At 69.8% G+C, this 56,817-nt stretch carries 49 protein-coding genes and 1 pseudogene (2 of these 50 only partly in view); 27 read left to right on the top strand and 23 right to left on the bottom strand.

From position 1 onward, the window contains the following. From xdhB to INQ48_23915, 7 genes are all read right to left on the bottom strand, one after another. Positions 1-1,341: the 5' portion of a xanthine dehydrogenase molybdopterin binding subunit gene (gene xdhB, locus INQ48_23885; GenBank protein QRF56369.1), read on the bottom strand. Its footprint begins 1,119 nt before the window's first position; the window shows 1,341 of its 2,460 coding nt (coding positions 1-1,341); its start codon is at positions 1,339-1,341; the stop codon falls past the left edge of the window. Between the two features lie 281 nt (positions 1,342-1,622). Next, complete coding sequence (xdhA, locus tag INQ48_23890; protein ID QRF56370.1) at positions 1,623-3,266, bottom strand: xanthine dehydrogenase small subunit; 1,644 nt, start codon at positions 3,264-3,266, stop codon at positions 1,623-1,625. A gap of 200 nt (positions 3,267-3,466) precedes the next feature. Then, positions 3,467-4,777 (bottom strand): four-carbon acid sugar kinase family protein, encoded by a 1,311-nt coding sequence (locus INQ48_23895; protein QRF56371.1) that lies wholly within the window; start codon positions 4,775-4,777, stop codon positions 3,467-3,469. Continuing rightward, positions 4,774-6,063, bottom strand: coding sequence for a ribulose-bisphosphate carboxylase large subunit family protein (locus INQ48_23900; protein ID QRF56372.1), 1,290 nt, complete (start codon positions 6,061-6,063; stop codon positions 4,774-4,776). Before INQ48_23900 ends, INQ48_23895 begins: the two co-directional genes overlap by 4 nt. Then, positions 6,063-6,602 carry a VOC family protein gene (locus INQ48_23905; protein QRF56373.1) on the bottom strand — a complete coding sequence of 180 codons (540 nt, stop codon included), beginning with the start codon at positions 6,600-6,602 and terminating at the stop codon, positions 6,063-6,065. Before INQ48_23905 ends, INQ48_23900 begins: the two co-directional genes overlap by 1 nt. 31 nt (positions 6,603-6,633) lie before the next feature. Beyond that, complete coding sequence (locus tag INQ48_23910) at positions 6,634-8,535, bottom strand: TRAP transporter large permease subunit (GenBank protein QRF56374.1); 1,902 nt, start codon at positions 8,533-8,535, stop codon at positions 6,634-6,636. Between the two features lie 9 nt (positions 8,536-8,544). Next, complete coding sequence (locus INQ48_23915) at positions 8,545-9,582, bottom strand: TRAP transporter substrate-binding protein (protein QRF56375.1); 1,038 nt, start codon at positions 9,580-9,582, stop codon at positions 8,545-8,547. Positions 9,583-9,694: 112 nt separating this feature from the next. On the opposite strand from INQ48_23915, the gene INQ48_23920 reads away from it, so the two are divergent. After that, a complete protein-coding gene (locus INQ48_23920; protein ID QRF56376.1) occupies positions 9,695-10,768 on the top strand; it encodes a LacI family DNA-binding transcriptional regulator in 1,074 nt (357 codons plus the stop codon). Between the two features lie 3 nt (positions 10,769-10,771). Here INQ48_23920 and INQ48_23925 read toward each other — a convergent pair whose 3' ends face one another. Beyond that, positions 10,772-11,701, bottom strand: coding sequence for a LysR family transcriptional regulator (locus tag INQ48_23925; protein ID QRF56377.1), 930 nt, complete (start codon positions 11,699-11,701; stop codon positions 10,772-10,774). Positions 11,702-11,815: 114 nt separating this feature from the next. Here INQ48_23925 and INQ48_23930 point away from each other — a divergent pair, with 114 nt between their 5' ends. The 9 genes from INQ48_23930 to INQ48_23970 all read left to right on the top strand — a co-directional run bounded on the left by INQ48_23930 (position 11,816) and on the right by INQ48_23970 (position 22,190). Beyond that, positions 11,816-13,033 carry a PQQ-dependent sugar dehydrogenase gene (locus INQ48_23930; GenBank protein ID QRF56378.1) on the top strand — a complete coding sequence of 406 codons (1,218 nt, stop codon included), beginning with the start codon at positions 11,816-11,818 and terminating at the stop codon, positions 13,031-13,033. A gap of 10 nt (positions 13,034-13,043) precedes the next feature. After that, positions 13,044-13,721: a c-type cytochrome gene (locus tag INQ48_23935; GenBank protein ID QRF56379.1), complete on the top strand. Its 678-nt coding sequence runs from the start codon at positions 13,044-13,046 to the stop codon at positions 13,719-13,721. A 106-nt stretch (positions 13,722-13,827) separates the two neighbouring features. Continuing rightward, positions 13,828-15,996, top strand: a complete 2,169-nt coding sequence (locus INQ48_23940) for an indolepyruvate ferredoxin oxidoreductase subunit alpha (protein ID QRF56380.1) — start codon at positions 13,828-13,830, stop codon at positions 15,994-15,996. Between the two features lie 13 nt (positions 15,997-16,009). Beyond that, on the top strand, positions 16,010-17,653 hold the full coding sequence (locus INQ48_23945; protein QRF56381.1) for an indolepyruvate oxidoreductase subunit beta family protein: 1,644 nt from the start codon (positions 16,010-16,012) through the stop codon (positions 17,651-17,653). Between the two features lie 38 nt (positions 17,654-17,691). Next, complete coding sequence (locus INQ48_23950) at positions 17,692-18,684, top strand: tripartite tricarboxylate transporter substrate binding protein (GenBank protein ID QRF56382.1); 993 nt, start codon at positions 17,692-17,694, stop codon at positions 18,682-18,684. Positions 18,685-18,844: 160 nt separating this feature from the next. Then, positions 18,845-19,816 carry a TRAP transporter substrate-binding protein gene (locus INQ48_23955; GenBank protein QRF60865.1) on the top strand — a complete coding sequence of 324 codons (972 nt, stop codon included), beginning with the start codon at positions 18,845-18,847 and terminating at the stop codon, positions 19,814-19,816. Between the two features lie 135 nt (positions 19,817-19,951). Then, a complete protein-coding gene (locus INQ48_23960) occupies positions 19,952-20,452 on the top strand; it encodes a TRAP transporter small permease (protein ID QRF60866.1) in 501 nt (166 codons plus the stop codon). Continuing rightward, complete coding sequence (locus INQ48_23965) at positions 20,449-21,750, top strand: TRAP transporter permease (protein QRF56383.1); 1,302 nt, start codon at positions 20,449-20,451, stop codon at positions 21,748-21,750. The genes INQ48_23960 and INQ48_23965 overlap by 4 nt, the downstream gene beginning before the upstream one ends. Before the next feature lie 23 nt (positions 21,751-21,773). Beyond that, a complete protein-coding gene (locus INQ48_23970; GenBank protein QRF56384.1) occupies positions 21,774-22,190 on the top strand; it encodes an acyl-CoA thioesterase in 417 nt (138 codons plus the stop codon). A gap of 148 nt (positions 22,191-22,338) precedes the next feature. Here the strand turns inward: INQ48_23970 and INQ48_23975 are convergent, their stop codons facing one another. Continuing rightward, positions 22,339-22,848, bottom strand: a complete 510-nt coding sequence (locus INQ48_23975; protein ID QRF56385.1) for a low molecular weight phosphotyrosine protein phosphatase — start codon at positions 22,846-22,848, stop codon at positions 22,339-22,341. A gap of 108 nt (positions 22,849-22,956) precedes the next feature. On the opposite strand from INQ48_23975, the gene INQ48_23980 reads away from it, so the two are divergent. From INQ48_23980 to INQ48_23995, 4 genes are all read left to right on the top strand, one after another. Further along, positions 22,957-23,250, top strand: a complete 294-nt coding sequence (locus INQ48_23980) for a HigA family addiction module antidote protein (protein QRF56386.1) — start codon at positions 22,957-22,959, stop codon at positions 23,248-23,250. Positions 23,251-23,660: 410 nt separating this feature from the next. Next, positions 23,661-23,879, top strand: a complete 219-nt coding sequence (locus INQ48_23985) for a hypothetical protein (protein QRF56387.1) — start codon at positions 23,661-23,663, stop codon at positions 23,877-23,879. A gap of 385 nt (positions 23,880-24,264) precedes the next feature. Next, on the top strand, positions 24,265-27,009 hold the full coding sequence (gene mgtA, locus INQ48_23990; protein ID QRF56388.1) for a magnesium-translocating P-type ATPase: 2,745 nt from the start codon (positions 24,265-24,267) through the stop codon (positions 27,007-27,009). A 79-nt stretch (positions 27,010-27,088) separates the two neighbouring features. Further along, the gene (locus INQ48_23995) at positions 27,089-27,805 is read left to right on the top strand and encodes an MgtC/SapB family protein (protein QRF56389.1); all 717 of its coding nucleotides are present in this window, start codon (positions 27,089-27,091) and stop codon (positions 27,803-27,805) included. 82 nt (positions 27,806-27,887) lie between these two features. On the opposite strand, the gene INQ48_24000 is transcribed toward INQ48_23995, so the two are convergent. The 4 genes from INQ48_24000 to xdhC all read right to left on the bottom strand — a co-directional run bounded on the left by INQ48_24000 (position 27,888) and on the right by xdhC (position 33,187). Next, positions 27,888-29,333 carry an NAD-dependent succinate-semialdehyde dehydrogenase gene (locus tag INQ48_24000; protein ID QRF56390.1) on the bottom strand — a complete coding sequence of 482 codons (1,446 nt, stop codon included), beginning with the start codon at positions 29,331-29,333 and terminating at the stop codon, positions 27,888-27,890. Between the two features lie 180 nt (positions 29,334-29,513). Further along, the gene (locus INQ48_24005; protein QRF56391.1) at positions 29,514-30,869 is read right to left on the bottom strand and encodes a glycerate kinase; all 1,356 of its coding nucleotides are present in this window, start codon (positions 30,867-30,869) and stop codon (positions 29,514-29,516) included. A gap of 64 nt (positions 30,870-30,933) precedes the next feature. Continuing rightward, the gene (locus INQ48_24010; protein QRF56392.1) at positions 30,934-32,142 is read right to left on the bottom strand and encodes a urate hydroxylase PuuD; all 1,209 of its coding nucleotides are present in this window, start codon (positions 32,140-32,142) and stop codon (positions 30,934-30,936) included. A 238-nt stretch (positions 32,143-32,380) separates the two neighbouring features. Further along, positions 32,381-33,187: a xanthine dehydrogenase accessory protein XdhC gene (gene xdhC, locus INQ48_24015; GenBank protein ID QRF56393.1), complete on the bottom strand. Its 807-nt coding sequence runs from the start codon at positions 33,185-33,187 to the stop codon at positions 32,381-32,383. A 53-nt stretch (positions 33,188-33,240) separates the two neighbouring features. Between xdhC and INQ48_24020 the strand changes: the two genes are divergently transcribed. After that, complete coding sequence (locus tag INQ48_24020) at positions 33,241-33,741, top strand: hypothetical protein (GenBank protein QRF56394.1); 501 nt, start codon at positions 33,241-33,243, stop codon at positions 33,739-33,741. Between the two features lie 59 nt (positions 33,742-33,800). Here the strand turns inward: INQ48_24020 and uraH are convergent, their stop codons facing one another. Then, positions 33,801-34,151, bottom strand: coding sequence for a hydroxyisourate hydrolase (gene uraH, locus INQ48_24025; GenBank protein QRF56395.1), 351 nt, complete (start codon positions 34,149-34,151; stop codon positions 33,801-33,803). Between the two features lie 84 nt (positions 34,152-34,235). Between uraH and INQ48_24030 the strand changes: the two genes are divergently transcribed. Genes INQ48_24030 through INQ48_24045 form a run of 4 tightly spaced genes read left to right on the top strand, consistent with a single transcriptional unit; the run spans position 34,236 to position 38,927 of the window. Next, complete coding sequence (locus tag INQ48_24030; GenBank protein QRF56396.1) at positions 34,236-34,910, top strand: GntR family transcriptional regulator; 675 nt, start codon at positions 34,236-34,238, stop codon at positions 34,908-34,910. 11 nt (positions 34,911-34,921) lie between these two features. Then, complete coding sequence (gene puuE / locus INQ48_24035) at positions 34,922-35,881, top strand: allantoinase PuuE (GenBank protein ID QRF56397.1); 960 nt, start codon at positions 34,922-34,924, stop codon at positions 35,879-35,881. 23 nt (positions 35,882-35,904) lie between these two features. After that, positions 35,905-37,686 carry a 2-oxo-4-hydroxy-4-carboxy-5-ureidoimidazoline decarboxylase gene (uraD, locus tag INQ48_24040; protein QRF56398.1) on the top strand — a complete coding sequence of 594 codons (1,782 nt, stop codon included), beginning with the start codon at positions 35,905-35,907 and terminating at the stop codon, positions 37,684-37,686. Positions 37,687-37,691: 5 nt separating this feature from the next. Beyond that, positions 37,692-38,927, top strand: a complete 1,236-nt coding sequence (locus tag INQ48_24045) for a M20/M25/M40 family metallo-hydrolase (protein ID QRF56399.1) — start codon at positions 37,692-37,694, stop codon at positions 38,925-38,927. Between the two features lie 135 nt (positions 38,928-39,062). Here the strand turns inward: INQ48_24045 and INQ48_24050 are convergent, their stop codons facing one another. From INQ48_24050 to INQ48_24065, 4 genes are all read right to left on the bottom strand, one after another. Continuing rightward, positions 39,063-39,914, bottom strand: coding sequence for an AraC family transcriptional regulator (locus tag INQ48_24050; GenBank protein ID QRF56400.1), 852 nt, complete (start codon positions 39,912-39,914; stop codon positions 39,063-39,065). Between the two features lie 10 nt (positions 39,915-39,924). Continuing rightward, positions 39,925-40,701: an acetoacetate decarboxylase family protein gene (locus INQ48_24055; protein QRF56401.1), complete on the bottom strand. Its 777-nt coding sequence runs from the start codon at positions 40,699-40,701 to the stop codon at positions 39,925-39,927. Positions 40,702-40,798: 97 nt separating this feature from the next. Then, complete coding sequence (locus INQ48_24060; GenBank protein ID QRF60867.1) at positions 40,799-42,049, bottom strand: aminotransferase class V-fold PLP-dependent enzyme; 1,251 nt, start codon at positions 42,047-42,049, stop codon at positions 40,799-40,801. A gap of 65 nt (positions 42,050-42,114) precedes the next feature. After that, the gene (locus tag INQ48_24065; protein ID QRF56402.1) at positions 42,115-43,017 is read right to left on the bottom strand and encodes an amino acid ABC transporter substrate-binding protein; all 903 of its coding nucleotides are present in this window, start codon (positions 43,015-43,017) and stop codon (positions 42,115-42,117) included. A 156-nt stretch (positions 43,018-43,173) separates the two neighbouring features. On the opposite strand from INQ48_24065, the gene INQ48_24070 reads away from it, so the two are divergent. The 8 genes and pseudogenes from INQ48_24070 to INQ48_24105 all read left to right on the top strand — a co-directional run bounded on the left by INQ48_24070 (position 43,174) and on the right by INQ48_24105 (position 52,211). Continuing rightward, positions 43,174-44,094, top strand: coding sequence for a LysR family transcriptional regulator (locus INQ48_24070; protein QRF60868.1), 921 nt, complete (start codon positions 43,174-43,176; stop codon positions 44,092-44,094). A gap of 181 nt (positions 44,095-44,275) precedes the next feature. Then, complete coding sequence (locus tag INQ48_24075) at positions 44,276-45,961, top strand: S-layer protein (GenBank protein QRF56403.1); 1,686 nt, start codon at positions 44,276-44,278, stop codon at positions 45,959-45,961. Between the two features lie 252 nt (positions 45,962-46,213). Continuing rightward, positions 46,214-47,707 (top strand): NCS1 family nucleobase:cation symporter-1, encoded by a 1,494-nt coding sequence (locus INQ48_24080; GenBank protein ID QRF56404.1) that lies wholly within the window; start codon positions 46,214-46,216, stop codon positions 47,705-47,707. 28 nt (positions 47,708-47,735) lie between these two features. Then, positions 47,736-48,476 carry an aspartate/glutamate racemase family protein gene (locus tag INQ48_24085; GenBank protein ID QRF56405.1) on the top strand — a complete coding sequence of 247 codons (741 nt, stop codon included), beginning with the start codon at positions 47,736-47,738 and terminating at the stop codon, positions 48,474-48,476. A 46-nt stretch (positions 48,477-48,522) separates the two neighbouring features. Further along, on the top strand, positions 48,523-49,290 hold the full coding sequence (locus INQ48_24090) for a GntR family transcriptional regulator (GenBank protein QRF56406.1): 768 nt from the start codon (positions 48,523-48,525) through the stop codon (positions 49,288-49,290). 9 nt (positions 49,291-49,299) lie between these two features. Continuing rightward, a pseudogene (locus INQ48_24095) lies at positions 49,300-49,419 on the top strand (helix-turn-helix transcriptional regulator). Positions 49,420-49,556: 137 nt separating this feature from the next. After that, on the top strand, positions 49,557-50,549 hold the full coding sequence (locus INQ48_24100; protein QRF56407.1) for an NAD(P)-dependent oxidoreductase: 993 nt from the start codon (positions 49,557-49,559) through the stop codon (positions 50,547-50,549). A 174-nt stretch (positions 50,550-50,723) separates the two neighbouring features. Then, positions 50,724-52,211 (top strand): purine permease, encoded by a 1,488-nt coding sequence (locus tag INQ48_24105; protein ID QRF56408.1) that lies wholly within the window; start codon positions 50,724-50,726, stop codon positions 52,209-52,211. A 68-nt stretch (positions 52,212-52,279) separates the two neighbouring features. Here INQ48_24105 and INQ48_24110 read toward each other — a convergent pair whose 3' ends face one another. From INQ48_24110 to INQ48_24130, 5 genes are all read right to left on the bottom strand, one after another. Then, positions 52,280-53,068: an ABC transporter permease gene (locus tag INQ48_24110; protein QRF56409.1), complete on the bottom strand. Its 789-nt coding sequence runs from the start codon at positions 53,066-53,068 to the stop codon at positions 52,280-52,282. 2 nt (positions 53,069-53,070) lie between these two features. Next, positions 53,071-53,883 (bottom strand): ABC transporter ATP-binding protein, encoded by an 813-nt coding sequence (locus tag INQ48_24115; protein QRF56410.1) that lies wholly within the window; start codon positions 53,881-53,883, stop codon positions 53,071-53,073. Continuing rightward, a complete protein-coding gene (locus INQ48_24120; GenBank protein ID QRF60869.1) occupies positions 53,864-54,829 on the bottom strand; it encodes an ABC transporter substrate-binding protein in 966 nt (321 codons plus the stop codon). Before INQ48_24120 ends, INQ48_24115 begins: the two co-directional genes overlap by 20 nt. A gap of 96 nt (positions 54,830-54,925) precedes the next feature. Beyond that, entirely contained in the window at positions 54,926-56,650 is a 1,725-nt protein-coding gene (locus INQ48_24125; protein ID QRF56411.1) for a hydantoinase B/oxoprolinase family protein, read from the bottom strand. Continuing rightward, positions 56,647-56,817 carry the final stretch of a hydantoinase/oxoprolinase family protein gene (locus INQ48_24130; GenBank protein QRF56412.1) on the bottom strand. The gene runs 1,950 nt beyond the window's last position, so only the last 171 of its 2,121 coding nucleotides appear in the window; its start codon lies off the right edge, out of view; it ends in the stop codon at positions 56,647-56,649. The genes INQ48_24125 and INQ48_24130 overlap by 4 nt, the downstream gene beginning before the upstream one ends.

A 56,817-nucleotide genomic window follows, 5' to 3' on the forward strand; every position in this document is an offset into this window, starting at 1 on the left:
GGTCACGGTCTGGCGGTAGGGCGTCACGTTGTTCTCGCCCTTGCCGTAGAAGTTGACGCGCCGCACGTCGAGCGGATCGCGGCCCAGCGCGCGCGCCACCGAGTCCATGATGTTCTCGATCGCGATCGCGCCCTGCGGGCCGCCGAAGCCGCGGAAGGCCGTGTTGCTCTGCGTGTTGGTCTTGCCCGAGTAGCCGTGCATGCTGACGTTGGGCAGCCAGTAGGCGTTGTCGAAGTGGCACAGCGCGCGCGTCATCACCGGGCCCGACAGGTCGGCCGAATGGCCGGCGCGCGAGACCATGGTGATCTCGGCGCCGAGCAGGCGGCCCTCGTCGTCGTAGCCCACCTCGTACTCGTACCAGAAGCAGTGGCGCCGGCCCGTGACCATGAAGTCGTCGTCGCGGTCCAGCCGCAGCTTGACCGGGCGGCGCAGCTTGCTCGCGGCCACCGCGGCCACGCAGGCGAACAGCGCCGACTGCGATTCCTTGCCGCCGAAGCCGCCGCCCATGCGCCGGCACTCGACGTGCACCTCGTTCGACTGCAGGTGCATCGCGTGCGCGACCAGGTGCTGCATCTCGCTCGGGTGCTGGGTCGAGCAGTGGATGTGCAGCGCGCCGCCCTCCTTCGGGATCGCGTAGCTGATCTGGCCCTCGAGGTAGAACTGCTCCTGCCCGCCGACGTCGAGCGTTGCCTTGTGGCGGTGCGGCGCGGCCGCGATGGCGGCGCGCACCGCGGCCTCGTCGCCGCCGTTGGCGGCACCGCCGCTGCGCACGATGTGCATCGGCGGCACCACGTACTGGCCGCGCGCATGCGCGTCCTGCGGCGTGAGCACCGGCGGCTGCGCCTCGATGGTCAGCGCGTCCTTGGCGCGCGCGGCGGCGCGGCGCGCGGCGTCGCGGGTGCGCGCGATCACGGCGAACACCGGCTGGCCCAGGTAGCGGATCTCGCCGCCGTCCTTGAGCGACAGCAGGATCGGGTCGTCGTGGATGATCGAGCCGCAGTCGTTGGTGCCGGGGATGTCGTCGGCCGTGAGCACCGACACCACGCCCGGCATGGCGCGGATGGCGTCGAGCGACAGCGCCGTGACGCGCCCGTTGGCCGCGGGCGACAGGCCCAGCGCGCAGTGCAGGGTGCCGGCGATCTCGGGGATGTCGTCGATGTAGGTGGCCTCGCCGGCCACGTGCAGGTGCGCCGATTCGTGCGGGCGGCTGATGCCCACGCGCGCGCCCTGGTCGTGGGCGAGCGCCTCGGCACCCTGGTCGATGCGGGCGGCGGTGTTCTTCAGGTAGTCGGCAAAGGCCTCTGCGGGTTGCAGCAGGCGGGCATCGAGGGGCTTGTTCATGGTCTCAGACTCCTTGGAACGTGTTCATGATCTTTTCATGGCGCCCGCGAGGCAGCAAAGCGTCGCAATCTAGGCGCGCGCCGCCGTCCAGGCTGATGCCTGGACAAGGTGCGCAACGACGAGTGCGGCGCTTTGCTGCCTCGCCCGAAGGGTTGCCCCGCAAAGCTGGCATCTGCGGCGTTGCAAATGCTCGCCGGGCCACCAGCCCGGCTGCGCTTTGCGCCTTGCACCTGCCAGCTTTGCGGGGCAACGGGCGCCATGAAAAGATCATGAACACGTTCTTACGCGGCCGGCTTGGCGATGGCGGCGTGCGGCATCACGCTCCAGACGCTGGTGGCGCTGCCGGGCAGCGCATCCTCGGCCCGGGTCTCGAGCCACAGGCGCTGGATCAGGTTCTGCGCCACCTGCATCCGGTAGTCGGCCGAGGCACGCATGTCGGACAGCGGCTTGAAGTCCTGCGCCAGCGCCAGCTTGGCGGCGTTCACGCTGGACTGGGTCCAGGGCTTGCCGACCAGCGCGGCCTCGGCCTGCGCCGCGCGCTTCACGGTGGCGGCCATGCCGCCGAAGGCCAGGCGCACGGCCTTCACCTTGTTGCCGCCGGGCTCGAGCTCGAGCGCGAAGCCCGCGCACAGCGCCGAGATGTCGCAGTCGAAGCGCTTGCTGATCTTGTAGGCGCGCACCTGGCGGCGCATCGCGGCCAGCGGCAGCCACAGGCCCTGCACGAATTCGCCGGGTTGCAGCTGGTTCTTCATGTAGTCGACGTAGAAGTCGGGCAGCGGCATGCGGCGCACCTCGGCGCCGCGGCGCAGCTCGATCTCGGCGTCGAGCGACATCAGCACCGGCGGCGAGTCGCCGATCGGCGAACCGTTGGCCACGTTGCCGCCCATGGTGCCCGCATGGCGGATCGGCGGCGAGGCGAAGCGCAGCCAGACGTCGGACAGGCTGGGCACGCGCTCGACCAGCGCCGCGAAGGCCGACTCGAGCGAGGCACCCGCGCCGATGTAGAGGTGCTCGCCGCGGACCTCGACGGTCTTGAGCTCGGGCACGTCGCCCAGGTAGATGATGTCGCCGAGGTCGCGGAACTGCTTGTTGACCCACAGGCCCACGTCGGTCGAGCCCGACAGCAATTGCGCGCGCGGCTTCTGCTCGCGCAGCGCGGCCAGCTGCTCGAGCGAGCGCGGCGCATGGAAGCGGTCGATGCGCGCGCCCAGCGGGGCCGCGTACTCGAAACCCGCGGCGCCGGCGGGCGGATTCAGCGCGGTGAGCGCGGCCACCACCGCGCGGCTGTCGAGCCGCACCGGCGGCAGGTCGAACATGCGCTGGCCCGCGTCGAGGATCGGGCGGTAGCCGGTGCAGCGGCACAGGTTGCCCGAGAGGTCGTCGGCCAGCTGCTGGCGCGAGGGCTGCGTGCCGCGCGCCTGGTGGTGCTCGTAGGCGGACCACAGCGACATCACGAAGCCCGGCGTGCAGAAGCCGCATTGCGAGCCGTGGCAGTCGACCAGCGCCTGCTGCACCGGGTGCAGGCAGTGCACGGGGTGCGGGCGCTTGTCGCCCTCCTGCAGCGCGGGGGCCGGGGCTGCCTGCGCAGCCTGGGACGACAGGCACTGGTCCTTGAGGTCCTCGACCGTGAACAGCGCCTTGCCGTTGAGCGTGGGCAGGAACTGGATGCAGGCATTGACCGTCTGCAGCCGCAGGCCGCCGACCGCGTCGGGCGCGCCGGCCTCGGCCAGTTCGCCGATCACCACGGTGCACGCACCGCAGTCGCCCTCGTTGCAACCCTCCTTGGTGCCGGTGCAGCGCGCGTCCTCGCGCAGCCAGTCGAGCACCGAGCGGGTCGGATGGACACCGCTGACGTCGACGACCTGTCCGCGATGGAAGAATCGGATGGGCTGGCTGGGGCTGTGGCTGCTGCTCTCGGTACTCATGCTGTCGTGCTCGTGGGGTGGCGCGTGGTGGCCAGGCCTGGACGTTAGCGGCTTGCGCCGCCGCACGCATACCGTGGTGCCCATATTGCGTATGCAGGGCCCGGTATGCGACGTACGGGGAAACCCTGGATTCGCGGCAATTCTCGTGCCATGGGGGCCCGGGCGCCATGGCCGCGCCGAAAAACGAGCCTTGCGCCCGCTCAACCGCCGGTGCCGTGCACCAGCCGTTCGAACACGTCCTGCGACCCCATCTGCCCGCCCTTGAGCATGATCTCGACCCCGTCGAGCCCCGGCGCCTCGCTGTGCAGCCGGCACAGCGCGGTGCCGGGCGCGAGTTGCGCGAGGTAGGACAGCCCCCAGGCGTCGAGCGCGCCCACGGCGAGGCTGGAGGTGTCGCCGCCGGCCACGCCCACGCGCGACAGCGGCACGGCCGCGAGCACGCGCGCCAGCAGTTCGCCGCCGGCCTCGGCCAGCGCGCGCGCGGGCACGCGGGTGTGGCCGGCGCGCGCGGCCTCGGTGGCGGTGCAGGCCAGCACATGGGCGCCGGTCGAGAGCCGGTCGGCCAACTCGCGCGCGGACTGCGCCAGGTGATCGGAATGGGGGTCGACCAGCCGCGCCGCGTCGAGCCAGACGACCTCGAAGGACCGCGCGGCCGCCACCTGCCGTGCCGTGACCGGCGAGAGGCTGCCGGCCAGCACGAACACCGGGCCGCGCGCGGGCGCCACGGCGGCCGGCGCCGCGGGCGCCTGCGCCAGCCGCGGCGCGAAGGCCTGCACCACGCTGCTCGGGCCGACGGCCAAAAGCGGCGCTTCGGCGGTGGCGAGCGGCCACAGCGCCGCGCCGATGGCCTCGAGGTCCTCGGGCCGCGCGACGTCGAACAGCACGGCCTCGGGCCGCTGGTCCAGCACGGCGGCCAGCGCCTCGCCCGTCGCGGCATGGCGCGGATACGGCAGCAGCGCGGTCTCGCCCAGGCCCTGCGCCTGAAGGTGCAGCCGCAGGTCCGATTCGCGCATCGGCGTGACCGGATGGCGGCTCATGGTCGGATGGCGGTCGATGCGGTGCACCGTGCCGCCGCTGCCGGCCGCGGCGAACAGGTGGCCGAACAGGCAGTAGCGCTCGAGGTTCGGCTGGCCGCCGACGATCGCGGTCCAGGGCTGGCCCGCGGCGGGGCGCAGCGCCTCGATGGCGACGGCGATGTTGCCGACACCGGGCGCGCTGTCGAAGGTGGAGCAGGTCTTGTAGTGCAGCACGCGCGCGCCGAGTCCGGCCATCAGCCGCGCGACCGGCGCGAGCTCGGCACGCATCGCGTCCGGCGCCATCGAGCGCGCCGCGCCCGCGATGCCGAGGCAGTCGAGCGGGCCGGCGCGCGCGAGCAGCGCCTCGTCGGGCACGCGCAGGAACAGCAAGGTGCGCAGCCCGGCACGCGCCGCGGTGGCGAGCGTGTCGGTGGCGCCGGTGAAGTCGTCGCCGTAGTAGGCGAGCGGCACGGGCGTGCTCGCTGCCACGCTCATTTGGCGCCGAAGAAGGCCAGCGCCTGCGCCAGCTCCGGCGCCTCGCGCGCGGCCTCGGCCACCGGCACGCCCGCGCGCGCCGCGGCCCAGGCCTGGCGAATGCTCGCCACGCCCGCGGCCGCGCCGCCCGGATGGGCCAGGATGCCGCCGCCCGACATGAACAGCAGGTCGTCGCTGCCGACCGCGGCCCAGGTCGGCGCCACGGTGCCGGCCCACTGGCCCGAGGAGAAGGCGGGCATCACGCGATCATCGAAAGCCCCCTCGCCCGCCACCAGCGGCGCCAGGCAATCGCGCGCCGACTCGATCACTTCCTCGTCGGGCTGCGAGAACTTGCCCTGCAGCCCGTGCACGTGCATGTGGTCGACGCCGGCCAGCCGCCACAACGCCTGGTAGGCCTGGAACGAGATGCCCAGCAGCGGATGGCGCGACAGCGCGCCGTAGCCGTTGCGGTGGCCGTGCAGTGCCAGCGGCGTGTGGCGCCGCAGCGTCTGGATGCCCGAATGGCCGCACCAGTTGAGGCTGGCCATCACGCAGCTGCCGCCCTCGCGCTCGACCAGGTCGGCATGGCGCTTCATGGCGTCGGTCTCGTCGGTGATGTTGAAGGCCACCATCACCTGCTTGCCGGTGCGCTGCGCATGGTCGCGCACCACCGCCATCACGGCCGGCACGCGCTCGGCCAGCGGTGCATGCAGCGGATCGGCCGAGACCTCGTCGTCCTTGATGAAGTCCACGCCGGCGGCGCACAGCCGCGCCACCAGCTCGGCGGTCTGCGCGGCCGAGAAGCCGACGTTGGGCTTGATGATGGTGCCCACCAGCGCGCCCGTTTCCACGCCGGTGGCGCGGCGGGTGCCGGCCACGCCGTGGCTCGGCCGCTCGAACTGCGCGCGGTAGGCCGCGGGCAGCTGCAGCGATTCGAGCCGCAGCCCCGTGACCTCGCCGAGGTCGTAGAGGTTGCCCGCGACCGTGGCCGCCAGCGTCGGCAGGTTGGCGCCGATGTTGGCGACGGGAAAGGAGATGTCGACCAGCGCGCGCCGCCACGGCCCGCGCCGGCCCTGGCGCTCGAGCAGCGCATTGGGCAGGCTGGGCGCCGCGGCCGGCTCGAGTTCGGCGATGGCCTCGACGGTGGCGCGCGCCCGCGCGCGCAGGTCGTCGGTCTCGCCCTCGACGCGCGTGAAGGTGCCGCACGACTGCTCGCCCGCCATCACCTCGGCCACCGCGGCCGGCTCGAGCGGCGTCTCGATGCGGTAGCGCGCGCGGATGCGCTGTTCTGCCTGCGCCATCGTCATCAGAGCTTCGACAGGTCGGGGAAGGGCCGCACCGGCTCGCTGCCGTCCCAGCCTTCGGAGGCCGCGCGGATCAGGTCGAACATCTTTCCCTTCGGCCCGGCCACTTCCGACAGCTCGATCACGGTGCCCGGGTGGTATTCGGTGTCGAAGTAGATGAAGCGGCCGCGCTCGCCCACCTCGCCGCTCATCACCGGCTTGAAGCCCTGCGCCGTGAGGCGCGCGAGGTCGGCGTCGTAGTCGGCGGTCCAGTAGGCCACGTGCTGCAGGCCGGTGCGGCCCGCGCGCAGGAAGTCGCGGTACATCGAGGGCACGTCGTTGCGGGTCTGGATCAGCTCGACCTGCACATAGCCCGAGTTGGCCAGCGCCACCGAGTTGTGCGGCTCGTGCGCCTCGCCGTTGTAGCGGTAGTTGCGGATCGGCACCTTGGGGTTGTAGAACCAGGGACCGACGCCGAGCTCGCGGCTCCAGTAGTCCATGGCGGCCTCGATGTCGGGCACCACGTAGCCCAGTTGGCGGATCTCGCCGAGGAATCGACTCATTTTCTTGCGCGCTCCGTTGTGCGTGTTGTTGTCAGACTTTGAGAAAACCGGTGGAGAACCACGGGATCGCGGCGACCAGCACCAGCCCCGCGAGCAGCGCGGCCATGTAGCCCCAGATGTGGCGGATGCCCTCGTCGGGATCGACCTTGCTGACGGCGCAGGCGCCGTAGTAGCCGACGCCGAAGGGCGGCGCGAACAGGCCGATGCCCATCGCGAAGATCACGACCATGGCGTAGTGCACCTCGTGCACGCCGGCCGCCTTGGCGATCGGGAACAGGAGCGGGCCGAACAGCACGATGGCCGGAATGCCCTCGAGCACGCTGCCCAGCACGATGAAGGCCACGATCGAGACCGCGAGGAAGCCATAGGCGCCGCCCGGTATGCCGGCCATGAGCTTCGCGAGGTCCTGCGAGAAGCCCGACTGCGTGAGTCCCCAGGCCATGGCGGTGGCGCAGCCGACGATGAAGATGATCGCGCCCGAGAGCGACGCGGTCTCGACCAGCATCGGGCGCAGCCGGCGCCAGTCGAACTGGCGGTAGATCAAGAGGCCGACCAGCGCCGAATAGACGATGCCGATGGTCGAGACCTCGGTGGCCGTGGCCACGCCCTCGACCACCGCGGCGCGGATCACGAAGGGCAGCAGCACCGCGGGCAGCGCGACCCCCAGCAGCTTGCCGATCTCGCGCGCGCCGTGGCGCTTCACCTGGCTCAGGTCCTCGCGGCGGTAGCGCCACCAGACCACCACGCAGAGCATGGCGCCGAGCACCACCGCGGGCATCAGGCCGCCGGTGAACAGCGCCGCGATCGAGATGCCGGTGACCGAGCCGATGGTGATCAGCACGATCGAAGGCGGGATGGTCTCCGTCTGCGCGCCCGTGGCCGACAGCAGCGCCACCAGGTCGCCGGGCTTGGCGCCGCGCTTGGTCATCTCGGGGAACAGCACCGGCGCGATGGCCGCCATGTCGGCGATCTTCGAGCCCGAGATGCCCGAGATCAGGTACATGGCGCCGATCAGCACGTACGACAGGCCGCCGCGCACATGGCCCAGCAGGCTTGCCAGGAACTGGATCATGGCGCGCGCCATGCCGGTCATCTCGATCAGCGCGCCGAGGAAGATGAACAGCGGCACCGCCAGCAGGATCAGGTGCGACATGCCCTCGTCGAGCCGCCCCACCATCACCAGCATCGGCGTGCGCGTGGTCAGCGCCAGGTAGCCGAAGGTGGCGAGCGCGAACGAGAACGCGATCGGCACGCCGGCGAACACGGTGAAGGCCACCACGCCGACGAAGAAGATCAGCAGGTTGAGCTTGCCCAGCGGCGCCAGCACCGGCCCCGCGAGCCAGAAGGCGGCCACCAGCGCCACGGTGCCGAGCGCGGCCACGGCGATCTGCCGCACGGTGCACACGCGCAGCAGGCGCAGCAGCGCCACCACCCCCATCAGCGCGATGCCCGCGGGGATGGCCGAGGCGCGCCAGGCATTGCTGATCTCGAGCGCGGGCGTGACGACGAAGGACTCCTCGTGCGCGTAGTCGATGGCCGGCCAGGCCACCAGCGCCAGGAAGGCCACCGAGGCCGTGATGGCGAAGGTGTCGAACAGCGCGCGCGTGTCGGGCCGCAGCCGCGCCACGAAGGCGGTCATGCGCATGTGCTCGCCGCGGCGCAGCGCCACCACGGCGCCGAGCATCGACAGCCACAGGAACAGGATCGAGGCCAGCTCGTCGGACCACACCAGCGGCGCATGGAAGGCATAGCGCGCCGTGACGCCCGCGAACAGCACCACGATCTCGGCCAGCACCAGCAGCGCGGCCAGCGATTCCACCGTGCCGCCGAGCCAGCGGTCGAGGCGGCCGGCCAGCGGCGCCAGCGCGTTCGGATGGGCCGCGGCGGCGCCACCGGGGGCGAGCGCGTCGGCGGGAAGCACGTGCGAGGACATGGGTGACGCTCAGGCCAGCTTGCCCACGGCCTCTTCGAGCAGCGCCCAGGCCTCGGGGCCGAAGCGGCCCTTCCACTCGCCGTAGAAGCCCGAGTCGCGCAGCTTGGCGCGGAAGCTGTCGGCCGCCGGGCGGTTGATGGTCAGGCCCTTGGCCTGCAGGTCGCCCACCACCGACTCGTTGAGCTTGCGGATGTCCTCGCGCTGCTGCAGGCCGGCCTCGTTGATGGCGCGCGCGACGACGGTCTTGAGGTCGGCGGGCAGCGCGTCCCAGGCGCGGCCGTTGGCGATGAACCAGTAGCCGTCCCAGATGTGGTTGGTGAGCGAGCAGAACTTCTGCACCTCGAACAGCTTGGCGACCTGGATGATCGGCAGCGGGTTCTCCTGCGCGTCGACGATCTTCGTCTGCAGCGCCGAGTAGACCTCGCTGAACTGCAGGCTCGCGGGCGCGGCGCCCAGGCCCTTGAACATCGAGATCGACAGCGGGCTCACAGGCACGCGGATCTTCAGGCCGTCCATGTCCTTGGCGGTGGCGACCGCGGCCTTGCTGCTCGTGGTCTGGCGAAAGCCGTTGTCCCACATCTTCTCGAACGCATAGAGGCGCGACTTGGCGATCGCGCCGCGCACGTGGGCGCCGAGCTTGCCGTCCATCGCGGCCCAGACCTGCTTGTAGTCGGCGAAGGCGAAGCCCACCGCATTGATCGCGGCCACCGGCACCAGGGTGGCGATCACCAGCGCCGAGGGCGTGAAGAACTCGATGCCGCCCGAGCGCACCTGGGCCAGCATGTCGGTGTCGCCGCCGAGCTGGTTGTTCGGGAAGATCTTGATCTCGACCCGGCCGTTGGTTTCCTTGGCGATGCGGTCGGCCGCCTCCTGCGCGCGAATGTTCAGCGGATGGCTCAGCGGCAGGTTGTTGCCGTACTTGTACGAGAACTCCGCCGCGCGGGCCGTGCGCGGCAGGGCCGAGAACACGCCGGCGGCCGGAACGGCCGCGATGGCGGGAAGGGCGGACAGGGTGCGAATCGCGCTGCGGCGGGTGACCGGTGCCATGCTGTGTCTCCGTTGTTTGGATGATGCGAATTGATGCATCATTGATTGAATTTCCTCGAAGATATAGGCCTCACCCTGTACCGTCAAACTACGGCTTGATGGTTTTTGATGTATGCGGGTTAACCCTTCAAACAAATCCTCCGAGCCGGCCGATGGCACCGCGGCACGCGCCACCGTGGCCGACATCGCGCGCACCGCGCAGGTCTCGACCGCCACCGTCGACCGCGTGCTCAACAAGCGCCCCGGCGTGCGCGACGCCACCGTGCAGCGCGTGCTCAAGGCCGCCGCCGAGCTCGGCTACCTGCCCGAGCGCGACCTCTACGCGGCACTGGCGCCGCGGCCGCTTCGGCTGGTGTTCCTCTTGCCCAGCGGCACCAACCGCTTCATCCGCATGCTCGGCGACATGGTCGGCTACGCGCAGGAGCACTGGGCGCCGTTCAACGTGGTGTGCCGCACCGAGCTCACCGAGAGCTTCAACCCCGAGGCGCTGGCCGCCGCGCTGCTGCGCCTGGGCGGGCGCTGCGACGGCATCGCGATGATGGCGCTCGAGCATCCGGCCGTGCGCGAGGCCGTGGCCGCGCTGGCCGCGCGCGGCGTGCCGGTGGTGACGCTGATCTCGGACCTCGCGAACTCGCAGCGCGCGGCCTACATCGGGCTGGACAACCGCGCCGCCGGCCGCACCGCGGGCTACCTCATCGGCCGCTTCATCGGAGCGCGCGCCGCCAAGGTCGCGCTCATCGCCGGCAGCCTGCGCTACAGCGCGCACCAGGAGCGCGAGGCCGGCTTCCTGCAGGTGATCGACGAGATGTTCGAGCCGCTGCAGGTGGTGGGCCTGCGCGAGGGCCAGGACGATGCCGACAAGAACTACCGCCAGACCCGCGCGCTGCTCGAGCAGCATCCCGAGCTCGCGGGCATCTACAACATCGGCGGCGCCTCCGACGGCGTGGCGCGCGCGCTCAAGGAAGCGCAGCGCGACCAGAAGGTGGCCTTCATCGGCCACGGCCTCACGCCCGACACGCGCGCGCTGCTGATCGACGGCAGCATGGACGCGGTGATCACGCAGAGCCCGCATGCGACCTTGATGAGCTGCGTGCGCATCTTCACCAACCTGCGCGAGGGGCGTGACGTGCTCAGCGGGGTGGAGACGACGCGCAGCGTGGTGATCTTTCGCGAGAACCTGCCCTGAGCCTCAGCGCTCGGCGCGGCCCGCGCGCTCGGCGAACAGCTCCGCGATCACCTGCCGCAGCCAGCGGTTCGCGGGGTCGGCCTCGAAGCGCTTGCTCCAGTGCAGCGACACCGTGAAGTCGCGCAGCGGAAACGCCGGCTCGACGATCGCGTAGCCGCCCTCCTGCGCGAAGCCGCGCGCGATGTTGCGCGGCATCACCACCGCGAGGTCGGTGGCGCGCACGATCGCCGGCAGCACCATGAAGTGCTCGGTGGTCAGGCGAACGCGGTCCTCGAGGTTCAGCAGCTGCAGGATGCGCAGGGTCTCGGCATGGGTGCGCACCGCCACGTACTCGAGCGTCTGCAGCGCCTCGATCAGCGCCTGGCTGGTGCGCCGGCCGCGCGCGAACGGATGGCCCTTGCGCAGCAGCACGATGTAGCGGTCCTTGAGCAGGTACAGGCGCTGCGTGTCGCGCACCTTGGGCAGGAAGCCGAAGGCGAAGTCGACGCGGCCGCTGTCGAGCGCGGGCGCGATCTCGCCGGGCGCGAGCGGCAGCGTCTCCACGCGCACGCCGGGCGCGAGCTCGCCGAGCCGTGCCATCAGCGCGGGCAGGAAGCGGCCCTCGCCGATGTCGCTCATGTGGATGCGGAACACCTTGCGCGAAGCCTTCGGCTCGAAACGCGCGGGCTCGTGCAGCGCCTCCTCGAGCAGCGCGAGCGCGGCCTGCACGGCGGCCGCGAGGCGCTCGGCGCGCGGCGTGGGCGCCACGCCGCCGGGGGCGCGCGTGAACAGCGCGTCCTTCAGCAGCAGCCGCAGCCGGCCCAGGCCATGGCTGGCCGCGGGCTGGGTCAGCCCCAGCGACTCGGCGGCACGGCTCACGCTGCGCGCGCGGTAGACGGCATCGAAGAGACGCAGCAGGTTGAGGTCTATGGTTTCAATATGCATGCCGTTCATATCGCTTAGCTCGCTTATTTTATTGAAGCCGGGCCGCAAGCTCCGCACACTGGCGCCCGGCGTGAATTCGCCGCCCCCGACGAAAGCGCCACCACAACGAGAAGGAGACACGACATGGCCAGACTGCGTCCGCATTCGATGTCAGCGGTGCTCGCGACCCTTGCAACCTCCCTGCTCCTCGCGGCCGGCGCCGCCTGGGCCCAGCAGCCGCCCACCGAGGAGCCCGGCTGGGCCAAGGGCCGGCCGAAGAACGACGCGGCCACGCGGCTGGCGCCCGTGCCTTCGTTTCCCATCCCCACCGCGGCCGACCAGCTGCCCACCGCCAGGTTCAAGCTGCCGCCGGGCTTCAAGGTCGAGACCTGGGCCTCGGGCGTGCTCGATGCGCGCTCGCTGCGCCAGGGCGCCAAGGGCACGGTGTTCGTGAGCACGCTGTTCGTCGGCAACAAGGTCTATGCCATTGCCGAGAAGGGCGACCGCAAGCCGAAGACCATCGTCGACAAGACCGAGTTCGCCACCGGCATCGAATTCCACAAGGGCGCGCTCTACCTCGCCACGCACAAGCAGATCCAGCGCTACGACGGCATCGAGGACAAGCTCGACAACCCGGGCCAGCCGGCGGTGATCTACGACAAGCTGCCCGGCGGCCAGGACCACAGCTGGCGCTACCTGCGCATCCGCGACGAGAAGCTCTACTACGCGGTCGGCGCGCCCTGCAACCTCTGCGAGCCCGACGACGCGCATGCGCGCATCTTCCGCATGAACCTAGACGGCAGCGGCATCGAGACCATCGCGCGCGGCGTGCGCAACACGGTGGGCTTCGACTTCGATCCGAAGACCGGCAACCTCTGGTTCACCGACAACGGGCGCGACTGGCTCTCCGAGGACCTGCCCAACGACGAGCTCAACGTGGTGACCAAGGCCGACCAGCACTTCGGCTATCCGTACTGCCACCAGGGCAACATCCTCGATTCGGAATTCGGCTGGGGCAAGAGCTGCGCCGACTACGTCAAGCCCGCCGCGCTGCTGGGCCCGCACGCCGCGGCGCTGGGCATGACCTTCTATCAGGGAAAGATGTTCCCGGCGAAATACCGCGGCGCGATGTTCATCGCACGCCACGGCCCCTGGAACCGCACCACCCGGTACGCCGACATCGCGGTGGCCTGGCCCGACGGCAAGGGCGGCGCGAAGGTCGAGCCCTTCATGACCGGCTTCGTCGAGAACAACACCTACCTGGGCCGGCCGGTGGACTTCCTGGTGCTCAAGGACGGCTCGATGCTGGTGAGCGACGACCACGCGGGTGCGATCTACCGCATCAGCTACGGCGGCAAGTGAGGCGCGCCGGATGACGAGGCACACGGCGATGGCGGCGATGGCGGCGACGGTGGCGATGCTGTGGGCACTGGCCCTGCCCGCGTTCGCGCAGGCGACCAAGGGCGCGCAGCCCAAGGCCGCGCCGGCGGCGGCATCGGGCGCCAAGGTCTATGCCGAGCGCTACGCCGCGCTGTGCGCCGCCTGCCATGGCGCCGACGGCCGCAGCGAGATGCAGGGCGTGCCCTCGCTCGCGGGCCAGCATTCGTTCTACGCGATCACGCAGCTGTTCCTGTTCCGCGAGGGCCGGCGCGCCAACGAGGCCATGACCGCGGTCGCCAAGACGATGAAGGACGAGGACCTGCGCGGCTTCTCCGACTTCATCGCGACGCTGCCCGCGCTGGCGCCGGCCGCCGCCTCTGCCCCGCCCGACGCGGCACGCATGGCGCGCGGCCAGGCGCTCGCGCAGGAGAACCGCTGCGTGATCTGCCACGGCGCCGACCTGAGCGGCGGCCAGCAGGTGCCTCGCATCGCGCACCAGCGCGAGGAGTACCTCGCGCTCACGCTGCAGGAGTTCCGCAGCGGCAAGCGCCCGGGCTACACACAGGCGATGGGCGAGGCCGTGGGCCGCATGGCGCCAGAAGACCTCGACACCCTCGCTTACTACGTGGCGCGTTTTCCCACCGCACCGCCCAGGCCCGGCGGCAAATAGCGCCGCCTCCAGCAAAAAACAACGCCGGCCCGCACCCGGCGCGGGGACGCCTGCGTCCGCCCATGCCTTCATCCACTCACGCATCAACCCATCGGAGCGAATTCTTTTGGAAGTCTCATTCAGCAAGGAAGTCGAGGCGCTGCGCCTCGGCGAGGGCGACACCTTCCACGGCGAGGGCATCCTCGCGATCACCAAGGGCCTGCTGCAGTCGGGCGTGGCCTATGTCGGCGGCTACCAGGGCGCGCCGGTCTCGCATCTGCTCGACGTGATGGTGCAGGCCAAGGGCTACATGGACGAGCTCGGCGTGCACGTGGAGGCCTGCTCGAACGAGGCCTCGGCCGCGGCCATGCTCGGTGCCTCGATCCACTATCCGCTGCGCGGCGCCGTGACCTGGAAGTCCATCGTCGGCACCAACGTGGCGGCCGATGCGCTGTCGAACCTGTCCTCGCCCGGCGTGACCGGCGGCGTGCTGATCGTGGTCGGCGAGGACTACGGCGAAGGCGCCAGCGTGATCCAGGAGCGCACCCATGCCTATGCGCTCAAGTCGAGCATGTGCCTGCTCGACCCGCGGCCCGACCTGGCCGTGATGGTGCGCATGGTCGAGCAGGGATTCCAGCTCTCGGAGAGCTCGAACATGCCCTGCCTGATGGAACTGCGCATCCGCACCTGCCACGTGCGCGGCAGCTTCGCGTGCAAGGACAACCGCGCGCCCGCCGTGTCGACGCGCGCGCTCATGACCGACCCCGCGGGCTTCGACTACATGCGGCTCGCCCATCCGCCCGTGACCTTCCGCCACGAGAAGCTCAAGGGCGACGAGCGCATTCCGGCCGCGCGCCGCCACATCGTGGCCCAGGGGCTCAACGAGCTGATGCCGGGCGGGCGCCATGCCGAGCTCGGCATCGTGGTGCAGGGCGGCCTGTACAACGCGCTGATCCGCGGCCTGCAGCAGCAGGGGCTGGCCGATGCCTTCGGCGAGAGCGAGATCCCGATCCTGGTGCTCAACGTCACCTATCCGCTGGTGCCCGAGCAGCTGGCCGACTTCTGCCTCGGCAAACGCGCGGTGCTGGTGGTGGAGGAAGGCCAGCCCGAGTACATCGAGCAGGACATCGCGACCCTGCTGCGCCGGCGCGACATCCAGACGCCGCTGCACGGCAAGGACCTGCTGCCCTCGGCCGGCGAGTACGGCGTGGAGGTGCTCTCGGGCGGGCTCGCCGCCTTCGTCGCGAAGTACGTCGGCGAGGGCGAGACGGCCGCATCGGCGCTGTCGGCCCAGGCCTGGTTGGCCGGCAACCGCGAGCGCCGCGAGGCGGTGGCGCGCCGGCTCGACGTGCCGCTGCCGAACCGGCCGCCGAGCTTCTGCGTGGGCTGTCCCGAGCGGCCGGTGTTCTCGGCCCTCAAGCTCGCGCAGCAGACCACGGGGCCGGTGCACATCGCGGCCGACATCGGCTGCCATGCCTTCGGCACCTTCGAGCCGTTCTCGATGGGCCACTCGATCCTCGGCTACGGCATGAGCCTCGCGAGCCGCGCAGGCGTGTCGCCGATGATGAACCGGCGCACGCTGTCGATCATGGGCGACGGCGGCTTCTGGCACAACGGCCTGTTGACCGGCGTGCAGAGCGCGCTGTTCAACGGCGACGACGCGGTGCTGCTGATCTTCAAGAACGGCTACACCTCGGCCACCGGCACGCAGGACATCATCTCCACGCCCGACGACGAGGTGAAGGAGCGCGCCGTCGACAAGCAGCAGAGCCTGGTCGACAAGAACCAGACCATCGAATCGACCTTGAAGGGCCTGGGCGTGCAATGGATGCGCACCGTGACCACCTACGACGTGGAGCGCATGCGCCGAACCCTGACCGAGGCGCTGACCAGCGACTTCGACGGCCTCAAGGTGGTGATCGCCGAGGGCGAATGCCAGCTCGAGCGGCAGCGCCGCATCAAGCCCTGGATCGCGGGCCTGCTGCAGCGCGGCGAGCGCGTGGTGCGCGTGAAGTACGGCGTGGACGAGGACGTGTGCAACGGCGACCATGCCTGCATCCGGCTTTCGGGCTGCCCCACGCTCACGCTGAAGGACAACCCCGATCCGCTCAAGCTCGACCCGGTGGCGACCGTGATCGACGGCTGCGTGGGCTGCGGCCTGTGCGGCGCCAACGCGCACGCGGCCACGCTGTGCCCGAGCTTCTACCGCGCCGAGGTGGTGCAGAACCCGAAGTGGCACGAGCGGCTGCTGCATGGCCTGCGCGGCGCGGTGGTGCGCGCGCTGCGCCCGGCCTGAGGAGACGCAAACAATGGAACGACATTCCTCCCCGGCGTCCACGCAGCGCCCGATCACGCTGCTCGTCTGCGCCCTCGGCGGCGAAGGCGGCGGCGTGCTCACCGAATGGCTGGTGGAGACCGCGCGCCACGCGGGCTTCGCCGCGCAGAGCACCTCGATCCCCGGCGTGGCGCAGCGCACCGGTGCCACCACCTACTACATCGAGGTGTTCCCGGTGCCGCTGGCCGAGCTCGGCGGGCGTCGGCCCGTCTTCAGCCTGAGCCCCGTGCCGGGCGCGCTCGATGCGATCGTGTCGTCGGAGCTGCTCGAGACCACGCGCCAGATCGGCAACGGCATGAGCGCGCCGCCGCGCACGCTGGTCATCAGCTCGTCGGCGCGCGTGCTCACCACCGCCGAGCGCATGGTGCCCGGCGACGGCCGTGCCGATGCGCAGCGGCTGATCGACGTGGTCAAGGCCTTCAGCCGCGAGCACCACGTGCTCGACATGGGAGCGATGGCGCGCGAGGCCGGCACCGTGGTCAGCGCCGTGATGCTCGGCGCGATCGCGGGCAGCGGGCTGTTCCCGTTCGAGCGCGCGGCCTACGAACATGCGGTGCGCGGCGGCGTCGCGCACGACAAGGTCGGCAAGGCGGCCGCGGCCAGCCTGCGCGGCTTCGCGGCCGCCTTCGAGGCCGTGAGCGCGCCGCGCGCCCAGGCCGCGTTCGTGCGCGGCGTGCTGGCCGAGGAAGGCCGCGATGCGCCGCCGCCCGCGCGCGCGCTGCCCGCCGAGCTGGCGCAGCGCTTTCCGCCGGCCGTGCACGACCTGCTGGCGCTCGGCCATGCGCGCGTGCTCGACTACCAGGACGAGGCCTATGCCGCGCTCTATGCGCAGCGGCTGGCGCGCGTGCTCGATGCCGAGCGCACGGCCGATCCGGCCGGCGCGCGCGGCTTCGCCATCGTGCGCGAGACCGCGCGCTGGCTCGCGCTGTGGATGGCCTTCGACGACATCGTGCGCGTGGCCGCGCTCAAGGGCCGCGCCAGCCGCGCGCAGCGCGTGCGCCGCGAAGTGCGCGCGGGCGAGGCCGACATCGTGAAGGTCTACGACCACTTCAAGCCCGGCGCGGCCGAGTTCGCGGCGCTGCTGCCGAGCGCGCTCGCGCGCCGCGTGACGGCCTGGGACCGCGCGCGCCAGGCACGCGGCCGCGAGCCCTGGGCGCTGCCGCTGCAGGTGGGCAGCCATGCCGTCTGGGGCATGGCCTCGCTGCGCCTGCTGGCCTCGCTGCGCTGGCTGCGCCGCCGCGGCAGCCGCTTCGCGGAGGAACAGGCGCTGATCGAGCGCTGGCTCGCGGCCGTGGAGGCCGGCGCGCGCGAGAACTGGGTGCTGGGCCGCGAGCTCGCGCTGTGCGGCCGGCTCATCAAGGGCTACGGCAGCACCAACGAGCGCGGCAAGCACACGCTGCTGCACCTAATCGGCGAACTCGCGGGCCGCACGGCGATGCCCGCGCCGGCACGCGCCGAGGCCATCGCCGCCGCGCGCGAGGCCGCGCTGGCCGACGAAGGCGGCAAGGCGCTCGATGCCGCGCTCGCGCAGCACGGCGCGGCGCCGCGGCCGGTGCAGGCGCAGCCCATCCGCTGGATGAAGCGGCCGCCGGCCGCCACGCCCTCGCGCCCCGCCTGAACCCCATCGCATCCCCAAGAAGAAACCGGAGACACGCCATGACCCTCGACGCTTTCCCCTGGCGACGCCGGCTGCTGCTGGCCGCCGCCCTCGCCTCCCTCGCCGGCGCCCCGGCATGGGCCAACACCGCCACCGCCTGGCCCGCCAAGCCGGTCAAGGTGATCGTCAACTTCCCGCCCGGCGGCGCGGCCGACCAGATCGCGCGTGCCATCGCGCAGCCGCTGCAGGAGGCGCTCAAGCAGCCGGTGGTGGTCGAGAACCGCGGCGGCGCCAACGGCAACCTCGGCGGCGAGGCCGTGGCGCGCGCGCCGGCCGATGGCTACACGCTGCTGATGAGCTCGGGCGGCATGGTGTCGGTGAACCCGCACCTCTATGCGCGCATGAGCTTCGACCCGGCCAAGGACCTGGTGCCGGTGGCGGCCGCGGCGCGCGTGCTGGTGTTCCTGGTCGCCAAGCCCTCGCTGCCGCCGGCCAACGTGCGCGACTTCATCGCCTATGCCAGGGCCAACCCCGGCAAGCTCTCGTATGCCTCGCCGGGCAGCGGCAGCTCGCCGCACCTCGCGGGCGAGATGTTCAAGAGCCAGGCCGGCCTGTTCGCGCTGCACGTGCCCTACCGCGGCGCCGCGCCCGCGCTGCAGGACCTGCTGGCGGGCCAGGTCGACTACGCCTTCGATCCCGGCATCGGCCTGCAGCAGGTGCGCGCGGGCAAGCTGCGCCTCTTGGCCGTGGGCAGCCCGCAGCGCTCGCCGCTGTTCCCCGACGTGCCCACGCTCGACGAGGCCGGCCTGCGCGGCTTCGATGCCGACACCGTGTTCGGCTTCTATGCGCCGGCCGGCACGCCGCCCGAGGTGGTGACGCAGCTCAATGCGCAGATCAACCGCGCGCTCGCGCTGCCCGCGGTGAAGGAACGCATCGCGTCCCTGGGCGGCGAGGCCGTGCCCGGCACGCCGGCCGAGTTCCAGCAGCGCGCCGCGGCCGATTCGCAGCGCTTCGGCGCGCTGATCCGCGAACGCCGCATCGCGGCGGATTGAACCCAGGAGCGCGCACCCGGACCTCCAGACCTTGCCCGACCCCTTGCTCACTGAATCCACAACACGCACAACGAAAGAGAGACAAGCCATGCAGACTTCCTTCCATCGCCGCCCCGGCGCCTTCACCCTCGCGCTCACGCTGGCACTCGCCGCATCGGCCATGGCCCCCGCGCTCGCGCAGGACAAGCCGGTGCAGATCAAGCTGTCGAGCTGGGTGCCCGCGCAGCATCCGCTGAACCCGGCCCTGCAGGCCTGGGCCGACGACATCAAGAAGGCCTCGAACGGCTCGATCACCGCGATCCTCTTTCCCTCGGAACAACTGGGCAAGGCCTTCGACCACTACGACATGGCGCGCGACGGCATCGCCGACTTCTCGTACGTGAACCCCGGCTACCAGCCGGGCCGCTTCCCGGTGATGGCCGGTGCCTCGCTGCCCTTCCTGTTCGCCAACGGCAAGGAGGGCTCGGCCGCCATCGACGACTGGTACCGCGCCTACGCCGCCAAGGAAATGAAGGACGTGAAGTACTGCTTCGCCTTCGTGCACGACCCCGGCACCTTCCATTCGCGCAAGAAGATCGTGCTGCCCGCCGACGTGAAGGGCATGAAGGTGCGGCCCGCGACCAGCACCGTGGGCCAGCTCATCACCTCGCTGGGCGGCACCAACGTGCAGGCCTCGGCGCCCGAGTCGCGCGACATGCTCGAGCGCGGCGTGGCCGATGCCATCACCTTCCCCTGGGGATCGATCGGCCTGTTCGGCATCGACAAGGTGGTCAAGTACCACATGGACGTGCCGCTGTACGTCACGCCCTTCGTCTGGGTCATGAACAAGGGCAAGTACGACGCGATGTCCGCTGGCCAGAAGAAGGTGATCGACGACCACTGCACCAGCGAATGGGCGCAGAAGGTGGCCGCGCCCTGGGCCGACTTCGAGTTCGCGGGCCGCGCCAAGATCGCGGGCCAGTCGGGCCACGAGGTCTACAAGCTCACGGCCGAGCAGCTCGATGCCTGGCGCAAGGCGGTCGCGCCGTCGGAGGCGCAGTGGTCCGAGAGCGTGAAGAAGACGGGCGAGGATCCGAAGGCCGTGATGGACGCGCTGAAGGCGAGCCTGGCGAAGCACAAGTCGGCGCTGTAGAAGCCCCCACCCGTTCACGCCGAGCCTGTCGAAGCGCTGCGCGAGGCTTCGACAAGCTCAGCCCGAACGGTCTCGGTTGCCCATTCGCGAACTCCGAACCACTCCTCCTCCATGTCCACCCGCTCCATCTCCTTCATGGACCGCGTGATCAACACGATCGAATGGCTGGCCGCCATCTTCGTGGGGATCGTCGCGCTCAACATCTTCGTGGCCGTGGTGCTGCGCAAGTTCTTCGACACCTCGATCCCCGACGCCTACGACTTCGGCCGCATGCTGCTCGGGATCCTGATCTTCTGGGGCATCGCGGCCACCAGCTACCGCGGCGGCCACATCACGGTCGACCTGGTCTGGACCGCGGCGGGCCCGCGCATGCGCCGCGCGATCGACATCTTCGCCACCCTGGTGCTGCTGCTGGTGGTGGCGGTGCAGACCGCGATGCTGTTCGACAAGGTGCGGCTCACCTACACCGACAACGTGCTGACCTACGACATGAACATCCCCACCTGGCCGTTCTATGCCGTGGCCTGGGCCGGCGACGTGTCGGCCGTGATCCTGATCGCCGTGCGCACCTGGCGGCTGATCTTCCATCCCGAACTGCTGCATGACGAGCACGTCGAAGAGAAGGGGAGCGAATGAGCACCGATGCAGTCGCCCTGCTGGGCTTCGTCGCCCTGTTCGTGCTGATGCTGCTGCGCGTGCCCGTGGGCATGGCGATGGGGCTGGTCGGCGTCACCGGCTACAGCTACCTCGTGGGGCCCGGCCCCGCGCTCAAGCTGGTGGGCCAGACCTCGATGCGCACCGTGACCGACTACACCTTCGGCGTGATCCCCATGTTCATGCTGATGGGCGCGCTGGTCTCGGTGTCGGGCGTGAGCCGCGAGCTGTTCCGCGCCGCCAACTCCATGATCGGCCACCTGCGCGGCGGCCTCGGCGTGGCCACGGTGGTGGCCTGCGGCGGCTTCGCGGCGATCTGCGGCTCCTCGGTCGCCACGGCCGCCACCTTCTCGTCGGTGGCCTATCCCGAGATGCGGCGCTTCGGCTATCCGCAGTCCTTCGCCACCGGCGTGATCGCCGCGGGCGGCACGCTGGGCGCGATGCTGCCGCCGTCGACCGTGCTCGCGGTCTACGCCATCCTCACGCAGCAGGACATCGGCAAGCTGTTCATGGCCGGCATCGTGCCGGGCCTGCTCGCGATGCTGATGTACGTGCTGACCATCGTGGTCATCGTGCGCGTCAAGCCCGGCTGGCTGCCGCGCGGCGAGGCGCGGGCCTGGAGCGAGCGCGCGGCCGAGCTCAAGAACGTGTGGGCGCCGATCGTGCTGTTCCTGTTCGTGATCGGCGGGCTGTACGGCGGCTTCTTCACGCCCACCGAGGCCGGCGGCGTGGGCGCGAGCGGCGCCTTCATCCTCGGCGTGCTGCGCGGCCGGCTCGACCGCGCGACGATCCGCGAGGCCCTGCTGTCGGCCACGCGGACGGCGGCGGCGGTGTTCACCGTGCTGATCGGCGCGCTCTTGTTCGGCTACTTCCTCACCATCACGCAGAGCCCGCAGAAGCTCACCGAGTTCCTCACCGGCCTGGGCGTGGGCCGCTACGGCGTGCTCGCGCTGATCATGGTGATGTACCTGGTGCTCGGCTGCCTGATGGACGCGATGGCGATGATCATCCTCACGGTGCCGATCATCTATCCGGTGATCGTGCACCTGGGCTTCGATCCGATCTGGTTCGGCATCATCATCGTGATGACGGTGGAGCTCGGGCTGATCCATCCGCCCGTGGGCATGAACGTGTTCGTCATCAAGAGCGTGGTGAAGGACGTGAGCTTCACCACCATCTTCAAGGGCGTGCTGCCCTTCGTGGCGACCGACATCCTGCGGCTGGTGATCCTGATCGCGTTCCCGGCCATCGCACTGTGGCTGCCCGGGCGCATGGGATGAAGGCAGCAAGCAGAATCGAGACCATGAGCACCAAGGAAATCGTCTACACCGTCCGCGTCGAATTCGGCGACTGCGATCCCGCCGGCATCGTCTGGTTCCCGAACTTCTTCCGCTGGATCGACGCGGCCTCGCGCCACTTCTTCCACCAGTGCGGCGTGCCGCGCTGGGAGGAGACCACGAAGACGCTCGGCGTGATCGGCACGCCGCTGGTCGACACCCACACGCGCTTCGTCAAGACCGCGAGCTACGGCGACACGCTCGAGATCGCGACGCGCATCGCCGAGTGGCGCGAGAAGAGCTTCGTGCAGGCCTACCGCGTGACGCGCGGCGCGGACCCGATCCTCGAATGCGAGGAGGTGCGCATCTTCGGCGGCAAGCGCGAGGACGGCAGCCTGCGCGCGCTGCCGGTGCCGCCGTCGATCCGCGCGCTCTGCGAATAGCGCGGCGCGAATACGCACAGCCGAACACAGAAGAAACACAAGAGCGCGCAGAAGTCGCGGAAGAGACGGCCGATCTCCGGATGTCCTGCCGCGACTTCTGCGAGACCTTCGCGCCCTTTGCGTTCGGCTGCCCGTTTTTCTCTCAGCCTCAGGCCCTCGCGACCATCAGCTTCGCAAGCAGGCCGTCGACGCCGCGCTCGATCAGGTCGAAGGCCTCGACGAAGGCCTGCCGGTCGCCGTACCAGGGATCGGGCACGTCGCCCGAGAGCCCCTCGGCGAAGTCGGTCAGCAGGTGGATCCTGTGCGCCGTGCCCGCGGGCGCGAGGCGGCGCAATGCCGCGCAGTGGTGACCGGTCATGCCGACGATGGTGTCGAAGCGCTCGAAGTCCGAGGCCCGCACCTGCCGCGCGCGATGCGCGGGCATCTCGATGCCGCGCCGCCGCGCCTCGGCCACCGAGCGCGGATCGGGCGGATTGCCGCGCTCCTCGTCGGAGATCGCGGCACTGTCGACGTCGAGCGCGAGGTGCGCGGTGCGTGCCTTGTGCAGGAGCAGGGCGTGGGCGGTGGGGGAGCGGCAGATGTTGCCGGTGCAGACGAACAAGATGGCTGGCTTCTTCAACGGACGCCCCTGCGGGGGTGGCTCTGGAGGATGGATCATTTGCCGATCATCTCCGAGATGCACCTTGTCGCACCGGATGCCGAATTACGCCGGCCTCGCCGCTTGACGAGGCCCTGTTCAACCTCATCTGCTACGCAGGAAGACACCATGACGCGCCAAGTTCCCTACCCGCACCCCGGCGAAATCCTCGCCGCGGAGTTCCTGGAGCCGATGGGCATCACCGCCTACCGTCTCGCCAAGACGATCCATGTGCCGCAGACGCGCGTGGCCGCCATCCTCGCCGGCACCCGCGGCATCACGGCCGATACCGGACTGCGCCTGGCACGTGCGTTCGGCGTGAGCGACGAGTTCTGGATGAACCTGCAGCGCGACTACGACGCCGCGCAGGCGCGCGATGCACTCGGAGACGAGCTGGACGAGATCGAGCCGCTGACCGCTTGAATGAGCGCATCGGCTTAACGCCACCTGACTGCCCGGGCCCCCGCGCCGCATCGAGGCGCCATCGCAACACCGTGGCCATAAAACCCTGCGCCAGGCCCCGAAACACGCATTTCATATTGCCCTCGCGATGACGCAGTGCAACAATCCTGCATCTTCACTTCGGAGCCTCGTGCGTGGACAGTGCCAGTTGGATCAGTGACCAGACGCGTGCCGTGGCATGCGCGGCACACCAGGCTCCGTAGCGCAGGCTTCTTGCGCGCCGCGGCCGACGTGCCCGCGGCGTGATGCCTGCCCTCCCCGGCAGGCTCTCCCTCCCCCGACATCCGTTTCGTCACTGGCGTCTCTTTGCCAGCCAGCGTGGTCCATGCCACGAGGTCCTCTCGCCCGTCACGGGTCGAAGGAGCCTTGTCATGCGTCAACTCGTTCTTCATCGCCAGCCCCCGCATCGCGGCCACGCCGCCGCGCCTGACACCGACGCGCGCGCCGCGTCGGCGCGCCGGTCCGCGGCCGACGTGCTGCAGCCCGAGGCCGACCAGGAGCTCGACAAGTCCGCGTCGTTCTGGAGCACGCGGCGCATCCGCTGCTTCCTGCTGCTGGTGCCGGACCAGCGCAAGCCGCGGCGTTCGTAGCGCCTGTCCACCGGCACGTCGCACCGACCGTTGCATTCGAGCGAAGCATCGCGCTTTCATCCACCCATCTTCACGGAGGCCTCATGGACCCAGACCCTCGCTGGCGCCGCTGCGCGCCTCCCCCGCCTGATCGCGCCACGCGCCGGTCGGCCTGCATCGCCATGAACCATCCGCGGCACACCGAGCCGCGAAGGACCGTCACCTCCGGCTGATCCGCGGGAGGTTCTCCTTCGCGCGCCCCGTTGCGCGCCTCGCCAGGAGAACCTCGAATGAACCGCCAATGCCTGCGGCCCGCCACCAGGGCCGTCCTCCTCGTCCTCCGCCCCGCACGCGACCCGCGTCGTGCCGCCGCGCCGCGTCCTCCACGCCGCGAAGGAGAAGGCGCATGAAGAACGTCTTCAAGTCCTTCTTCGAAAGCTTCCTGCGCAGCCGCCGCATGCTGCATCACTTCGAGCGCTGGCAGACGCTGCTGGGCTCGAAGCCCGTGGGCACCGCCTCGGCCGCGATGCCGCCCGAGATCGCGAACGCGCTGAGCGCCGCCTCGCTGGCCGATGCGAGCGACATGCTCGCGCAGCTCGGCAGCTCGCCCCAGGGCCTGAGCGAGGACGAGGCCACCGCCCTGCGCAAGCGCCTGGGCGGCAACGAGGTGAACCACGAGAAGCCGCTGCCGTGGTGGACCCACCTGTGGCAGTGCTACCGCAATCCCTTCAACCTGCTGCTGACCGTGCTCGCGCTGGTCTCCTACGTCACCGAGGACATGAAGGCCGCGGTGGTGATCGGCAGCATGGTGGTGCTGTCGACGGTGCTGCGCTTCCTGCAGGAGTCGCGCTCGAACAAGGCGGCCGACGAGCTCAAGGCGATGGTCAGCAACACCTCGACCGTGCTGCGGCCCGAGGAAGGCTCGGCCGGCGCGCTGCGCATCGAGGTGCCGATGCGCGACCTGGTGCCCGGCGACCTGATCGCGCTGTCGGCCGGCGACATGATCCCGGCCGACTGCCGGCTGCTCTCGGCCAAGGACCTGTTCATCAGCCAGTCGGCGCTGACCGGCGAGGCGATGCCGGTCGAGAAGTTCGCCACCGTGCCCGCGGCCGGCAGCGCGAGCGGCGTGCTCGAGCGCGACAACCTGCTGTTCATGGGCACCAACGTGATCAGCGGCACCGCGACCGCGCTGATCGTGCACACCGGCGCGCGCACCTTCTTCGGCGCGCTGGCGCAGCGCGTGAGCGCCACCGACCGCGGCACCTCCGCCTTCCAGGCCGGCATCAACCGCGTGAGCTGGGTGCTGATCCGCTTCATGCTGGTGATGGCGCCGCTGGTGCTGGTGATCAACGGCGTGACCAAGGGCGACTGGTGGGAGGCGGCGCTGTTCGCGCTGTCGATCGCGGTCGGCCTCACGCCCGAGATGCTGCCGATGATCGTGACCGCGACGCTCGCCAAGGGCGCGGTCGTGATGTCGCGCCAGAAGGTGATCGTCAAGCGCCTCGAGGCGATCCACAACTTCGGCGCCATGGACGTGCTGTGCACCGACAAGACCGGCACGCTGACGCAGGACCGCATCGTGCTAGAGCGCCACACCAACGCCTGGGGCGAGGGCTCCGACCACGTGCTGCAGCTGGCCTACCTCAACAGCTTCCACCAGACCGGCCTGAAGAACCTGCTCGACAAGGCGGTGCTGAGCCATGCGCAGATGCAGCTCGACACCCGGCTGCAGACCGACTGGCGCAAGCTCGACGAGGTGCCCTTCGACTTCTCGCGCCGCCGCATGTCGGTGGTGGTGGCCGGCAGCGACGCGGCCGAGGAACACCTGCTGATCTGCAAGGGCGCGCTCGAGGAAGTGCTGGCCGTGTGCAACGCGGTCGAACGCGGCGCCGAGGTGCTGGCGCTCGACGCGGAGGTGCTCGCGCGCATCCACGCCGTGGCCTCGGAGCTCAATGCCCAGGGCCTGCGCGTGGTGGCCGTGGCCAGCCGCGTTCTGCGCTGCGATGCGCGCGGCGACGCGCGCCGTGCCGCCTACGGTGTGGCCGACGAGGCCGAGCTCACGCTGCTGGGCTACGTGGCCTTCCTCGATCCGCCGAAGGAATCGACCGCGCCCGCGCTGCGTGCGCTGGCCGAGCACGGCGTGGCGGTGAAGGTGCTGACCGGCGACAACGAGCTGGTGACGCGCAAGGTCTGCGCCGACGTCGGCATCGAGGCCGGCCGCATGGTGCTGGGCCACGAGGTCGAGCGCATGAACGAGGCCGAGCTGCGCCGGATCGTCGAGAAGCGCCAGGTCTTCGCCAAGCTCACGCCCGCGCACAAGGAGCGGATCGTGCATGCGCTGCATGCCAACGGCCACGTGGTGGGCTTCATGGGCGACGGCATCAACGACGCGCCCGCGCTGCGCGCGGCCGACATCGGCATCTCGGTCGACGGCGCGGTGGACGTGGCCAAGGAATCGGCCGACATCATCCTGCTCGAGAAGAGCCTGATGGTGCTCGAGCAGGGCGTGGTGGAGGGCCGCCGCACCTTCGCGAACATGCTCAAGTACATCAAGCTCACTGCGAGCTCGAACTTCGGCAACGTGTTCTCGGTGCTGGTGGCGAGCGCCTTCCTGCCCTTCCTGCCGATGCTGCCGCTGCACCTGCTGGTGCAGAACCTGCTGTACGACGTGTCGCAGATCGCGATCCCCTTCGACAACGTCGACGAAGAATTCCTGCGCAAGCCGCAGAGCTGGAACCCGGGCGACCTGGGCCGCTTCATGGTGTTCTTCGGGCCGCTGAGCTCGGTGTTCGACATCCTGACCTATGCCGTGATGTGGTTCGTGTTCGCCGCCAACTCGCCCGAGCACCAGACCCTGTTCCAGTCGGGCTGGTTCGTCGAAGGCCTGCTGTCGCAGACGCTGATCGTGCACCTGATCCGCACGCGCCGCATCCCGTTCCTGCAAAGCCGGGCGGCCTGGCCGCTGCTGATCATGGGCGCGGCGATCGCGGCCGTGGGCATCTGGCTGCCGATGGGCCCGGTGGCGCACTACTTCAAGCTCGAGGCGCTGCCGCTGGGCTACTTCCCGTGGCTCTTGCTGATGCTCGGCGGCTACGCGGCGCTGGTGCAGACGGTCAAGGGCTGGTACGCGCGGCGCTACGGCTGGCAATGAGCCGATGACGACACCAGGGAGCGGCGGCTGTCACATGCCGCCGCTACCCTGGTTCGCGAACGACGAGGAGGAGATCCGCATGGAAGCGATACAGAACTTCAACCTGCCTTCGCTGCTCGACACCCTGCTGAGCGTGTCCACGGCCTTCGTGCTGGGCTCGCTGATCGGCTTCGAGCGCCAGGTGCGCCAGCGCACCGCCGGGCTGCGCACCAACACGCTGGTGGCCGTGGGCGCGGCCGTGTTCGTCGACATGGCCAACCGCCTGCACGGCCACGACGGCGCGGTGCACGTGGCGGCCTACGTGGTCTCGGGCATCGGCTTTCTCGGCGCGGGCGCGATCATGAAGGAAGGCGCCAACATCACGGGCCTCAACACCGCGGCCACCCTGTGGGGATCGGCCGCCGTGGGCGCCTGCGCGGGCGCCGACCTGATCGGCGAGGCCGTGATCGCCGCGCTGTTCGTGCTCGCGAGCAACACCCTGCTGCGGCCCGTGGTCAACCGCATCAACCGGCAGCCGGTGAAGGAGGAGTCGGGCGAGGCCAGCTACACCGTGCGCGTGATCTGCACGCGCGCCTCGCGGCCCGAGGTGATGGACCAGGTGCTGCTGCTGCTCGAGGAAGCCAACTACCCCGTGCGCGACGTCGACCAGCATGCCTTCGGCGCCACCGACACCGAGATCGAGGCCACGCTCTATGCCACCGCGGTCGAGGCCGAGGAGCTCGACCGGGTGGTCGCGGAGCTCGAGGCGCTGGAGGGGGTGCAGCAGGCGTTCTGGAACGCGAGCGCGGAGGACTGAACGAATCCTCGCGCCATGAAAAAAGCGGCATCGCCTTCCAGCGATGCCGCCCTCTTCGAGACAGCGAGTCGAAGCGTTCCGCTCAGACGCCGAGGATCGACACCGCCTTGGTGTTGAGGTAGGCCTCGAGCGCCTCAGGGCCGCCTTCCGAGCCGTAGCCCGAATCCTTCACGCCGCCGAACGGCATCTCGGGCGACGGGGTCGCGGGCTGGTTGACCCACAGCATGCCGAGTTCGAGCTTCTGGCTCAGCAGGTGCGCGTTCTTGATCGACTTGGTGAACGCGTAGCCGGCCAGGCCGAAGGGCAGGCGGTTCGATTCGGCGATGGCCTCGTCCAGCGTGTCGAAGCCGCGGATGGCGGCGATCGGGCCGAAGGGCTCGTTGTTGAAGACGTCGGCGTCCAGCGGCACGTCGGTCAGCACGGTCGGGGCGAAGAAGTTGCCGGCATCGCCGACGCGCTCGCCGCCGGTGGCGATGGTCGCGCCCTTCTTGCGGGCGTCGTCGAGCACATGCGCCATGGCCGTGAGGCGGCGCGCATTGGCCAGCGGGCCCAGGGTGGTGCCTTCGGTCAGGCCGTCGCCGAGCTTCAGGCCTTCGGCGTGCTTGACCATGGCCTTGGCGAATTCCTCGCGGATGCTGTTGTGCACCAGGAAGCGGGTCGGCGAGATGCAGACCTGGCCCGCGTTGCGGAACTTGGCGGCACCGGCGGCCTTGGCGGCCAGCGCGACGTCGGCGTCCTCGGCCACGATCACCGGGGCGTGGCCGCCCAGTTCCATGGTCACGCGCTTCATGTGCTGGCCGGCCAGGCCGGCGAGCTGCTTGCCGACGGGGGTCGAGCCGGTGAAGGTGACCTTGCGGATGATCGGGTGCGGGATCAGGTAGGCCGAGATCTCGGCCGGGTTGCCGAACACCAGGCCGACGGTGCCGGCGGGGATGCCGGCGTCGACGAAGGCCTGCAGCAGGGCGGCGGGCGACGCGGGGGTCTCCTCGGGTGCCTTCACGAGGAAGGAGCAGCCGGTGGCCAGCGCGGCGCCGAGCTTGCGCACGACCTGGTTGATCGGGAAGTTCCAGGGCGTGAAGGCGGCCACGGGGCCGACGGGCTCCTTGATGACCAGCTGCTGCGCCGCGAGGTTGCGCGAGGGCACGATGCGGCCGTAGACGCGGCGGCCTTCGTCGGCGAACCATTCGATGATGTCGGCGGCGGCCAGGGTCTCGCCCTTGGCTTCGGCCAGCGGCTTGCCCTGTTCCTGCGTCAGCAGCTTGGCGATGTCGCCGGCGCGTTCGCGGATCAGGCCGGCGGCGCGGCGCATGACGGCGGCACGCTCATGGGCCGGGGTGTTGCGCCAGGCGTCGAAACCGCGCTGGGCCGCGGCCAGGGCGCGGTCGAGGTCGGGGATGCCGGCATGCGCCACCTTGCCGATGACCTGGCCCGTGGCCGGGTTCACCACGTCGAGGGTCTTGCGGCTGGCGGCGTCCACCCATTCGTTGTCGATCAGCAGGCGGGTGTCGGTATAGGAGGAGGCGGTCATGGCGAGCTTTTCCTTCGGCAGGGGATGGGAGTGGAAACGGGGAGTTCGGAGGGCGGCACGGCGCCCGAGAAGGCGCGTGCGGCTGGGCGGCAGCGGGCTGCCGGGGCGCATAGGTTAACCCGAGTCGGGGATGCGCGCAGGACGGTGCCGCTCCTTCCCCCGCTGGGGGAAGGAGAAGCCTCAGAGCACCAGCAGCGCCCGGAAGTCGTTGACGTTGGTGTGCGTCGGCCCGGTCACGAACAGGTCGCCGATGGCGTCGAAGTAGCCGTAGGCGTCGTTGCGGTCGAGGTGGTCGGACAGCTTGCGGCCCACGTTGGCGGCGCGCGCCAGGGTGTCGGGCGTGACGTGGGCGCCGGCGTTGTCCTCCACGCCGTCGATGCCGTCGGTGTCGGCCGCCAGCGCCCACACGTCGGCCTGGCCCAGCAGCGCGCCCGCGAGGCCCATGCAGAACTCGCCCGCGCGTCCGCCCCGGCCCTTGGCCTGGCCGGGCTGGCGCGGCCGGATGGTGACGGTGGTCTCGCCGCCCGAGAGGATCACGCAGGGTTTGGCGAACGGCGCGCCGCGCTGGGCCACGGCGCGCGCGAGCGCGGCATGCACCTTGCCGACCTCGCGCGATTCGCCTTCCATCTCGTCGCTGAGGACGTGGGCCTCGATGCCGGCGGCGCGCGCGGCCGCGGCGGCCGCCTCGAGCGACTGTTGCGGCGCCGCGATCATGTGGGTCTCGTGGCCCTGGAACACGGCGTCGCCGGGCTTGGGGGTTTCGAGCGCGCCGCTCTCGAGCTGCGCGCGCACCGGCGCCGGCACCTCGATGCGGTAGCGGTCGAGGATGGCCAGCGCGTCGGCGCAGGTGGTGGCGTCGGGCACGGTGGGGCCGCTCGCGATCACGGCCGGGTCGTCGCCGGGCACGTCGCTGATGGTGAGCGTGACCACGCGCGCCGGCGCGCAGGCCGCCGCGAGCCGGCCGCCCTTGATGCGCGAGAGGTGCTTGCGCACGCAGTTCATCTCGCCGATGTGGGCGCCGCTGTCGAGCAGCTGCTTGTTGATGCGCTGCTTGTCGGCCAGCGTCAGGCCCTCGGCCGGCAGCACCAGCAGCGAGGAGCCGCCGCCCGAGATCAGGCACAGCACGAGGTCGTCGGCGGTCAGGCCTTCGGTCAGCGCGAGGATGCGCTCGGCCGCCTGCTGGCCGGCCGCGTCGGGCACGGGATGCGCGGCCTCGACGATCTCGATGAGGCTGGGCAGCCCCTCGGGCCGCGGCGGGATGTGGTCGTAGCGCGTGACCACCAGGCCCGACAGCGGCGCGTCGGCCGGCCACAGCGCCTCGAGCGCCTGCACCATCGAACCGCCGGCCTTGCCGGCACCGAGCACCAGCGTGCGGCCCTTGGGCGGCTTGGGCAGGTGCGCGCCCAGGGTCGACAGCGGCAGCGCGCGGTCGACCGCGACGCGGTAGAGGTGTTCGAGGAAGGCGCGCGGCGCCTGGCGGGGATCGGGAGCGGTCGCGTCTTGCAGCGAGGGGGGCGTCGAGGTCTTGGCGGTCATGGGTGGCGTTGTCTCCGGGGCCTGCATTTTGCGGCGAACCCGAGTCCGCCCTCTTGACCGCGGTCTAGTTCGTCTTGGCTCCGCCCTGGAACCAGCGGCCGATCAGGGCACGCTCCTCGTCGGTGATCGAGGTGGCGTTGTTCATCGGCATGATCTTCGTGACCACCACCTGCTGGTAGATGGCTTGGGCGTGGGCGCTCACCTGCTCGGGCGAGTCGACGCGCACGTTCTTCATCTGCACGCTGGCGCCGTGGCACATGTAGCAGCGCTGCTCGAGGACCTTCTGCACGTCCTGGTAGGCCACGGCCGGCGCGCTCTGCGCGGTGGCGGCCACGGGAGCGGCGGGCTCGGGCTTCATCCAGACGATGGTGAGGCCGAGCACGGCCACGCCGACCATCGCGTAGGGCAACGGGTTGCGCGCGTTGCCGAGCTTGAAGCGGTGGCGCACCACGAAGAACTGCCGGATCGCCGCGCCGCCGAGCATGATCAGCAGCAGCACGATCCAGTTGTACTTGTGGGTGTAGGTGAAGCTGTAGTGGTTGCTCAGCATCGCGAACAACACCGGCAGCGTGAAGTAGGTGTTGTGCACGCTGCGCTGCTTGCCGCGCTGGCCGTGCACCGGGTCGACCGGGCGGCCTTCGCGCAGCGCCTGCACGTTCTTGCGCTGGCCCGGGATGATCCAGAAGAACACGTTGCCGCTCATGGTCGTGGCCATCATCGCGCCGACCAGCAGGAAGGCCGCGCGGCCCGCGAACCACTGGCAGGCCAGCCAGGCCGCGAAGGCCACGAAGATCGCGACCAGCACGCCGACGATGGTGTCGCCGTTCTTGCGCCGGCCGAACAGCTGGCAGATGCTGTCGTAGACCATCCAGAACACGACCAGGAAGGCCAGCGCCACGGCGATCGCCGCGCCCGGCTGCCAGTCCATCTTCGACTTGTCGATCAGGTAGGTGCTGGCGTTCCAGAGGTACGACATGGTGAAGAGCGCGAAGCCCGTGAGCCATGTGGAGTAGCTCTCCCAGTACGACCAGTGCAGGTGGTCCGGCAGCTTCTTGGGCGCCAGCAGGTACTTCTGCATGTTGTAGAAGCCGCCGCCGTGCACGGCCCACTGCTCGCCGCCCACGCCCTTGTCGAGCGATTCGGGGTCCTGCGGCTTCTCGAGGCTGTTGTCCAGCATCACGAAGTAGAAGGAGGCGCCGATCCAGGCGATGGCGGTGATGACGTGGACCCAGCGCAGCAGCAGGTTGGCCCAGTCGAGGTAGTAGCTTTCCATGAGGTGCTCTCTCAATCCGCTCGGCGCGGGGGAACGCCGGGCGCGGATGTCTTCGTCCTGCTCACCACTGCGGGCGCTGTAAGCAGAGAAAGTGCCGCGAACGCAGGCTCCGGGTGGGCCTCGCTCCGCTGCGGCAGATACTTGTGGACTGAAAGTGTATACAGTTTTGGCGAGTGGCGGCGTGGTTTTTTGCGGAGCCGGTGCCGGGAAAACCCTGTTGGTGCGCCGGCACGACGGCTCAGCCCAGCGATTGCAACAACTGTGCCGCCACCGCGACCGCGATCACCTCGGGCTCCTTGCCCGTGATGCCCGGCACGCCGATCGGGCAGGTGATGCGCGCCAGCTCGGCCGCCGTGAAGCCGCGCGCCTCGAGCCGGTGGCTGAAGGTGGCCCACTTGGTCTTGCTGCCGATCAGGCCGATGTAGGGCAGGTCGTCGCGCTCGCGCAGGCGGCGCAGGCAGGCGATCACGATGTCGAGGTCTTCGGCATGGCTGAAGCTCATGATCAGCACGCGGCTGCCGGGCGCGAGCGAGGCCACCGCGTCCTGCACCGGCTCGGAATGCTCGGTCTCGACCTGGGCCGGCAGTTCTTCGGGGAACACGCCGTCGCGGCTGTCGATCCAGCGCACCGAGAACGGCAGGCCCGCGAGCAGCCGCGCGAGCGCCGCACCCACGTGGCCGCCGCCGAACAGCGCCACCGGCCGCAGGTGCTCGACCAGCGCGCGCCGCAGCTCGGGGATGTCGCTGGCCGAGACGCGCCGGAACGACAGGAACACCACGCCGCCGCAGCACTGGCCCAGGCTCGGGCCCAGCGGATAGCGCTGGATGCCGTCGATGGCGCGGCTGCCGGCCAGCAGTTCGCGCGCTTCCTGCGTGGCCTGGAACTCGAGCTGGCCGCCGCCGATGGTGGCCGTGAGGCCCTCGGCCCAGACCGCCATCCAGGTGCCGGCCTCGCGCGGCGCCGAACCCTGCGTGGATTCGACGCGCACCAGCACCGCGTCTTCGTCGCGAAGACGGGCCAGCAGTTGGTCGACCGCGCCGTTCATGAGGGATACCTTCGGTTGCCGAGGAGTGAGGGAGTCACGGTATAACCCCGGCGATGAATTTTCAGCCCACGACGCGCCGCCTCGCCCTGGCGGTGTCTTTCCTCGCCGCGCTCTGGCTTGCCGGATGCGGCACCACCGGTTCGGTGCCCGGTCAACTGAGCAAGGCCACGGCCGAACCCGGCGCCAGCGGCCGGCCGGCGCCGCGCGCATCGAACGCCACCAGCGCGCGCGACTACCGGCGCGACGCCGCGCGCCATGTCTACGACCTCAACAACCGCCGCATCTACGGCGGCCAGCTGCCGCCGGTGCTCTACGCGGTCGGCACGTTGCAGGTCAACCTCGACGGCAGCGGCCGCGTGGTCGCGCTGCACTGGCTGCGCGCGCCGCAGCATGCGCCCGAGGTCATCGCCGAGATCGAGCGCACCGTGCTGCAGGCCGCGCCCTTCCCGGCCGCGTCGCGGCTCGGGCCGGTGGTGTGGACCGACACCTGGCTCTGGGACAAGAGCGGGCGCTTCCAGCTCGACACGCTGACCGAAGGGCAGCTGCAGCAGTAGCGCCCCCGCCCCCCGGACGGGGAGCGGCGAAAAGCCTCCGACAGTCACGCTGTCGGCGTTCACGACCCCCGGTAGGTCGAATAGCTCCACGGGCTCACCAGCAGCGGCACGTGGTAGTGCTGGTCGGCATGCGCCACGCCGAAGTCCAGCGACACCTTGTTGAGGAAGTTCGGCTCGGGCAGCGCCACGCCGCGCGCCTTGAAGTACCCCGCCACGTCGAACACCAGCCGGTAGGTGCCGGTCTTCAGCGTGCTGTTGTCGTAGAGCGGGCCGTCGCTGCGGCCGTCCGCGTTCAGCGTGAAGCGCTTGACCAGCGTGGCGGCATCGCCCTCGGTGGTGAAGAGCGCGACCTCCATGCCGGCCGCGGGGCCGCCATGCATCGTGTCCAGTACGTGGGTGCTCAGGCCCATGGGAGTTTCCTTCGGTCGGTCAGGTGAAAGTGCGGGATATTCCGGTGGACAAAAGTGTATACAGTTGTCGGCTTTCGGTCTATCATGAAAAACATGGAGTCCTCCACCACCCGTTCGATCGTCGATGCGCTCACCCGCGCGATCGTCGACCACCGGCTTCAGCCCGGCACCAAGCTGGCCGAGCAGAAGCTGGCGGACCATTTCGGCGTGTCGCGCACGCTGGTACGCCAGGCGCTGTTCCAGCTCGCGCAGAACAAGCTGATCCGGCTCGAGCCCGCGCGCGGCGCCTTCGTGGCGGCGCCCGCGGTCGACGAGGCCAAGCAGGTGTTCGCGGTGCGCCGCATGCTCGAGGCCGAGATGACGCGCGAGTTCGTGCGCACCGTCACGCCGGCCAAGATCAAGGCGCTCAAGGAACACGTGGCGCTCGAGAAATCGGCCGTGTCGGGCGAGGACGTCTCGGGCCGCACCGAGCTGCTCGGCGACTTCCACGTGCGCATGGCCGAGCTCATGGGCAACCAGGTGCTGGCGCAGATCCTCGGCGAGCTGATCTCGCGCTGCGCCCTCATCACGCTCATGTACCAGAGCACCAGCGCCGCCGAGCATTCGAACGACGAGCACGCCGACATCGTCAAGGCGCTGGCCGCGCGCGACGAGGAGCGCGCCGTGCGCCTGATGACCGAGCACCTGCAGCACGTCGAGGCCAACCTGGTGTTCGACCGCAAGGTGCCCACCAGCGACATCTCCCTCGCATTGTCCTGACCCCTTCCACCATGACCGTCTACGACACCACCCTGCCCTACCCGCGCGACCTCGTCGGCTACGGCCGCAACCCGCCCCATGCGCAGTGGCCCGGCAACGCGCGCATCGCGGTGCAGTTCGTCCTCAACTACGAGGAAGGCGGCGAGAACGCCACGCTGCACGGCGACGCCGGCTCGGAACAATTCCTCTCGGAGATGTTCAATCCCGCGAGCTACCCGGACCGCCACATCAGCATGGAAGGCATCTACGAGTACGGCTCGCGCGTGGGCGTGTGGCGCCTCTTGCGCGAATTCGAGCAGCGCGGCCTGCCGCTCACCGTGTTCGGCGTCGGCATGGCGCTCGAGCGCCATCCCGAGCTCACGGCCGCCTTCAAGGAACTGGGCCACGAGATCGCCTGCCACGGCTGGCGCTGGATCCACTACCAGAACATCGACGAGGCCACCGAGCGCGAACACATGCGCCTGGGCATGGAGGCGATCGAGAAGCTCACGGGCGAGCGCGCCCTCGGCTGGTACACCGGCCGCGACAGCCCGCGCACGCGCCGCCTGGTGGCCGACTACGGCGGCTTCGAATACGACAGCGACTACTACGGCGACGACCTGCCGTTCTGGATGAAGGTGCGCAAGACCGACGGCGCCACCGTGCCGCAGCTCATCGTGCCCTACACGCTCGACTGCAACGACATGCGCTTCGCGCTGCCGCAGGGCTACTCGCACGCCGACCCCTTCTTCCAGTACATGAAGGACAGCTTCGACGCGCTCTACGCCGAGGGCGACGAGGCGCCGAAGATGATGAGCATCGGCATGCACTGCCGCCTGCTCGGACGCCCGGGCCGCATCGTGGCGCTGCAGCGTTTTCTCGATCACATCGCCAGCCACGAGCGGGTGTGGGTCTGCCGCCGCATCGACATCGCGCGGCACTGGAAGAAGACCCATCCGTTCGAAGCCTCTTCCCAAGCCTCGCAAGCTTGATCCGTACGGAGGACACACACGCCATGAGCCTGACCATCGAACAACTGAACGCCGCGGGCGCCGACGAAGCCGTCGCGCTGCTCGACGGCACCTACGAGCACTCGCCGTGGATCGCGCGCCGGGCGCTGGCCGCGCGTCCGTTCCGTTCGCTGCAGCACCTGAAGTACGCGCTCGCGCAGGCCGTGAACACGGCCACCAGGGAGGAGCGCCTGGCCCTGATCCGCGCCCACCCCGAGCTCGCGGGCAAGGCGATGGTCAGCAAGACGCTGACGGCCGAATCGACCAACGAGCAGGGCAAGGCCGGGCTCACCGACTGCACGCCCGAGGAGTTCGCGAAGATCCAGCGCCTCAACGCCGACTACAACGCGAAGTTCGGCTTCCCCTTCATCCTCGCGGTGCGCGGCCCGCGCGGCACGGGCCTGTCCAAGCGCGAGATCATCGACACCTTCGAGCGCCGCGCCTACAACCACCCCGACTTCGAGCTCGCCGAGGCGCTGCGCAACATCCACCGCATCGCCGAGATCCGCCTGAACGACAAGTTCGGCACCGAGCCGGCGCTCGGCAACCACGTGTGGGACTGGCAGGAGGCGCTCGCGGTGCACAGCGACCCGGGCTTCGCCGAGAAGGGCCAGCTCACCGTGACCTACCTGACCGACGCGCACCGTGCCTGCGCCGCGCAGATCGCGCGCGAGATGCGCGAGGCCGGCTTCGACTCGGTGGAGATCGACGCGGTCGGCAACGTGGTGGGCCGCTACGAGGGCGCGACGCCCGATGCGAAGACGCTGCTCACGGGCTCGCACTACGACACCGTGCGCAACGGCGGCAAGTACGACGGCCGGCTTGGCATCTTCGTGCCCATGGCCTGCGTGCGCGAGCTCAAGCGCCAGAACCGCCGCCTGCCCTTCGCCTTCGAGGTGGTGGGCTTCGCCGAGGAGGAAGGCCAGCGCTACAAGGCCACCTTCCTCGGTTCGGGCGCGCTCATCGGCCACTTCAACCCGGCCTGGCTCGACCAGAAGGACGCCGACGGCATCACCATGCGCGAGGCGCGCGCCCATGCGGGCCTGCGCGAGGAAGACATCGCCAGGGCGCAGCGCGATCCCTCGAAATACCTGGGCTTCGTCGAGGTGCACATCGAGCAGGGCCCGGTGCTCAACGAGCTCGACATCCCGCTGGGCATCGTGACCTCGATCAACGGCAGCGTGCGCTACGTGGGCGAGGTGATCGGCATGGCCAGCCATGCGGGCACCACGCCGATGGACCGCCGCCGCGACGCGGCCGCGGCCGTGGCCGAGCTGATCCTCTACACCGAGCAGCGCGCCGCGAAGGATGGCGACTCGGTCGGCACCGTCGGCATGCTCGAGGTGCCGAGCGGCTCGATCAACGTGGTGCCCGGGCGCTGCAAGTTCAGCCTCGACCTGCGCGCGCCCAACGACGCGCAGCGCGATGCGCTCGCCAACGACGTGGTGAAGGCGCTGCAGGACATCTGCGAACGCCGCGGCGTGCGCCACACGCTCGAGGAGACCATGCGGGCCTCGGCCGCGCCGAGCGCGCCCGAATGGCAGCAGCGCTGGGAACGCGCGGTCGATTCGCTCGGCGTGCCGCTGTTCCGCATGCCCAGCGGCGCCGGCCACGACGCGATGAAGCTGCACGAGGTGATGCCGCAGGCCATGCTGTTCGTGCGCGGCATCAACTCCGGCATCAGCCACAACCCGCTCGAATCGAGCACCAACGACGACATGGAGCTGGCGGTGCAAGCCTTCCAGCATCTGCTCGACAACCTGAACGGCGCACCGAGCGCCGCCTGAACCCCATGACCGACTACGCAAAGCTCGACGCCTGGATCGACGCCCACTTCGACGAGGAAGTGAAGTTCCTGCAGCAACTGGTGCAGGTGCCCACCGACACCCCGCCCGGCAACAACGCGCCGCATGCCGAGCGCACCGCCGAACTGCTCGAGGGCTTCAACCTCGTGGCCGAGAAGCACGCCGTGCCCGCGCAGGACGTGAAGGACTACGGCCTCGAATCGATCACCAACCTGATCGTGCGCCGCCGGTACGGCAAGGACGGCGACGGCGGCCGCACCGTGGCGCTCAACGCGCACGGCGACGTGGTGCCGCCCGGCGAGGGCTGGACCCATGACCCCTACGGCGGCGAGATCGCCGACGGCTCGCTCTACGGCCGCGCGGCCGCCGTGAGCAAGAGCGACTTCGCGAGCTTCACCTTCGCGCTGCGCGCGCTCGAAGCGGTCGCGAAGCCGACCAGGGGCGGCGTCGAACTGCACTTCACCTACGACGAGGAATTCGGCGGCATCCTCGGCCCGGGCTGGCTGCTGAAGAACGGCCTCACCAAGCCCGACCTGATGATCGCCGCGGGCTTCAGCTACGAGGTGGTCACGGCCCACAACGGCTGCCTGCAGATGGAAGTGACGGTGCACGGCAAGATGGCGCATGCCGCCATTCCCTCCACCGGCATCGACGCGCTGCAGGGCGCGGTGAAGATCCTCGAGGCGCTCTATGCGCAGAACACGCTCTACCAGCAGGTCAGCTCGAAGGTCGAGGGCATCACGCACCCCTACCTCAACGTCGGTCGCATCGAGGGCGGCACCAACACCAACGTGGTGCCCGGCAAGGTGGTGTTCAAGCTCGACCGCCGCATGATCCCCGAGGAGAACCCGGTCGAGGTCGAGGCCTCGATCCGCCAGGTCATCGCCGACGCGGCGGCCTCGTTCCCGGGCATCACGGTCGATATCAAGCGCCTGCTGCTGGCCAATTCGATGAAGCCGCTGGCGGGCAACAAGCCGCTGGTCGAGGCGATCCAGAAGCATGGCGGCGAGCTGTTCGGCGAGCCGATCAAGGCCATGGGCACGCCGCTGTACACCGACGTTCGCCTCTATGGCGAAGCCGGCATTCCCGGCGTGATCTACGGCGCCGGCCCGCGCACCGTGCTCGAGTCGCATGCCAAGCGCAGCGACGAGCGCGTGGTGCTCGAGGACCTGCGGCGCGCGACCAAGGTGATCGCGCGCACGCTGAGCGACCTGCTGGCCTGAGCCCCACCCCTACCCGTTCGGGCTGAGCCTGGCCTGTCCCGAGCCTGTCGAAGGGCGAAGCCCTGCGCAAGGCTTCGACAAGCTCAGCCCGAACGGTTTTTTCAGACCGAAGCTTTCTTCAACCCAAACGGTTTTCTACTCACCGATCCGATACCGCCCCGGCGCCACCCCGAAGCAGCGCCGGAACCAGCGCGAGAAATGCGCCTGGTCGGCGAAGCCGCATTCGGCCGCCACGTCCTTCGGCGCCACGCCCTCGCGCAGCAGCGCCTTGGCGCGGCCGATGCGCGCATGCCGCGCGTAGTGCGCAGGCGTCATGCCCACGGCCTCGCGGAAGGCGCGCTGGAAGTGCTCGCGCGACACGCCCATGCGGCGCGCGAGCGCGGCCGGATCGATGCGGCAGGCATCCTCCCCAGCGAGCAGCGCGCAGATCTCCGCCACGCGCGCATCGGGCGCGGGCGGCTGCAGCGGCATCAGTTCGGGACCGGTCTGGGCACGCAGGATGCGTTCGACCAGGTGGGCGATGCCCGCGCCGTCTGCCGCCGTCGCGGCGGCAGCCAGGGCCTCGGCAAGCTCCGCATCGGGCAGCACCTTGCGCTGCAAGGCACCACGCGAATCCGCCGGCCAACCCAGCCGCGCCGCGACCCAGCCATGCGGCACATAGAGCATCACCATGCGGAAGCTGCGCCGGCTCACGCCCGCGGTGTGCAGCATGTAGGGCGCCATCAGCACCAGCTCGCCCGCATGGGCCACGAGCGCCTCGCCGTCGCAGGTGAACTCGCAGTGGCCCTCGAGGATGGCGCCCACGCTCCATTCGGGATGCCAGTGCGGCGCGAAGCGGGCGCGCGGCTCGGCCGCGAACAGCGCCTCCACGCGCAGGCCCTCGCCCGAGGGCAGCACGACCAGGCGGGAGGACGGCGGCGGCGCGGCGACGGCGGTCATCGCGCGAGGGTAGCGCAGCAGCGCCCTCGACACGATCGCTGCGGGCATCGGCTTCGACTTAGGCGGCGAAGGCTCCGCGCACCGTGAGCCCCATCCAGCCGGCCGTGGCCTGCGTGGCGCGCACCTCGCCGAGCAGCGAAAGCTCCTCCACCGGATGGTCGTGGAAGCGCAGTGTGGCGCTGCCCGCGGTCCAGCCCGACTCCACGCGGTCGACGATGTCGGCGCGCAGATGGCGCGGCACCGGCACCTCCCGCGGCCGCGTCAGGTCGGGCCAGCCGATCGCGCCGATGGTCGGCGCGCGCAGGAAGCCCAGCCGTTCGCCGGGCTCGCCATTCAGGGTGACGCTGGCATCGACCAGCCGGCGTTCCTTCACGCTGAGGCTGGCGCCGAGCCGGCTGCCATGGCCCAGCGAGGCGGCCGCCGGATGGGCGATCGGCAGGCTGCGCGTGACCCAGGTCTGGCCGATCTTCTTGGGCCAGCCCTGCAGCCAGCCGCGCAGCAGCGAGATGTCCTGGTCGACGTAGATGAAAGGGCAGCAGAAGCGCTGTTCGCCCGGCGGGCCTTCGATCTCGAGCACCACGATGGTCTCGCGGTACTGCGCATAGACGGGATCGAGCAGCTCCGCGCCATCGGCGCCGCAGAACTGCCAGTCGGCGAAATGCACGCAGCCCTGGCCGGTGGCCCGGCCGAGCCCGGCGGGCAGCAGCGCGGCGGCGCGTTCGGCCTCGAAGGCGAAGGCCACGTTGACCAGCCAGCCGGCGTAGTGCCAGGGCGGCGCCTGCACGAGCGCGCTGCGGCCGGAGGCAGTGAAGGGGGGCGAGAACGGGGTGGGCATCGGGAGGCGGTTCACGAAAGTGGAAGACCGCCTCACGATAGGACGCCCGCGCGCGGGCGTCTTGTACGCCAGTGATCCCGCCGCGGTGCCCCTTGCTTCAGTCCGCCGTCGCGAACGCGCGCGCGATCTCCTGCGTCACCTGAAGGAAGCGCGCCATTTCCGCCATCGAGTTGCAGTGCAGCGGCGACACGCGCACCGTGCCCTCGAGCCCGAAGGAATCGAGCATGCGCCGCGAGTAGATGCTCGCGGCCGTGCGCTCGTAGACCGTGACGCCGCGCAGCCCGTACTCGTGCACGGCGCGCGTGCAGTCCAGGCCGTCGAAGCCGATGCCCAGGATCAGGTCGCGCCGGCTCAGGTCCGGGTGGTCGAGGAACACGCGCACGCCCGGCATGGCGCGCAGGCCCGGCTGGCCGTCCACGCCCTCGAGCAGCGCCGCGAGCAGCGCGCGTTCGTGCAGCTCGATGTGCGCGATGCCGGCCGCGAACAGCTCGCGCCGTCCGCTGGCATCGCTGAAGTGGCCGCCGAGCCAGCAGACGTAGTCGACGATCTCGCTGACCACCGCGAACTGCCAGGGCGCCACGCTGCCGAGGTCCCAGTGGCCGGCCTTCTTGCCCGCGAGCTTGTGGTGCGGCAGGGCCGCGGCGCGCTCCGACATCCAGGCAATGCCCGAGCCGCGGCAGCCGAAGAACTTGTAGGGCGCGAGGTTGATGCCGTCCACCGGCGTCTTCTGCAGGTCGATCAGTCCGTGCGGCGCATGCTGCACCGCGTCCACGACGATGTAGAGATCGGGCTTGACCTCGCGCGCGCGCCGCACGATGGCCTCGATGTCGAGCTTCGCGCCCGAGATGTTCGAGGCGTAGATCACGTTGAGCAGGCAGGTGTCGGCATCGACCAGCCGCACGATCTCGTCGACGTCGATACCACCGGTCTCGGGGTTGCTGCGCGCCACGCGCAGCTCGCGGCCGGTGCGCTCGGCGTAGAGCGCCATCGCGTCGTAGGCCGAGGGATGCTCGAGCACGGTGGTCACCATGTTCGTGCCGCTCACGTTCTCGGCCACCGCGCGCACCATGTCGAACATGGCGCCCGAGGCGGTGAGCGCCGCGAAGATGCTGCCGCCCTCGGCGTTGAGGATGGTGCGCACGTCGTCCCAGCCGCGCGCCTGCACGGCCTGCAGCTCGAGCGCGGTCTCGTGGATGCGCTCGGTGTTGTCGGGCACCGCGTCGATGGCCGCGAAGCGCTCGATGGCGGCCTTGAGCCGGAACGAGCCGCCCGCGTTGTCGAAGTACAGGCGCTCGCGCCCGTGGTGGTCGCGCTCCACGAGCAGGAAGCGCTCGCGCACCTCGCGCATCAGCGCGTCGGAGAAGGCCAGGCCGCGCGGATGCTGCGCGCCGTTCGGAGAAGAAGAACTCACGCTCACACGCCCTTGTTGTTCGGGTTCTTGTAGGTCTCGCGCACCGCGTCCGACATCGGGAAGTCGAGGCTCACGTTGCGCGGCGGAATCGGTTGCGTGAACCAGCGCGCGTAGAGCTTGTCGATCTCGCCCGACTTCATGAGGCCGGCCACGGTCTGGTCGACGATCGCCTTGAACTCGGGGTCGTCCTTGCGCAGCATGATCCCGTAGGGCTCCTGGCGCAGCGATTCCTTCAGCAGCTTGTAGTCGCTGGCGTTGGGCTGGTTGGCGATCAGGCCGGCGAGCTGCACGTCGTCGAGCACGTAGGCCGCGGCACGGTCGCTCGCGAGCAGCAGGAAGGCATCGGCCGTGTCCTTGCCGGCGATCTCCTGCACGTCGATGCCGTTCTTGCGCGCGCCGCGCAGCAGCTGGATCGAGGTGCTGCCGGCCACGGTGGCCACGGTCTTGCCCTGCAGGTCGGCGAAGCTGTTGATGCCCGAACTCTTCTTGACCGCCGCCGTGATGTTGGTGACGAAATGGCTGGGCGCGAAGTCCACCTGCTGCTGGCGCTGCGTGGTGTTGGTGGTGGTCGCGCAGTCGAGGTCCACGGTGCCGTTCTGCAGCAGCGGGATGCGGTTGGTGGAGTTCAGCAGCGTGTAGCGCACGTCGAGCTTCGGCAGGTTCAGCCTGACCTTCACCGCCTCGACGATCTTCAGGCAGATCTCGTTGGTGAAGCCGATCGGCGCCGCGTCGGCGCTGGTCTTGTACGAGAACGGGATCTGGGTGTCGCGGCTGCCGATCTGGATCGTGCCGCTGTCCTTGATCTTGCGCAGCGTGCCGCTGTCCTGGGCGGCGGCGACGCCGCAGGCCACTGCGAGGGCGATGCCGAGTGCGGCGGGGCGTGCGAAGGCGCGTGGGAAGTGCATGGTGAAGTCCTTGGCCGTGTGGTTTGAATACGAAAGTGGTGGGCGCAACCGGTTCGGAGCGCATCTTCGGCGCGGCTTCAAGTTTCCAAAAGCGATTTTTATTCATCGAAAAAGATCGCTTAAAGTGTTCTGTCGCCCAAGGAACGCACCGCCATGATGACCTTCAAGCAGCTCGAGGCCCTCTACTGGATCGCCCGCCTGGGCGGCTTCGCGCAGGCCGCCAACCAGCTCCACACCTCGCAGTCGGCGGTGTCGAAGCGGGTGCAAGAGCTCGAGGCGCTGTTCGACACCGAGCTGTTCGACCGCAGCCAGCGCAGCGCGCGACTCACCGAGAAGGGCGAGGAGATGTACGTGCTCGCGCAGAAGCTGCTGGCGCAGCGCGACGCGGCGGTCGAGCAGTTCGGCAAGCCCGGCGTGGTGGAGCGCCGGCTGCGCATCGGCGTGACCGAGCTCACGGCCATGACCTGGCTGCCGCGGCTGGTGCGGCTGATCCAGCAGCACTACCCGAAGGTGATCCTCGAGCCCGACGTCGACGACAGCCTGCAGCTGCGCGACAAGCTGCTGGCCGACGAGCTCGACCTGGTGTTCCTGCCCGACAGCTTCGCCGACGCGCGCATGGCGAGCAAGGCGATCGGCGAGGTGAGGAGCGCCTGGATGTGCAAGCCCGGCGTGGTGCCCGCCGACGCGCCGCTGCGGCTGCACGAGCTGGCGCGCCAGCGCATGCTGGTGCAGGGCGGCAACTCGGGCACCGGCCGCGCCTACGACGCCTGGATGAAGGAACAGGGCGTGCAGCCGGCCGACACCATCGTGGTGAGCAACCTGATCGCGCTGGTCGGCCTCACGGTGTCGGGCCTGGGCGTGAGCTACCTGCCGCGCGAATGCCTGCAGCCGATGGTGGCGGCCGGCATGCTGGCCGAGATCGAGGTGGCGCCGGCGCTGCCGGTGGTGCGCTACGTGGCGATGCACAAGGGCGAGCACCGCAGCGCGCTGACCTCGTCGATCGTGATGCTCGCGCAGTCCTGTTGCGACTTCACGCGCATGTTCCAGGCGCAGGCCGACGACGCGATGACGGGCTGATGTCGCGGGTCGCGCGGCGAGCGTGACAGCGGCGTGACTTTCATTCGGCTTTCACGCACGCGTCACGACCGACACCGAGACTCCAGCGCGTTCCTGGCGCGTCCGCGCCTCGTTCGCCCCCGAGCGCCGCGGCCTTGCAGCGGCGGCCTCGTGTCCCTTCCGCGTTCCTGTTCCCGTCTTCATGAAATCCCTGCCTTCCCTCTCCGGCGTGCCGCTGTCGCGCCTCGCCTTCTCGCTCGTGCTCGGCACGGCCATGCTCGCCGGCTGCGGCGGCGGTTCCGACAGCCGCGTGGTGTTCGGCGGCCTGCCCGCCGCGCCCGCCCCGGCACCCGCGCCCCCGGCCCCGCCGCCCGCGCCGGCCGCCGAAGCCGGCCGCTGGACCGTCGGCGACCTGCACGTCCACACCTGGCAGTCGGACGACACGCAGCAGATCTCCACGCTCGACCAGGTGCTGGCCAAGGCCTTCGACCGCTTCGGCCTCGACTGGGTCGCGATCTCGGACCACCTGCGTCTCTCGTCCTACGACAACGACGGCCGCACCCTGCCCGCGCAGATCCCGTTCTCCGAAGGCATGGCCAAGTACCAGGTGCCGCGCATCAAGGCGCTGCAGGCCAGCGACAAGTACGCCGACAAGACCATCTTCGCCTCGGCCGAGTGGGACATGCCCGCGCACGACCACGGCAACGTCGGCATCCTGACCGACAGCCCGATGTCGGATGCCGCGCTCAAGGCCGTGAGCCAGTTCGAGTACCTGTTCACCAACCGCGACGCCGCGCTGTTCCCGGCCGCCGACGTGGCCGCCTGGGGACCGAAGGCCGGCACCGGCTACAACACCCACGCCGAGACGATGCAGGCCGTGGCCTGGCTCAAGAAGAACTACCCGACCACCAGCTACCTGCAGATCAACCATCCCTCGCGCAACCCCGGCAAGTACACGATCGCGCAGCTGCGCGAGATGAACGACCTCGCGCCCGACATCGTGTTCTCGCTCGAGGGCATGGTCGGCAACCAGATGGAGCCCGACCGCGGCGGCTACAACAGCGCCTACATCGACGCCAACCTGCCCTCGCGCACCTACGGCGGCGTCGACCACCTCGTGGCCAAGCTCGGCGGCACCTGGGACGCGCTGCTGTCGGAAGGCCGCCGGATCTGGAACGTGGCCGATTCCGACTACCACTTCACCACCTCGCGCGGCCTCTACAGCAGCGGCTACGCGCCCGGCGAATACGCGAAGAACCACCTGTTCGGCGACATCAAGGATCCGAAGTCGCTGCTCGCGGCAATGCGCGCGGGCCGGCAGTTCGCGGTCAACGGCGACCTGATCGACGCGCTCGACTTCCAGGTCAAGAGCAGCAAGGGCGCCGGCCGCATGGGCACCGAGCTCGCGGCCGCCGCGGGCGAGGAGCTGCAGATCACGGTGCGCTTCAAAAGCCCCGAGCGCAACAACTTCGAATACCAGCTCGGCAGCGGCCTCTATGCCAACGTGAAGCCCGTGGTCGACCACATCGACCTGATCGCGGGCGACGTGACCGGCCGCGAGCAGCCCGGCACGCCCGGCTACGACCGCGCGACCAGCCCGTCGACGCGCGTCGTCAAGCGCTTCACGCGCGCCGACTGGAAGCTCGATGCCGAGGGCTACTACGCCGCCAGCTTCACCGTGAAGGCCGGCGCCAACCAGTACTTCCGGCTGCGTGGCACCAACCTGGGCACCGACGTGCCCGGCGAGACCGCCAACGGCGAGCCGCTGCCCGACGCGCGCACCGAGGGCAACGACAACGTGGCGCGCTTCAACGCGATCAATGCGCGCAACTACGCCGACCTCTGGTTCTATTCGAACCCGGTGTTCGTGAAGGTGGCGGCGAAGTAGGCCCGACCGGCCTTCCCCCTCCTTTTCCGCGCGAGAGCGCCGTGGCCCCTGGGCCCGGCGCTCTTTTTCTTGCAGCAGCGGCCGACGCGCCCCCACCCGCGCCTCAGGGAATCTACGGATATATGAATATCTGGATGATCTTGATTGTGCTCAGTTTTTGTATACAAATAACGAACTCAAAAACGGGCGCACAAATTGCGTCGCAAGCCGGTCCTCCAACGCAACCCAAATCGAAGAGACGAGGTAAAGACCATGAGCACAGCCGTCAGCCAGACGCCCGCCGGGGGCAGCGCAGCCAGCGCCCCGGCGCATGCCGAATCGAATGCCCTCATCAAGCCCGGCTACGACCCGCGCCTGACCAACGAGGACCTCGCGCCGCTCAGGAAGCAGACCTGGGGGCAGTACAACATCTTCGCGTTCTGGATGTCCGACGTGCACAGCGTGGGCGGCTACATCACGGCCGGCAGCCTGTTCGCGCTCGGCCTGTCGAGCTGGCAGGTGCTGGTGTCGCTGTTGGTGGGCATCGTGATCGTGCAGATCTTCTGCAACCTGGTCGCCAAGCCCAGCCAGGTGACCGGCACGCCCTACCCCGTGATGTGCCGCGCCTCCTTCGGCGTGCTCGGCGCCAACATCCCGGCCATCATCCGCGGTCTGATCGCGGTGGCCTGGTACGGCGTGCAGACCTACCTTGCCTCGGCCGCCTTCATGGTGCTGGCGCTGCACATGTTCCCGAACCTCGCGCCCTACGCCGACCTGGCGCAGCACGGCTTCGTGGGGCTGTCGACGCTGGGCTGGGTCGCCTTCATGGTGATGTGGGTGCTGCAAGCCTTCGTGTTCTGGCACGGCATGGACGCGATCCGCAAGTTCATCGACTGGGCCGGTCCCGCGGTCTACGTGGTGATGGCCATCCTGTGCGGCTGGCTGGTGTGGAAGGCCGGCTGGAAGAACATCGACCTGAACCTCGGCGGCATCAAGTTCCAGGGCTGGGACGCGCTGCCGGTGATGCTGTCGGCCATCGCGCTGGTGGTCAGCTACTTCAGCGGCCCGATGCTCAACTTCGGCGACTTCTCGCGCTACGGCAAGAGCTTCGACGCGGTGAAGAAGGGCAACTTCTGGGGCCTGCCGATCAACTTCGTGTTCTTCTCGCTGCTGACCGTGATCACCACCGCCGCCACGCTGCCGGTGTTCGGCGAACTCATCACCGACCCGGTGCACACCGTGGGCAAGATCGACAGCACCACCGCCGTGGTGCTGGGCGCGCTGACCTTCATGATCGCCACCATCGGCATCAACATCGTCGCCAACTTCGTCTCGCCGGCCTTCGACTTCTCGAACGTGGCGCCGCAGCACATCAGCTGGCGCACCGGCGGCATGATCGCCGCCGTGGGCTCGGTGTTCCTCACGCCGTGGAACCTCTACAACAGTCCCGAGGTCATCCACTACACGCTCGACGTGCTGGGTTCGTTCATCGGCCCGCTGTTCGGCATCCTCATCGCCGACTACTACCTGGTGCGCAAGCAGCAGATCGACGTGGATGCGCTCTACAGCATGAGCAAGCAGGGCAAGTACTGGTACAGCGGCGGCTACAACCCGAAGGCGATCCAGGCGCTGATCCCCTCGGCGCTGGTGCCGATCCTGTGCGTGATGGTGCCGACCCTGCGCGGCGCGGCCAACTACGCCTGGTTCATCGGCATGGCGCTGGGCTTCGTGATCTACGCGCTGCTGAACCGCAACAACAAGACCTGACCACACCGCAAGAGAAAGGGAGCGCACCGTGCGCATCAAGATCATCAACCCCAACACCACCTGGAGCATGACCGAGAAGATCGGTGCCTGCGCCCGCGCGGTGGCGCACGCCGGCACCGAGATCGTGGCCGTGAGCCCGGCCATGGGCCCGGTCTCCATCGAGAGCCACTACGACGAGGCGCTGGCCGTGCCCGGCCTGCTGCAGGAGATCGCGGCCGGCGAGCGCGACGGCATCGACGGCTACGTGATCGCCTGCTTCGGCGACCCGGGCCTGAAGGCCGCGCGCGAGCTCGCGCGCGGGCCGGTGGTGGGCATCGCCGAGGCCGCGATGCACCTGGCCAGCATGGTCGGCAGCCGCTTCAGCGTGGTCACCACGCTGGGGCGCACCATCGGCCAGGCCTGGCACCTGGCGGAGATCTACGGCATGGAGCGCTTCTGCGCCAACGTGCGCGCCTGCGAGCTGCCGGTGCTCGAGCTTGAGGAGCCGGGCTCGCGCGCGCGCGAACGCATCGTCGAGGAATGCCGGCGCGCGCTCGAGGAGGACGGCTCCGACTGCATCGTGCTCGGCTGCGCCGGCATGACCGACCTGTGCGAGCACATCGGCGAGCTGCTCGGCGTGCCGGTGATCGACGGCGTGGCCGCGGGCACGCAGCTGATCGAATCGCTGGTGCGGCTCAAGCTGCGCACCAGCAAGCGCGGCGAGCTCGCGCGGCCGCTGCCCAAGACCATGGTCGGCGCGCTCGAAGGCTTCACCCTCGCGAGGCCATAGCGGCATGTGCGCCGGGCACCGGCTTGCGCCAAGCGACAATCCACCGATGCCCCGCGCACGTTCCACCCCCGCTCCTTCCCCCGCCGCGCCGGCCGCCACCGACGCCGGCCCGGCCGCCGCCAGCGAGAAGGCGGACAAGGCCAGCTCCATCGAGAGCATCGCCCAGGACATCGCCACCGCCATCGTCGAGAAGCGCCTGCCGCCCGGCACCTGGCTGCGCGAGGAGGCGCTGGGCCGCGTCTACTCGGTGAGCCGCACCAAGGTACGCGCGGCGCTGCTGATGCTGTCGAAGGACAAGCTGATCGAGATCATTCCCGACAAGGGCGCCTTCGTCTGCCAGCCCACGGTGGAGGAGGCGCGCGAGGTGTTCGCGGTGCGCCGCATCCTCGAGCGCGAGGTGGTGCGGCTGTTCATCGCCAACGCGCGGCCGCGCGACTACCAGGCGCTCGACCAGCACATCCGCTTCGAGCGCAACGCGCTGCGCCAGACCACCACCATGGGCACGGTGCGCGAGAAGCTGCTGGGCGACTTCCACGTCGCGCTGGCCGAGGCCACGGGCAACCACACGCTGGCCGAGCTGGTGCGCGAACTGGTCGCGCGCAGCTCGCTGATCGCGATGCTCTACCACTCGTCGAACGATCCGCACTGCTCGTCCGACGAGCATGCCGACTTCCTGCGTATCTGCCGCACCGGCGACGTGGAAGCCGCCGTGAACTGCATGATCGAACACCTCGACCGCATCGAGGCCAGCCTCGAGCTCGGCACCGGCAAGCCCGACCGCCAGCTCGACCTGGTGAAGGCGCTGCTGGCCTGAGGAGCGCGCATGGTGGCGAGCGACACCGGTCTCGCGCTCGGGCGCCTGCGGTGGCTGCGCGGCTTCAAGCAGAGCCATTTCGCGCAGCGCATGGGCGTGCACCAGGCCACCGTGTCGCGCTGGCCGACGGCAGCGCGGGGCGGCTGGTCATCACCGTCGCCCGAGAGCGGACCGCCCCACGCATGACTTGTGCATGGACGGCGCGCGCGACCTCGCGTTAGCCTCGCGGTTTCGAACATCCCCATCGCAGGAAGGACACCGTTCCCATGACCACACTGGTCACCGGCAGCGCCGGCCATCTCGGCGAAGCACTGATGCGCCATCTGCGCGCGCACCCCGACGCCTGGGGCGAGGCCCGCGGCATCGACCTGCTCGCCTCGCCCTTCACCGACCGCACCGGCTCCATCGCCGACCGTGCCTTCGTGCGCGAGTGCATGCGCGGCGTGCGCACGGTGCTGCACACCGCCACCCTGCACAAGCCGCACGTGGCCACGCATGCGAAACAGGACTTCGTCGAGACCAACATCGCGGGCACGCTCGCGCTGCTCGAGGAGGCGGTGGCGGCCGGCGTGCAGGCCTTCGTGTTCACGAGCACCACCAGCAGCTTCGGCTCGGCGCTCACGCCGGCCGCGGGCGAGCCCGCCGCCTGGATCACGGAAGACGTGACGCCGATCCCGAAGAACATCTACGGCGCGACCAAGACCGCGGCCGAGGACCTGTGCCAGCTGTTCCATCGCGAGCACGGCCTCCACGCAATCGTGCTGCGCACCTCGCGCTTCTTCCCCGAGGACGACGACGATCCGCGCGCACGCGAGCGCCACTCGCTCGAGAACGCTCAGGCCAACGAGCTGCTGCATCGCCGCGCCGACATCGCGGACATCGTCGAGGCGCACCTGTGCGCGGCACGGCGCGCACCGGCACTGGGCTTCGGCCGCTACATCGTCTCGGCCACCACGCCTTTCGCGCGCGACGAACTCGCGCTGCTGCGCAGCGATGCGCCGGCCGTGCTGCGCCGGCACTTCCCCGACTGCGAGGCGCTCTACGAACGGCGCGGCTGGACCCTGCCCGCGCAGCTCGACCGCGTGTACGTGAACGCGCGCGCGCGGCGCGACCTGGGCTGGGCGCCGAAGCACGACTTCGCGCAGGTGCTGCAAAGCCTGCGCGAGGGCCGCGACTTCCGCAGCGAACTGGCGCATGCCGTGGGCAGCAAGGGCTACCACGCGCAGCGCTTCGAGGACGGCCCCTACCCAGTGGCCTGAACCAGCCGCCGGCACGGCATCCGGCCCGCCCGGGCCCCCCCGGGTTTTCCTCAGTCCGGATTGCCGCATAAATTGTATACAGTTTCGCGTACACCAGATGCGGTGGACGCGCCCGACGACTGCGCGCCGCACCTCTTTCTGTCTTTTTCTCATTGCCGCAGCAGGAGATTCACGATGACGGCCGACTCCCTTTCCACAGTCCATCCGGTGGACCAGCGCCTGCCCACCGGCAAGCTCACCGCCCTGGGCCTGCAGCACGTGCTGGTCATGTACGCGGGCGCGGTCGCGGTCCCGCTGATCGTGGGCCGTGCGCTCAAGCTCTCGCCCGACGAGGTCGCGCTGCTGATCTCGGCGGACCTGTTCTGCTGCGGCATCGCCACGCTGATCCAGGCGCTCGGCGCCACGCAGTGGTTCGGCATCAAGCTGCCCGTGATGATGGGCGTGACCTTCGCCTCGGTGGCGCCCATGGTGGCCATCGCCAATGCCAACCCGGGCCAGAACGGCGCACAGCTGCTGTTCGGCGCCATCATCGGCGCGGGCATCGTCTCGATACTGATCGCGCCCTTCGTGAGCCGCATGCTGCGCTTCTTCCCGCCGGTGGTCACGGGCACCATCATCGCGGTGATCGGCATCAGCCTGATGCGCGTGGGCATCAACTGGATCTTCGGCAATCCCGTGGGCCCGACGGCGCCCGCGCTGGTCGATCCGGTCTACGCCAAGTGGCTGGCCGAGGTCACCTCGCCCGGCAGCTCCATCCCCGCCGTGCCCAAGGGCTTCGCGATCATGCCCACCGTGCCCAACCCCAAGTACGCCGACCTCTCGGGCCTGGGCGTGGCCGCGCTGGTGCTGGTGTCGATCCTGCTGATCGTGAAGTACGCCAAGGGCTTCGTCGCCAACATCTCGGTGCTGCTGGGCATCGTCATCGGCGCGGTCGTGGCCTCGCTCACCGGCCTCATGACCTACGAGAAGGTCGGCAAGGCCGCGTGGTTCGACATCGTGCTGCCGTTCCACTTCGGCATGCCGCAGTTCGACCCGATCCTGATCCTCACGATGACGCTGATCATGGTGGTGGTGATGATCGAATCGACCGGCATGTTCCTCGCGCTCGGCGAGATGACCGAGCGCAAGATCTCGCAGCAGGACCTCGCCAAGGGCCTGCGCACCGACGGCCTGGGCACGCTGATCGGCGGCATCTTCAACACCTTCCCCTACACCAGCTTCTCGCAGAACGTGGGCCTGGTCGCCGTCACCGGCATCAAGAGCCGCTATGTCTGCGTGGCCGGCGGCGTGATCCTGATCGTGCTGGGCCTGCTGCCGAAGATGGCGGCGCTGGTGGAGTCGCTGCCCACCGTGGTGCTCGGCGGCGCGGGCCTCGTGATGTTCGGCATGGTGGCCGCCACCGGCATCCGCATCCTCTCGGGCGTCGACTTCAAGCACAACCGCCACAACGCGATGATCGTGGCGGTCTCGATCGGCGTCGGCATGATTCCGCTGATCGCGCCCAACTTCAAGCAGTGGATGCCGCATGCGATCCACTCGCTGATCGAGTCGGGCATCCTGCTGGCGTCGATCGCGGCGGTGCTGCTGAACCTGTTCCTCAACGGCGCGAAGCACGACGAGCAGGCGGTGATCGCGGCGGCGAAGCATGCGGATGCGCACTGAGCCGCTGCACGCCACAACGAACGAAGGGGCCGACGGCCCCTTTTTTCATGCAGCGCGCACGGCCTCTGCTAGACCGCGTGCGCCGGCACGCCGCGCTGCGAGGCATGCCAGCCGAGCAGCCGCTCCTCGGCCAGCTCGATCCCCTTGAACAGCACCACGCCGAGCACGCACAGCAGCGCGAGCGCGACGAACACGGTGGAGGTGTCGAAGCTGCCCTGCGCCACCAGGATCACGTGGCCCAGCCCCGATTCGCCGGCCACGAACTCGCCGACGATGGTGCCCACCAGCGCGAAGGACACGCCGACCTTCATGCCCGCGAACAGGCTCGGCAGCGCATTGGGAAAGCGGATCTTCCAGAGGATGCGCCCGCGCGTGGCCTTGTTGACCCGCGCCATGTCGAGCATGTCGGGGTCGGTGGAACGCAGCCCCAGCACGCAGTCGATCAGGATCGGGAAGATCGCGATCAGCATCGCGATCGCCACCTTGGGCAGCGCGCCGGTGCCCATCCAGATCACGAACAGCGGCGCGAGCGCCACCTTGGGCACGGCATTGAGCGCCACCAGCAGCGAGTAGAGCGTGCGGTCGAGGAAGCGCGAATAGACGATGCCGATGGCCGCGGCCACGCCGAGCACCACGGCCAGCACGAAGCCGTACATCGTGGTGAGCAAGGTGTCGAGCGTTTCGCGCAGCAGGTAGCCAGGCTGCGCGAGGAACTGCCCGATGATCTTCGAGGGCGCGGGCAGCAGGAAGTCGCGGATGCCGAGCAGGCGCACGCACGCCTCCCAGGCCACGAGCAGCACGGCGAGCGTGAGCAGCGCCTGGCGGCTGCGCTCGGTGTGGTTCCAGAGTGTCTTCATGGTCAGTAAGCGCCCAGTTCGCGGAAGGTTTCCTTGATGCGCGACACGTAGGCCGCGAACTCGCGCGTCTCGCGCACGTCGAGGCCGCGCGGCCGCTCGAGCTCGATCGGCAGGATGTCGGCGATACGGCCGGGACCGCGCGCCATCATCACCACGCGCCCGCCGAGGTAGACGGCCTCGGTGATCGAATGGGTGATGAAGATCACCGTCTTGCCGGTCGCCATCCAGGTGCGCTGCAGCTCCGCGTTGAGCGCATCGCGCGTGAAGGGGTCGAGCGCGCCGAAGGGCTCGTCCATCAGCAGCAACTGCGGATCGAGCAGCAGCGCGCGGCAGATCGAGACGCGCTGGCGCATGCCGCCCGAGAGCTCGCGCGGATAGCGGTCCATGAAGTCGGCCAGGCCGAACAGGGCCAGCAGTTCGCGCGCGCGCGGTGCATGCCGCGCACGCTCGAGGCCATGGAATTCGGCGGCCGCCAGCACGTTGTCGAGGATGCTGCGCCATTCCAGCAGCAGGTCGCGCTGGAACACCACGCCCATGTTGTCGGGCGGCTCGGTGATCGGCACGCCGTCGAGCGCGAGCCGCCCGCTGGTGATGGGCTCGAGCCCGGCGATGCAGCGCATCAGCGTGCTCTTGCCGCAGCCGCTCGGGCCCACGATCGAGACGAACTCGCCGCGCGCCACGCCGAGGCGCACGTCCTGCAGCGCGGTGATCGGCTTGCGGCCAGACTGGTAGACCTTGTGGAGGCCGTCGATCGACAGGAAATCGGCCACGTGATGTGCTCCGCGCGCGGGCGCTTCAGACGGAAAGGAGCGCATTGGTGTAGTAGTCGGAGGGTTTGCGGCCCGGCTTGATCTGGCCGGTCTGTTCCATCGAGCGGATCGCCGCGGCCCAGTCGGCGTCGGACTGCTGGCCGATCGGCAGGCTCTTGTCGCCCGGGCTCTGGAAGAAGGGGCGGTAGGCCACGAGCTGTCCCTTGAGCACCTCGGGGTCCAGCCGCGCAGTCGGCCGCTGCGCCACGATGGCGGCCACCGCCTCGTCGATGTGGTTGTCGTGGATGTACTGCCAGGCGCGCAGCTGCACGCGCGTGAACTTCGCGATCGCGGCCTGCTTCGACTCGATTGCCTTCGGCGTCGTGGCCAGCCCGTAGCTCGGGAAGCTGATGCCACTGTCGGCCAGCAGCAGCGCGCTGGCCTTGCGGGTCTTCAGCACCATCGGCTGGCCGAACGGGGCCTGCGACATGAAGCCGTCGCTGTTGCCCGAGGCATAGGTCGAGATCATCGCGCTGGGCGTGACCATCACCAGCTCGATGCTGCTCTTGCTCATGCCGTTGGCCTTGAGGAAGGGCTCGATGAACGGCGCCCACGGGCTGGTCGTGAAGCACACGATCTTCTTGCCCGCGAGCTCCTTCGGCGACTTCACGCCCTGCGCCGCATCGGTCATGACAGCGAGGTCGCCGGTGCGCGCGAAGCCGGCGATCGAGACCAGCTCGAGCCCGTTCTCCTTCGCCACCGCCATGGTGCCGAGCGCCACCTGGCCCACGTCGACCTGCCCTGCCGCGAGCAGCTGCAGCGTCGAGATGGTGCCGGTGCCGTCCTGCACCTCGACCTCGAGGCCCTCGTCCTTGAACCAGCCCTTCTGCTGGGCCAGGTGAACCGCGCCGTGCATGCCCCAGGGCGAGAAGTCCATGCGCACGCGCAGCTTGGTGGCGCCTTGCGCCTGCGCCGTTCGCAGGCCGAGGGACAGCGCCGGGAGCGCGGCCATCGCCGCGAGGCCTTGGGTCAACGTACGTCTTTTCATCGCTTACCTCTGCTTCTTCGTCATGGGGTGGTGGGGGAATCGCGGGAACGGCGCGGTGCTTCAGTCCGCCGTGCCGGCGCGCAGTGCCTGGGTTTGCGCGGCGTCGAGGCGGCCGCTGGCCGGATCGACCACCGCACGGTAGTGCTGGCGCACGAAGTCGGCCGACAGCTTGTGGTCCCAGACGTCGCGTTCGATCTCTTGCGCGGGGCGCAGCAGCGGATCGCCGAAGCCACCGCCACCGGGTTGCGTGTGCGTCACCACGGTGCCTCTTGCAATGCGCATGCCAACCTTGCTCGCGAGCTCGATGGTCTCGCCTGCGTGCTGCAGCCGGTTCGAGGCCGACCTCGCGGGCAGGCCGCCCTGCAGGCCGTAGGGCTGGAACTTCATGCGGTCGGCGCGCAGTTGCAGCAGCACGTCGTCGGCCAGCACGCGGTAGCTGCGCCGGATGCCGAGGCCGCCGCGGTAGCGTCCTGCGCCGCAGGAGTCGGGCTCGAGCTCGTAGGCCTCGACGCGCACCGGATGCTGCGCCTCCAGCGTTTCCACCGGCGTGTTCGAGAGGTTCTGCGAGGCGTTGGTGATCGCCTCGATGCCGTCGGAACCGGGGCGGCCGCCCCAGGCGCCGCAGATCATGTCGACGATGATGTAGCTGCTGCCGTCGTCCTTCTTGCCCGAGAGGCAGACCACGGTGTTGCCGCCCTCGCCCGCGGCGGGAATGCGGTCGGGCACCACCTGGGCCAGCGCGCCGAGCATCGCGTCGAACACGCGGTAGCCGGTGAGCGCGCGCGCCGCGACCGCGGCCGGCTCGATCGGGTTGAGCACGGTGCCTTCGGGCACGTGCACCTCGATGCAGCGGAACACGCCGGCGTTGTTCGGCACATCGCCCTTCAGGGCGCAGCGCACGCTGAGGTAGGTGCAGGACTTGGTGTACGACAGCGTCGAGTTGATCGCCGCGCGCACCTGCGGCGAGGAGCCGGTGTAGTCCACGCTAACACGGTCCTCGTGCACCGTGAGCGCGACGCGGATCGGGATCGGCTCGGGCGAGAGGCCGTCGTCGTCGATGAAGTCCTCGAAGTGGAAGGTGCCCTTGGGCCAGCGGCGGATCTCCTCGCGCGTGAGCCGCTCGGCATAGTCGAGCAGTTCGGCGAAGTAGCGCCGCGCGTCGTCGCGGCCATAGCGGTCGAACAGCGCCGTGAGCTCGCGCACGCCCACCTGCGAGGCCGCGTACTGCGCGCGCAGGTCGCCGAGCACGCGGTCGGGCACGCGCACGTTCTGCGCGATCACGCGCTCCATGATGTCGTTGACCACGCCGCGCTCGTAGAGCTTGACCACCGGGATGCGCAGGCCTTCCTGGTAGACCTCGGTCGAGTCGCTGGCGTTCGATCCGGGCACGCGGCCGCCCACGTCGGTGTGGTGGCAGATGACGACGCAGAAGCCCTCGAGTTCCTCGCGGTAGAAGAAGGGCACGAACATGAAGATGTCCGGCAGGTGCATGCCGCCCTGGTAGGGGTCGTTGACGATCACCGCGTCGCCCGGCGCGAGCGCGTCGCCGTAGCGCTTGCGCACCTCGGCCATGGCTTCGGGGATGGCGCCCAGGTGCAGCGCGATGGTCTTGGCCTGCGCGATCATCTGGCCGTGGCGGTCGCAGATCGCGGCCGAGTAGTCCATCACGTCCTTGACGATCTCCGAGCGCGCGGTGCGCAGCACGGTGTAGGCCACTTCGTCGACGATGGAATCCATCGCGTTCTTGACCACCGCGAAGGTGATCGGGTCGATGGCGCGGTTCATGCCGGGATCTCCTGGAGGTCGATGACGATGTTGCCGATGGCATCGGCGCGCGCGCTGCAGTGCGGCGGCACGACGATGGTGGTGTCGTAGGACTCGACGATCAGCGGCCCCTGCACCGGCTCGGCACCGAGGCTGGCGCGCGGGACCACGGGCGTCGAAGCGGACGC

The sequence above is a fragment of the Variovorax paradoxus genome (assembly GCA_016806145.1).
Taxonomy (GTDB): Bacteria; Pseudomonadota; Gammaproteobacteria; order Burkholderiales; family Burkholderiaceae_C; genus Variovorax.

What these genes read in the sequence shown, in the direction of transcription:
- xdhA (QRF56370.1), bottom strand. Translation starts at nt 3,266, where the DNA reads ATGAGTACCGAGAGCAGCAGCCACAGCCCCAGCCAGCCCATCCGATTC.
- INQ48_23895 (QRF56371.1), bottom strand. Translation starts at nt 4,777, where the DNA reads ATGAGCGTGGCAGCGAGCACGCCCGTGCCGCTCGCCTACTACGGCGAC.
- INQ48_23900 (QRF56372.1), bottom strand. Translation starts at nt 6,063, where the DNA reads ATGACGATGGCGCAGGCAGAACAGCGCATCCGCGCGCGCTACCGCATC.
- INQ48_23905 (QRF56373.1), bottom strand. Translation starts at nt 6,602, where the DNA reads ATGAGTCGATTCCTCGGCGAGATCCGCCAACTGGGCTACGTGGTGCCC.
- INQ48_23910 (QRF56374.1), bottom strand. Translation starts at nt 8,535, where the DNA reads ATGTCCTCGCACGTGCTTCCCGCCGACGCGCTCGCCCCCGGTGGCGCC.
- INQ48_23915 (QRF56375.1), bottom strand. Translation starts at nt 9,582, where the DNA reads ATGGCACCGGTCACCCGCCGCAGCGCGATTCGCACCCTGTCCGCCCTT.
- INQ48_23920 (QRF56376.1), top strand. Translation starts at nt 9,695, where the DNA reads ATGCGGGTTAACCCTTCAAACAAATCCTCCGAGCCGGCCGATGGCACC.
- INQ48_23925 (QRF56377.1), bottom strand. Translation starts at nt 11,701, where the DNA reads ATGAACGGCATGCATATTGAAACCATAGACCTCAACCTGCTGCGTCTC.
- INQ48_23930 (QRF56378.1), top strand. Translation starts at nt 11,816, where the DNA reads ATGGCCAGACTGCGTCCGCATTCGATGTCAGCGGTGCTCGCGACCCTT.
- INQ48_23935 (QRF56379.1), top strand. Translation starts at nt 13,044, where the DNA reads ATGACGAGGCACACGGCGATGGCGGCGATGGCGGCGACGGTGGCGATG.
- INQ48_23945 (QRF56381.1), top strand. Translation starts at nt 16,010, where the DNA reads ATGGAACGACATTCCTCCCCGGCGTCCACGCAGCGCCCGATCACGCTG.
- INQ48_23950 (QRF56382.1), top strand. Translation starts at nt 17,692, where the DNA reads ATGACCCTCGACGCTTTCCCCTGGCGACGCCGGCTGCTGCTGGCCGCC.
- INQ48_23955 (QRF60865.1), top strand. Translation starts at nt 18,845, where the DNA reads ATGGCCCCCGCGCTCGCGCAGGACAAGCCGGTGCAGATCAAGCTGTCG.
- INQ48_23960 (QRF60866.1), top strand. Translation starts at nt 19,952, where the DNA reads ATGGACCGCGTGATCAACACGATCGAATGGCTGGCCGCCATCTTCGTG.
- INQ48_23965 (QRF56383.1), top strand. Translation starts at nt 20,449, where the DNA reads ATGAGCACCGATGCAGTCGCCCTGCTGGGCTTCGTCGCCCTGTTCGTG.
- INQ48_23970 (QRF56384.1), top strand. Translation starts at nt 21,774, where the DNA reads ATGAGCACCAAGGAAATCGTCTACACCGTCCGCGTCGAATTCGGCGAC.
- INQ48_23975 (QRF56385.1), bottom strand. Translation starts at nt 22,848, where the DNA reads ATGATCCATCCTCCAGAGCCACCCCCGCAGGGGCGTCCGTTGAAGAAG.
- INQ48_23980 (QRF56386.1), top strand. Translation starts at nt 22,957, where the DNA reads ATGACGCGCCAAGTTCCCTACCCGCACCCCGGCGAAATCCTCGCCGCG.
- INQ48_23985 (QRF56387.1), top strand. Translation starts at nt 23,661, where the DNA reads ATGCGTCAACTCGTTCTTCATCGCCAGCCCCCGCATCGCGGCCACGCC.
- mgtA (QRF56388.1), top strand. Translation starts at nt 24,265, where the DNA reads ATGAAGAACGTCTTCAAGTCCTTCTTCGAAAGCTTCCTGCGCAGCCGC.
- INQ48_23995 (QRF56389.1), top strand. Translation starts at nt 27,089, where the DNA reads ATGGAAGCGATACAGAACTTCAACCTGCCTTCGCTGCTCGACACCCTG.
- INQ48_24000 (QRF56390.1), bottom strand. Translation starts at nt 29,333, where the DNA reads ATGACCGCCTCCTCCTATACCGACACCCGCCTGCTGATCGACAACGAA.
- INQ48_24005 (QRF56391.1), bottom strand. Translation starts at nt 30,869, where the DNA reads ATGACCGCCAAGACCTCGACGCCCCCCTCGCTGCAAGACGCGACCGCT.
- INQ48_24010 (QRF56392.1), bottom strand. Translation starts at nt 32,142, where the DNA reads ATGGAAAGCTACTACCTCGACTGGGCCAACCTGCTGCTGCGCTGGGTC.
- xdhC (QRF56393.1), bottom strand. Translation starts at nt 33,187, where the DNA reads ATGAACGGCGCGGTCGACCAACTGCTGGCCCGTCTTCGCGACGAAGAC.
- INQ48_24020 (QRF56394.1), top strand. Translation starts at nt 33,241, where the DNA reads ATGAATTTTCAGCCCACGACGCGCCGCCTCGCCCTGGCGGTGTCTTTC.
- uraH (QRF56395.1), bottom strand. Translation starts at nt 34,151, where the DNA reads ATGGGCCTGAGCACCCACGTACTGGACACGATGCATGGCGGCCCCGCG.
- INQ48_24030 (QRF56396.1), top strand. Translation starts at nt 34,236, where the DNA reads ATGAAAAACATGGAGTCCTCCACCACCCGTTCGATCGTCGATGCGCTC.
- puuE (QRF56397.1), top strand. Translation starts at nt 34,922, where the DNA reads ATGACCGTCTACGACACCACCCTGCCCTACCCGCGCGACCTCGTCGGC.
- uraD (QRF56398.1), top strand. Translation starts at nt 35,905, where the DNA reads ATGAGCCTGACCATCGAACAACTGAACGCCGCGGGCGCCGACGAAGCC.
- INQ48_24045 (QRF56399.1), top strand. Translation starts at nt 37,692, where the DNA reads ATGACCGACTACGCAAAGCTCGACGCCTGGATCGACGCCCACTTCGAC.
- INQ48_24050 (QRF56400.1), bottom strand. Translation starts at nt 39,914, where the DNA reads ATGCCCGCAGCGATCGTGTCGAGGGCGCTGCTGCGCTACCCTCGCGCG.
- INQ48_24055 (QRF56401.1), bottom strand. Translation starts at nt 40,701, where the DNA reads ATGCCCACCCCGTTCTCGCCCCCCTTCACTGCCTCCGGCCGCAGCGCG.
- INQ48_24060 (QRF60867.1), bottom strand. Translation starts at nt 42,049, where the DNA reads ATGCGCGAGGTGCGCGAGCGCTTCCTGCTCGTGGAGCGCGACCACCAC.
- INQ48_24065 (QRF56402.1), bottom strand. Translation starts at nt 43,017, where the DNA reads ATGCACTTCCCACGCGCCTTCGCACGCCCCGCCGCACTCGGCATCGCC.
- INQ48_24070 (QRF60868.1), top strand. Translation starts at nt 43,174, where the DNA reads ATGACCTTCAAGCAGCTCGAGGCCCTCTACTGGATCGCCCGCCTGGGC.
- INQ48_24075 (QRF56403.1), top strand. Translation starts at nt 44,276, where the DNA reads ATGAAATCCCTGCCTTCCCTCTCCGGCGTGCCGCTGTCGCGCCTCGCC.
- INQ48_24080 (QRF56404.1), top strand. Translation starts at nt 46,214, where the DNA reads ATGAGCACAGCCGTCAGCCAGACGCCCGCCGGGGGCAGCGCAGCCAGC.
- INQ48_24090 (QRF56406.1), top strand. Translation starts at nt 48,523, where the DNA reads ATGCCCCGCGCACGTTCCACCCCCGCTCCTTCCCCCGCCGCGCCGGCC.
- INQ48_24100 (QRF56407.1), top strand. Translation starts at nt 49,557, where the DNA reads ATGACCACACTGGTCACCGGCAGCGCCGGCCATCTCGGCGAAGCACTG.
- INQ48_24105 (QRF56408.1), top strand. Translation starts at nt 50,724, where the DNA reads ATGACGGCCGACTCCCTTTCCACAGTCCATCCGGTGGACCAGCGCCTG.
- INQ48_24110 (QRF56409.1), bottom strand. Translation starts at nt 53,068, where the DNA reads ATGAAGACACTCTGGAACCACACCGAGCGCAGCCGCCAGGCGCTGCTC.
- INQ48_24115 (QRF56410.1), bottom strand. Translation starts at nt 53,883, where the DNA reads ATGCGCTCCTTTCCGTCTGAAGCGCCCGCGCGCGGAGCACATCACGTG.
- INQ48_24120 (QRF60869.1), bottom strand. Translation starts at nt 54,829, where the DNA reads ATGGCCGCGCTCCCGGCGCTGTCCCTCGGCCTGCGAACGGCGCAGGCG.
- INQ48_24125 (QRF56411.1), bottom strand. Translation starts at nt 56,650, where the DNA reads ATGAACCGCGCCATCGACCCGATCACCTTCGCGGTGGTCAAGAACGCG.